At 71.6% G+C, this 54,694-nt stretch carries 57 protein-coding genes and 2 pseudogenes; 37 read left to right on the top strand and 22 right to left on the bottom strand.

Annotated elements, in window-relative coordinates; all coding sequences use genetic code 11:
* Positions 1 to 12 precede the first annotated feature (12 nt).
* Complete coding sequence (locus tag ABT063_RS23955; protein WP_095751190.1) at positions 13 to 363, bottom strand: VOC family protein; 351 nt, start codon at positions 361 to 363, stop codon at positions 13 to 15.
* 92 nt (positions 364 to 455) lie between these two features.
* Positions 456 to 1,004 (bottom strand): hemerythrin domain-containing protein, encoded by a 549-nt coding sequence (locus ABT063_RS23950; protein WP_351059800.1) that lies wholly within the window; start codon positions 1,002 to 1,004, stop codon positions 456 to 458.
* A 119-nt stretch (positions 1,005 to 1,123) separates the two neighbouring features.
* Here ABT063_RS23950 and ABT063_RS23945 point away from each other — a divergent pair, with 119 nt between their 5' ends.
* A complete protein-coding gene (locus ABT063_RS23945; RefSeq protein WP_351059797.1) occupies positions 1,124 to 1,630 on the top strand; it encodes a phage holin family protein in 507 nt (168 codons plus the stop codon).
* Positions 1,631 to 1,636: 6 nt separating this feature from the next.
* A complete protein-coding gene (locus ABT063_RS23940) occupies positions 1,637 to 2,716 on the top strand; it encodes an SDR family oxidoreductase (RefSeq protein ID WP_351059795.1) in 1,080 nt (359 codons plus the stop codon).
* Between the two features lie 50 nt (positions 2,717 to 2,766).
* Here ABT063_RS23940 and ABT063_RS23935 read toward each other — a convergent pair whose 3' ends face one another.
* Both ABT063_RS23935 and ABT063_RS23930 read right to left on the bottom strand, forming a co-directional pair.
* A complete protein-coding gene (locus ABT063_RS23935; protein ID WP_351059792.1) occupies positions 2,767 to 3,852 on the bottom strand; it encodes an enolase C-terminal domain-like protein in 1,086 nt (361 codons plus the stop codon).
* A gap of 16 nt (positions 3,853 to 3,868) precedes the next feature.
* Positions 3,869 to 4,831, bottom strand: coding sequence for an LLM class F420-dependent oxidoreductase (locus ABT063_RS23930; protein WP_351059789.1), 963 nt, complete (start codon positions 4,829 to 4,831; stop codon positions 3,869 to 3,871).
* Between the two features lie 144 nt (positions 4,832 to 4,975).
* Between ABT063_RS23930 and ABT063_RS23925 the strand changes: the two genes are divergently transcribed.
* Genes ABT063_RS23925 through ABT063_RS23865 form a run of 13 tightly spaced genes read left to right on the top strand, consistent with a single transcriptional unit; the run spans position 4,976 to position 14,759 of the window.
* Positions 4,976 to 6,556, top strand: coding sequence for an NAD(P)/FAD-dependent oxidoreductase (locus tag ABT063_RS23925; protein ID WP_351059786.1), 1,581 nt, complete (start codon positions 4,976 to 4,978; stop codon positions 6,554 to 6,556).
* The gene (locus tag ABT063_RS23920; protein ID WP_351059783.1) at positions 6,553 to 8,400 is read left to right on the top strand and encodes a transketolase; all 1,848 of its coding nucleotides are present in this window, start codon (positions 6,553 to 6,555) and stop codon (positions 8,398 to 8,400) included. The genes ABT063_RS23925 and ABT063_RS23920 overlap by 4 nt, the downstream gene beginning before the upstream one ends.
* A complete protein-coding gene (gene ligD, locus ABT063_RS23915; RefSeq protein ID WP_351059780.1) occupies positions 8,397 to 9,353 on the top strand; it encodes a non-homologous end-joining DNA ligase in 957 nt (318 codons plus the stop codon). Before ABT063_RS23920 ends, ligD begins: the two co-directional genes overlap by 4 nt.
* A 60-nt stretch (positions 9,354 to 9,413) precedes the next feature.
* A complete protein-coding gene (locus ABT063_RS23910; RefSeq protein ID WP_351059777.1) occupies positions 9,414 to 9,794 on the top strand; it encodes a gas vesicle protein GvpO in 381 nt (126 codons plus the stop codon).
* Positions 9,795 to 9,852: 58 nt separating this feature from the next.
* Positions 9,853 to 10,284 carry a gas vesicle structural protein GvpA gene (locus ABT063_RS23905; protein ID WP_351059774.1) on the top strand — a complete coding sequence of 144 codons (432 nt, stop codon included), beginning with the start codon at positions 9,853 to 9,855 and terminating at the stop codon, positions 10,282 to 10,284.
* On the top strand, positions 10,281 to 11,051 hold the full coding sequence (locus ABT063_RS23900) for a GvpL/GvpF family gas vesicle protein (RefSeq protein ID WP_351059772.1): 771 nt from the start codon (positions 10,281 to 10,283) through the stop codon (positions 11,049 to 11,051). The genes ABT063_RS23905 and ABT063_RS23900 overlap by 4 nt, the downstream gene beginning before the upstream one ends.
* 6 nt (positions 11,052 to 11,057) lie before the next feature.
* Complete coding sequence (locus tag ABT063_RS23895) at positions 11,058 to 11,321, top strand: gas vesicle protein GvpG (protein WP_351059769.1); 264 nt, start codon at positions 11,058 to 11,060, stop codon at positions 11,319 to 11,321.
* Positions 11,318 to 12,028, top strand: a complete 711-nt coding sequence (locus tag ABT063_RS23890) for a DNA primase (protein ID WP_351059766.1) — start codon at positions 11,318 to 11,320, stop codon at positions 12,026 to 12,028. Before ABT063_RS23895 ends, ABT063_RS23890 begins: the two co-directional genes overlap by 4 nt.
* Complete coding sequence (locus tag ABT063_RS23885) at positions 12,025 to 13,110, top strand: SRPBCC family protein (RefSeq protein WP_351059764.1); 1,086 nt, start codon at positions 12,025 to 12,027, stop codon at positions 13,108 to 13,110. Before ABT063_RS23890 ends, ABT063_RS23885 begins: the two co-directional genes overlap by 4 nt.
* Positions 13,107 to 13,433, top strand: coding sequence for a gas vesicle protein (locus tag ABT063_RS23880; RefSeq protein ID WP_351059761.1), 327 nt, complete (start codon positions 13,107 to 13,109; stop codon positions 13,431 to 13,433). The genes ABT063_RS23885 and ABT063_RS23880 overlap by 4 nt, the downstream gene beginning before the upstream one ends.
* On the top strand, positions 13,430 to 14,290 hold the full coding sequence (locus tag ABT063_RS23875; protein WP_351059758.1) for a GvpL/GvpF family gas vesicle protein: 861 nt from the start codon (positions 13,430 to 13,432) through the stop codon (positions 14,288 to 14,290). The genes ABT063_RS23880 and ABT063_RS23875 overlap by 4 nt, the downstream gene beginning before the upstream one ends.
* The gene (locus tag ABT063_RS23870) at positions 14,287 to 14,475 is read left to right on the top strand and encodes a gas vesicle protein (protein WP_351059756.1); all 189 of its coding nucleotides are present in this window, start codon (positions 14,287 to 14,289) and stop codon (positions 14,473 to 14,475) included. The genes ABT063_RS23875 and ABT063_RS23870 overlap by 4 nt, the downstream gene beginning before the upstream one ends.
* Positions 14,472 to 14,759: a gas vesicle protein K gene (locus ABT063_RS23865; RefSeq protein ID WP_351059754.1), complete on the top strand. Its 288-nt coding sequence runs from the start codon at positions 14,472 to 14,474 to the stop codon at positions 14,757 to 14,759. The genes ABT063_RS23870 and ABT063_RS23865 overlap by 4 nt, the downstream gene beginning before the upstream one ends.
* 53 nt (positions 14,760 to 14,812) lie before the next feature.
* Here ABT063_RS23865 and ABT063_RS23860 read toward each other — a convergent pair whose 3' ends face one another.
* The 3 genes from ABT063_RS23860 to ABT063_RS23850 all read right to left on the bottom strand — a co-directional run bounded on the left by ABT063_RS23860 (position 14,813) and on the right by ABT063_RS23850 (position 17,463).
* Complete coding sequence (locus ABT063_RS23860) at positions 14,813 to 14,983, bottom strand: hydrophobic protein (protein WP_351059751.1); 171 nt, start codon at positions 14,981 to 14,983, stop codon at positions 14,813 to 14,815.
* Positions 14,984 to 15,025: 42 nt separating this feature from the next.
* A complete protein-coding gene (locus ABT063_RS23855; protein WP_351059748.1) occupies positions 15,026 to 15,847 on the bottom strand; it encodes a class I SAM-dependent methyltransferase in 822 nt (273 codons plus the stop codon).
* Positions 15,848 to 15,969: 122 nt separating this feature from the next.
* Positions 15,970 to 17,463 carry a bifunctional phosphatase PAP2/diacylglycerol kinase family protein gene (locus ABT063_RS23850; RefSeq protein ID WP_351059745.1) on the bottom strand — a complete coding sequence of 498 codons (1,494 nt, stop codon included), beginning with the start codon at positions 17,461 to 17,463 and terminating at the stop codon, positions 15,970 to 15,972.
* Positions 17,464 to 17,581: 118 nt separating this feature from the next.
* On the opposite strand from ABT063_RS23850, the gene ABT063_RS23845 reads away from it, so the two are divergent.
* Positions 17,582 to 19,201, top strand: coding sequence for an ABC-F family ATP-binding cassette domain-containing protein (locus ABT063_RS23845; protein WP_351059742.1), 1,620 nt, complete (start codon positions 17,582 to 17,584; stop codon positions 19,199 to 19,201).
* A gap of 160 nt (positions 19,202 to 19,361) precedes the next feature.
* Here the strand turns inward: ABT063_RS23845 and ABT063_RS23840 are convergent, their stop codons facing one another.
* The gene (locus tag ABT063_RS23840; RefSeq protein WP_351059739.1) at positions 19,362 to 20,483 is read right to left on the bottom strand and encodes a baeRF2 domain-containing protein; all 1,122 of its coding nucleotides are present in this window, start codon (positions 20,481 to 20,483) and stop codon (positions 19,362 to 19,364) included.
* Between the two features lie 57 nt (positions 20,484 to 20,540).
* On the opposite strand from ABT063_RS23840, the gene ABT063_RS23835 reads away from it, so the two are divergent.
* Entirely contained in the window at positions 20,541 to 20,819 is a 279-nt protein-coding gene (locus tag ABT063_RS23835; RefSeq protein WP_124437889.1) for a DUF6158 family protein, read from the top strand.
* Between the two features lie 31 nt (positions 20,820 to 20,850).
* Here ABT063_RS23835 and ABT063_RS23830 read toward each other — a convergent pair whose 3' ends face one another.
* The 6 genes from ABT063_RS23830 to ABT063_RS23805 all read right to left on the bottom strand — a co-directional run bounded on the left by ABT063_RS23830 (position 20,851) and on the right by ABT063_RS23805 (position 27,076).
* Positions 20,851 to 22,953, bottom strand: coding sequence for a catalase (locus ABT063_RS23830; RefSeq protein WP_351059735.1), 2,103 nt, complete (start codon positions 22,951 to 22,953; stop codon positions 20,851 to 20,853).
* Positions 22,953 to 23,495, bottom strand: coding sequence for a type 1 glutamine amidotransferase domain-containing protein (locus tag ABT063_RS23825; protein WP_351059732.1), 543 nt, complete (start codon positions 23,493 to 23,495; stop codon positions 22,953 to 22,955). The genes ABT063_RS23830 and ABT063_RS23825 overlap by 1 nt, the downstream gene beginning before the upstream one ends.
* 5 nt (positions 23,496 to 23,500) lie before the next feature.
* Complete coding sequence (locus tag ABT063_RS23820; RefSeq protein WP_351059729.1) at positions 23,501 to 24,184, bottom strand: diguanylate cyclase; 684 nt, start codon at positions 24,182 to 24,184, stop codon at positions 23,501 to 23,503.
* Positions 24,181 to 24,615, bottom strand: a complete 435-nt coding sequence (locus tag ABT063_RS23815) for a CBS domain-containing protein (RefSeq protein ID WP_351059726.1) — start codon at positions 24,613 to 24,615, stop codon at positions 24,181 to 24,183. The genes ABT063_RS23820 and ABT063_RS23815 overlap by 4 nt, the downstream gene beginning before the upstream one ends.
* The gene (locus ABT063_RS23810) at positions 24,615 to 25,001 is read right to left on the bottom strand and encodes a DUF2795 domain-containing protein (RefSeq protein WP_351059723.1); all 387 of its coding nucleotides are present in this window, start codon (positions 24,999 to 25,001) and stop codon (positions 24,615 to 24,617) included. Before ABT063_RS23810 ends, ABT063_RS23815 begins: the two co-directional genes overlap by 1 nt.
* Positions 25,002 to 25,279: 278 nt before the next feature.
* Positions 25,280 to 27,076: a thiamine pyrophosphate-requiring protein gene (locus tag ABT063_RS23805; RefSeq protein WP_351059720.1), complete on the bottom strand. Its 1,797-nt coding sequence runs from the start codon at positions 27,074 to 27,076 to the stop codon at positions 25,280 to 25,282.
* A 244-nt stretch (positions 27,077 to 27,320) separates the two neighbouring features.
* On the opposite strand from ABT063_RS23805, the gene ABT063_RS23800 reads away from it, so the two are divergent.
* Positions 27,321 to 28,118 (top strand): RNA polymerase sigma factor SigF, encoded by a 798-nt coding sequence (locus tag ABT063_RS23800; RefSeq protein WP_351059717.1) that lies wholly within the window; start codon positions 27,321 to 27,323, stop codon positions 28,116 to 28,118.
* Here ABT063_RS23800 and ABT063_RS23795 read toward each other — a convergent pair.
* Positions 28,115 to 29,260 carry a GAF domain-containing protein gene (locus ABT063_RS23795; protein ID WP_351059714.1) on the bottom strand — a complete coding sequence of 382 codons (1,146 nt, stop codon included), beginning with the start codon at positions 29,258 to 29,260 and terminating at the stop codon, positions 28,115 to 28,117. The two genes, ABT063_RS23800 and ABT063_RS23795, sit on opposite strands and share 4 nt — an antisense overlap.
* A 110-nt stretch (positions 29,261 to 29,370) precedes the next feature.
* Here ABT063_RS23795 and ABT063_RS23790 point away from each other — a divergent pair, with 110 nt between their 5' ends.
* The 4 genes from ABT063_RS23790 (at position 29,371) to ABT063_RS23775 (ending at position 33,558) form a co-directional block, all read left to right on the top strand.
* Positions 29,371 to 30,087: an ANTAR domain-containing response regulator gene (locus tag ABT063_RS23790; protein WP_351059711.1), complete on the top strand. Its 717-nt coding sequence runs from the start codon at positions 29,371 to 29,373 to the stop codon at positions 30,085 to 30,087.
* Positions 30,088 to 30,264: 177 nt separating this feature from the next.
* On the top strand, positions 30,265 to 31,065 hold the full coding sequence (locus ABT063_RS23785) for a hypothetical protein (protein WP_351059708.1): 801 nt from the start codon (positions 30,265 to 30,267) through the stop codon (positions 31,063 to 31,065).
* A gap of 193 nt (positions 31,066 to 31,258) precedes the next feature.
* Positions 31,259 to 32,506, top strand: coding sequence for an aminotransferase class I/II-fold pyridoxal phosphate-dependent enzyme (locus tag ABT063_RS23780; protein ID WP_351059703.1), 1,248 nt, complete (start codon positions 31,259 to 31,261; stop codon positions 32,504 to 32,506).
* Positions 32,503 to 33,558, top strand: a complete 1,056-nt coding sequence (locus ABT063_RS23775) for an MBL fold metallo-hydrolase (RefSeq protein ID WP_351059701.1) — start codon at positions 32,503 to 32,505, stop codon at positions 33,556 to 33,558. Before ABT063_RS23780 ends, ABT063_RS23775 begins: the two co-directional genes overlap by 4 nt.
* On the opposite strand, the gene ABT063_RS23770 is transcribed toward ABT063_RS23775, so the two are convergent.
* Together ABT063_RS23770 and ABT063_RS23765 are read right to left on the bottom strand one after the other, a co-directional pair.
* Positions 33,555 to 34,187, bottom strand: a complete 633-nt coding sequence (locus tag ABT063_RS23770; protein ID WP_351059698.1) for a DedA family protein — start codon at positions 34,185 to 34,187, stop codon at positions 33,555 to 33,557. The two genes, ABT063_RS23775 and ABT063_RS23770, sit on opposite strands and share 4 nt — an antisense overlap.
* A complete protein-coding gene (locus ABT063_RS23765; RefSeq protein WP_351059695.1) occupies positions 34,184 to 34,957 on the bottom strand; it encodes an MBL fold metallo-hydrolase in 774 nt (257 codons plus the stop codon). The genes ABT063_RS23770 and ABT063_RS23765 overlap by 4 nt, the downstream gene beginning before the upstream one ends.
* Positions 34,958 to 35,040: 83 nt before the next feature.
* Here ABT063_RS23765 and ABT063_RS23760 point away from each other — a divergent pair, with 83 nt between their 5' ends.
* The 9 genes from ABT063_RS23760 (at position 35,041) to ABT063_RS23720 (ending at position 45,972) form a co-directional block, all read left to right on the top strand.
* A complete protein-coding gene (locus ABT063_RS23760) occupies positions 35,041 to 35,472 on the top strand; it encodes a hypothetical protein (protein WP_351059693.1) in 432 nt (143 codons plus the stop codon).
* Positions 35,473 to 35,581: 109 nt separating this feature from the next.
* Positions 35,582 to 37,660: a phage holin family protein gene (locus ABT063_RS23755; protein WP_351059690.1), complete on the top strand. Its 2,079-nt coding sequence runs from the start codon at positions 35,582 to 35,584 to the stop codon at positions 37,658 to 37,660.
* Between the two features lie 292 nt (positions 37,661 to 37,952).
* On the top strand, positions 37,953 to 39,014 hold the full coding sequence (locus tag ABT063_RS23750; protein ID WP_351059687.1) for an ATP-binding protein: 1,062 nt from the start codon (positions 37,953 to 37,955) through the stop codon (positions 39,012 to 39,014).
* Entirely contained in the window at positions 39,011 to 40,810 is a 1,800-nt protein-coding gene (locus ABT063_RS23745; RefSeq protein ID WP_351059684.1) for a vWA domain-containing protein, read from the top strand. Before ABT063_RS23750 ends, ABT063_RS23745 begins: the two co-directional genes overlap by 4 nt.
* 64 nt (positions 40,811 to 40,874) lie before the next feature.
* Positions 40,875 to 41,303 (top strand): OsmC family protein, encoded by a 429-nt coding sequence (locus tag ABT063_RS23740; protein ID WP_095755475.1) that lies wholly within the window; start codon positions 40,875 to 40,877, stop codon positions 41,301 to 41,303.
* A gap of 109 nt (positions 41,304 to 41,412) precedes the next feature.
* Positions 41,413 to 42,801 (top strand): hypothetical protein, encoded by a 1,389-nt coding sequence (locus ABT063_RS23735; RefSeq protein ID WP_351059680.1) that lies wholly within the window; start codon positions 41,413 to 41,415, stop codon positions 42,799 to 42,801.
* A gap of 7 nt (positions 42,802 to 42,808) precedes the next feature.
* Entirely contained in the window at positions 42,809 to 43,567 is a 759-nt protein-coding gene (locus ABT063_RS23730) for a glycerophosphodiester phosphodiesterase family protein (protein WP_351059677.1), read from the top strand.
* Positions 43,568 to 43,693: 126 nt separating this feature from the next.
* On the top strand, positions 43,694 to 45,580 hold the full coding sequence (gene dnaK, locus ABT063_RS23725; RefSeq protein ID WP_351059674.1) for a molecular chaperone DnaK: 1,887 nt from the start codon (positions 43,694 to 43,696) through the stop codon (positions 45,578 to 45,580).
* Between the two features lie 125 nt (positions 45,581 to 45,705).
* Entirely contained in the window at positions 45,706 to 45,972 is a 267-nt protein-coding gene (locus ABT063_RS23720) for a hypothetical protein (RefSeq protein ID WP_351059671.1), read from the top strand.
* Between the two features lie 85 nt (positions 45,973 to 46,057).
* Here the strand turns inward: ABT063_RS23720 and ABT063_RS23715 are convergent.
* A pseudogene (locus tag ABT063_RS23715) lies at positions 46,058 to 46,874 on the bottom strand (SAM-dependent methyltransferase).
* A 117-nt stretch (positions 46,875 to 46,991) separates the two neighbouring features.
* Positions 46,992 to 47,855 (bottom strand): Sco1979 family transcriptional regulator, encoded by an 864-nt coding sequence (locus ABT063_RS23710; RefSeq protein WP_351059668.1) that lies wholly within the window; start codon positions 47,853 to 47,855, stop codon positions 46,992 to 46,994.
* 326 nt (positions 47,856 to 48,181) lie between these two features.
* On the opposite strand from ABT063_RS23710, the gene ABT063_RS23705 reads away from it, so the two are divergent.
* Positions 48,182 to 48,607 (top strand): hypothetical protein, encoded by a 426-nt coding sequence (locus tag ABT063_RS23705; RefSeq protein ID WP_351059665.1) that lies wholly within the window; start codon positions 48,182 to 48,184, stop codon positions 48,605 to 48,607.
* On the opposite strand, the gene ABT063_RS23700 is transcribed toward ABT063_RS23705, so the two are convergent.
* The gene (locus ABT063_RS23700) at positions 48,589 to 49,419 is read right to left on the bottom strand and encodes a helix-turn-helix domain-containing protein (protein ID WP_351059662.1); all 831 of its coding nucleotides are present in this window, start codon (positions 49,417 to 49,419) and stop codon (positions 48,589 to 48,591) included. The two genes, ABT063_RS23705 and ABT063_RS23700, sit on opposite strands and share 19 nt — an antisense overlap.
* Before the next feature lie 235 nt (positions 49,420 to 49,654).
* Here ABT063_RS23700 and ABT063_RS23695 point away from each other — a divergent pair.
* The 3 genes and pseudogenes from ABT063_RS23695 (at position 49,655) to ABT063_RS23685 (ending at position 51,900) form a co-directional block, all read left to right on the top strand.
* A pseudogene (locus ABT063_RS23695) lies at positions 49,655 to 50,777 on the top strand (ADP-ribosylglycohydrolase family protein).
* Positions 50,778 to 50,845: 68 nt separating this feature from the next.
* Positions 50,846 to 51,151: a 4a-hydroxytetrahydrobiopterin dehydratase gene (locus ABT063_RS23690; RefSeq protein WP_351059659.1), complete on the top strand. Its 306-nt coding sequence runs from the start codon at positions 50,846 to 50,848 to the stop codon at positions 51,149 to 51,151.
* 5 nt (positions 51,152 to 51,156) lie between these two features.
* Positions 51,157 to 51,900 carry a class I SAM-dependent methyltransferase gene (locus ABT063_RS23685; RefSeq protein WP_351059657.1) on the top strand — a complete coding sequence of 248 codons (744 nt, stop codon included), beginning with the start codon at positions 51,157 to 51,159 and terminating at the stop codon, positions 51,898 to 51,900.
* On the opposite strand, the gene ABT063_RS23680 is transcribed toward ABT063_RS23685, so the two are convergent.
* Both ABT063_RS23680 and ABT063_RS23675 read right to left on the bottom strand, forming a co-directional pair.
* A complete protein-coding gene (locus ABT063_RS23680; RefSeq protein WP_351059654.1) occupies positions 51,869 to 52,345 on the bottom strand; it encodes a hypothetical protein in 477 nt (158 codons plus the stop codon). The two genes, ABT063_RS23685 and ABT063_RS23680, sit on opposite strands and share 32 nt — an antisense overlap.
* Positions 52,342 to 52,842, bottom strand: a complete 501-nt coding sequence (locus ABT063_RS23675; RefSeq protein WP_351059652.1) for a hypothetical protein — start codon at positions 52,840 to 52,842, stop codon at positions 52,342 to 52,344. The genes ABT063_RS23680 and ABT063_RS23675 overlap by 4 nt, the downstream gene beginning before the upstream one ends.
* Before the next feature lie 40 nt (positions 52,843 to 52,882).
* Here ABT063_RS23675 and ABT063_RS23670 point away from each other — a divergent pair, with 40 nt between their 5' ends.
* Positions 52,883 to 53,839, top strand: a complete 957-nt coding sequence (locus ABT063_RS23670; RefSeq protein ID WP_351059649.1) for a helix-turn-helix transcriptional regulator — start codon at positions 52,883 to 52,885, stop codon at positions 53,837 to 53,839.
* A gap of 43 nt (positions 53,840 to 53,882) precedes the next feature.
* Positions 53,883 to 54,694 (top strand): rhamnogalacturonan lyase family protein (locus ABT063_RS23665; RefSeq protein ID WP_502990873.1); only part of this gene is annotated, 812 nt, incomplete at its 3' end.

Below are 54,694 nucleotides of genomic sequence, written 5' to 3'. Positions count from 1 at the left end.
GGCCCTGAACGGCTACGCTCCGCCGCGGTCCGCGTACTCGTACACCGTGCCGTCCGGATGCATCGCGATCAGGTTGCGGCCCACCGGAGTCGGCACCGGGCCGGCGATGATGTGCGCGCCCATCTCGGTGAGCACTTGGCGGGCCTCGTCGACGTCCTTCACGGCGATCGTCGCGGCGACCTTGCGCAGCACCTCCAGTTCGGCCTCGGGCCCGCTCATCAGCAGGAAACAGCCGACCGCGGCGACCTGCACGCCGCCGCGTTCGAACCGGAGGGCTCTGCCGCCCGCCAGCCGTTCGTAGAAGGGGACCGCGGTCTCCAGGTCGTCGACGCAGACGCGCAGCGTGGCTCCCAGAATGTCCATGTGACGAGCCTAGTTGGGGCGGCCGGGTGAGGAGATCGTTTCACGCGATCCCCACGGCCCGACCGTCAGACAGACCCCAGGGGCTGCTCAGGTCAGCCCATGGCCTTGCGTACGGCATCCCGTGTGCGGTCGATCACGGCCGCGACCGGGGCCACCGCCACGTTCTTCATCGCCGTGTCGGCGCCCGGGTGCGGGCGGGTCGGTGCCAGGGCTTCCGCCGCCTGCACGGCGCGGGCCAGCGTCTCCAGCCGGCCGCGGTCGGCGACCCGGTCGAAGTGCGCGAACTCGTAGCGTTCCTCGTTGTCCGCGTGCGCCAGGACGTCCTGGCGCAGGGCCGCGAAGTGGTCGAAGAACTCGGGGGAGCCGGGATCCATGTCGTCCAGACGCGCCAGCGCCTGTTTGGCCCGCTCCTCCTCCTCGATACGGTCCCTGACGACGAGTTCTCCGCCGTCGATGTTCGTGCGGGCAAAGGGATGGACGACCTCTTCCTCAGCGGTCTCGTGCACCGCGAGGAGGCGGACGAGGTCATGGAAGCACTGCTTCCGCTCGTCGCCCCTGGTGGCCGCCACCTCGTCGAGCAGTTCCCGGATTCGCGTGTGCTGCCCTTTGAGCAACTCCACGACGTCGGCGCGTTCGGTCATCCTCTTTCTCCCTGAAATCTGGATAGGGGGCTTGGAATCCTGCGATAAAGGCTTGCGAGCAGGGCGGGTACCCCTCGGCAGGAGCGTTACGCGCCCGTGGCCGGGGGTACCCGACGGCCATGGACCGCTTGGATCACCTGGAGCATCTGGACAAGCATCTGGTCGACGAGCTGGCGCAGGTGGCGCGGGAGACCGTACGGGACGAACTGCGCGAGCAGACGCGCAGGCAACGACGTACGGCCATGCTGTACGCCGCGTCCGGCGCCGTCGCCCTGTACGCGGGTGCGGCCCTCGCGCTCACCGTGGGTCTGGCTCTCGCCGCCGGTCTGCCGGACTGGGCCGCCGCCCTGATCACCGCCGCGATCCTCGGCGCCGTGGCGTATGCGCTGCGCGGTGCCGCCCGGCCCTCGGCGTCCCGTCCGGCGCCCGAACGCGAGGCCGAACCCGCCGCGGCCGGTCCCGAGCGCGTCGGCGCGCCGTATCCGCCGATGCCGCCCGTCGCGCCCGGAGGCGCGGGCGCGGCGACCGGCGCCCCTGGAGCGGGCACGCCGGCACCCGGCGGGACCGCCCCCATGGCGCCGCGCCCGGACGACATCGACCCCGAGCAGCCGCACCACCGGGCGTGATGCGCCGTGCGTGACTTCCGCAAGGGCCCGTTGTCGAGGCACGGCAAGGCCGTCGTGGTGACCGGGGCCAGCGGCGGCGTGGGCCGGGCCACGGCCGTGGCCTTCGCCGCCCGGGGCGCACGCGTCGCCCTGCTGGCCCGGGGGCGCGAGGGTCTCGCCGCGGCCGCGGACGAGGTGCAGCGCGCCGGCGGTGAGGCGCTCGTCGTCACCGTCGACATGGCCGATGCCAAGGCGGTCGACGACGCGGCCCAGAAAGTCGTCGACGCCTTCGGGCAGATCGACGTCTGGGTCAACAACGCCTTCGCCGGGGTCTTCGCCCCGTTCACCGAGATCACCCCGGACGAGTTCCGGCGGGTGACCGAAGTGACGTACCTGGGCTATGTGTTCGGCACCCGGGCCGCGCTGCACCACATGCTGCCGCGCGACCGGGGCACGATCGTGCAGGTCGGTTCCGCGCTCGCCTACCGCGGCATTCCGCTGCAGTCGGCGTACTGCGGCGCCAAGCACGCCATCCAGGGGTTCAACGAGTCGCTGCGCTGCGAGCTGCTGCACACGGGCAGCGGCGTCCGTACGACGATGGTGCAGCTGCCCGGCGTCAACACCCCCCAGTTCGACTGGGTGTTGAACCGGATGCCGGGGCGGGCCAGGCCGGTCGCGCCCGTGTACCAGCCGGAGGTGGCGGCGCGGGCGATCGTGCACGCGGCCGGGCACGGGCGGCGGCGGGAGTACTGGGTCGGAGGTTCCACGGCGGCCACGCTGATCGTCAACGCGGTGGTGCCGGGGTTCCTCGACCGCTACCTCGCGCGGACCGCGTTCGACTCGCAGCAGGACCCACAGGCCGAGGGGGAGCCCGTCGGCGGCCCCGGAAACCTGTGGACGCCGGCCGACGGGCCGCACGGGCGGGACTACGGGGCGCACGGCCGCTTCGACAGCGAGGCCGTATCGGACAGCCCGCAGGACTGGGTGTCGCGGAACCGGGGACGGATGGGTGCGGGGGCGCTGGCCGCCGGCGGCCTGGGTGCGGTGGTGACTGCCGGGCTGCGCCGTGGGGGCTGGTCGAAGTTGCGTCGGACGTCAAGGACATGAACGCCATCGTCGCCATCCTCGACGTCGCCATCCTCGACGCCTAGGCCGGCCTAGGCCACCCGGTACTCCTCCACCTCCTCGGTCCGCAGCGTCAGGCCGTGGCCGCTGAGCGGGCGTACGACTCCGCCCGTGGGGTCCAGGGCGCCGTCGAAGAACATGTCCTCGATGCGTACGTGGTCGTGGAACCACTCGATGTGGCGGAGGTTGGGGATCGTGGCGGCCGCGGCGGCGTGGACGTGCGGTGCGCAGTGGGTGGAGACCTCCAGGCCGTGGGCGTGGGCGAGCGCCGCCGCGCGCAGGAACTCGGTGAGGCCGCCGCAGCGCGTCGCGTCGATCTGGAGGCAGTCGACGGCACCGGCGGCGATCATGCGGGCGAAGTAGGGGAGGTCGTAGCCGTACTCGCCGGCCGTCACGTCGCACACCAGGGCGTCGCGGACGAGGCGCAGGCCGGTGAGATCGTCCGAGGACACCGGCTCCTCGAACCAGCCCACCCCGTGCTCGGCGAGCGCGTGCCCGACCCGGACCGCCTGCTTGCGGGTGTAGGCGCCGTTGGCGTCGACGTACAACTCCGCGTCAGTTCCTATGACTTGGCGGGCGGCATGGACCCGGGCCAGGTCCCGGGTGACCGCGCGGCCCCAGCCCTCACCGATCTTGATCTTGACGCGCGGGATGTGCTGCCCGTGCACCCAGCCGTTGAGCTGCGCGGCCAGATGTGTGTCGTGGTACGTCGTGAAGCCGCCGCTGCCGTACACCGGGACCGTCTCCCGGGCGGTGCCCAGCAGCCGGGCCAGGGGGAGTTCCAGCAGGCGGGCCTTGAGGTCCCACAGGGCGATGTCGAGCGCCGAGATCGCGCAGGACGCGATACCCGGACGGCCCGCGTTGCGCACCGAGCGGCACATCGCGTCGTGCACGGCGGGGATGTCCAGGGCGCTGCGACCCTCGACGAGCGGGCCGAGGAAGGAGTGCAGGAAGTCGCCGACCGCCGCCGGGCCGTAGGTCCAGCCCGTCCCGGTCGTGCCGTCGGTGGACACCTCGCAGATCACCAGGGTCGTGGCGGCCCAGGCCAGCGTGCCGTCCGCCTCGGGGGCGTCGGTCGGCACCGTGTACACGGAGACGGCGGGGCGGTGGAGTTTCATCGTGGGCCCGCCCCGGTCAGGAGGCCTGCTGCAGCTGCGGCAGCACCTTCGTACGGTAGAAGTCGAAGAAGCCGCGCAGGTCGGGGCCGATCTGGTTGACGTACACCATGTCGAAGCCCGCGTCGGCGAACTGTTTCAGCTCCGCGACGTGCTCGTCCACGTCGTCCCCGCACACCCGGGTCTCGCGCACCATGTCCTCGGTGACCAGTGTCTGCGCCTGCTCGAAGTGCTTCGGCGAGGGCAGCACCTGGCCCAGTTCGCCGGGCAGTTGTTCGTTCGCCCAGAGCCGGTGGACCGTACGGACCGCCGCCTCCTTGTCGAGGTCGTAGCAGACCTTGGTGCCGCCGCTGACCGGATTCGCGCCGCCCCCGCCCTTGCGGTACTGCTCCACCATCGACTCGTCGGGCTGGATGGTGATGTAGCCGTCGCCCACCCGGGACGCCAGCTGGGTCGCCGCGGGCCCGAAGCCGGAGATGTCGACCGGGACGGGCTCGTCCGGGACCGTGTACAGGCGGGCGTTCTCCACCGTGTAGTGCGGGCCGTGGTGGTTGACCTCCTCGCCGGTGAACAGCCGGCGCATCACCTGGATGGCCTCCTCCAGCATCTCCAGCCGTACGTGCGCGGGCGGCCAGGCGTCGCCGAGGATGTGCTCGTTCAGCGCCTCGCCCGAGCCGACGCCGAGCCGGAAGCGGCCGTCCGTCATCACCGCGCTGGTCGCTGCGGCCTGCGCGACCACCGCCGGATGCATGCGTACGGTCGGGCAGGTCACCGCCGTCTCGACGGGCAGCGACACCGCCTCGGACAGTGCGCCGATCACCGACCACACGAACGGGCTCTGGCCCTGCTCGTCGTTCCACGGGTGGTAGTGGTCGGAGATCCACAGCGACTGGAATCCGGCCTGCTCGGCCATCCGCGCCTGTTCGATGAGCTCCGCGGGACCGTACTGCTCGCACGAGAGGAAATAGCCGTACTGGGGCATGGGGGGTGTGCCTCCACGACGTGGGCGGGTCGGGACGCCGTCCGAGTACCCGGCGGCCGGACGGGAAACCGGCGGACGTTTGGCCGCCCTGGCCAGGGGGACGCGGAAGGCTCCCGAGGTACGCGACAGCGTCGGAGGCCAACCGTGAGTCGACCCCGCATAGTGATCGTCGGTGCCGGCTTCGCCGGTTACCGGACGGCCCGAGAACTGTCCCGGATGTCCCGGGGCAAGGCCGACATCACCCTGCTGAACCCGACCGACTACTTTCTGTACCTGCCCCTGCTGCCCCAGGTCGCCGCCGGGATCCTGGAGCCACGCCGGGTGACCGTCTCCCTCTCGGGCACCCTGCCGCACGTACGCCTGGTGCTCGGCGAGGCCGACGGCATCGACCTGGACGGGCGGACCGTGCATTACAGCGGCCCGGAGGGCGGCGAGGGCGTCCTGCCGTACGACCGGCTCGTGCTCGCCGTCGGCAGCGTGAACAAGCTGCTCCCGATCCCCGGGGTCGCCGAGCACGCGCACGGCTTCCGCGGGCTGCCCGAGGCCCTGTACCTGCGTGACCACGTCACCCGGCAGGTGGAGCTCGCGGCGGCCGCGGACGACCCCGAGAGCTGCGCCGCCCGCTGCACCTTCGTGGTGGTCGGCGCCGGCTACACCGGCACCGAGGTCGCCGCGCACGGGCAGCTGTACACCGACGCGCAGGTGCGCAAGCACCCCCTGCGGGAGGGCATGCGGCCGCGCTGGATGCTTCTCGACATCGCGCCGCGTGTACTGCCCGAGCTGGACGAGCACCTGTCCCGCACCGCCGACCGCACGTTGCGGGAGCGGGGCGTGGAGGTGCGCATGGGGACCTCCGTGAAGGAGGCCACGCCGAACGGGGTGCTGCTGACCGACGGTGAGTTCGTTCAGACCCGGACGCTCGTGTGGTGTGTGGGCGTGCGGCCGGATCCGCTCGTCGAGAGCACCGGGCAGCCGCTGGAGCGCGGACGGATCGTCGTCGATCCGTACCTCCAACTTCCCGGTCGGCCCGAGGTGTTCGCGTGCGGGGACGCGGCCGCCGTACCGGACCTGAACGACCCGGGGAACTTCACGCCGATGACCGCGCAGCACGCCTGGCGGCACGGCAAGACCGTGGCCCGCAACGTCGCCGCCTCCTTCGGCATCGGCGAGCGGCGGCCCTACCGCCACAAGGACCTGGGCTTCGTCGTGGACCTGGGCGGCGCGAAGGCCGCCGCCAACCCGCTCGGCGTGTCCCTGTCCGGCCCGGCGGCCGGGGTGGTCACCCGCGGCTACCACCTCGCGGCGATGCCCGGCAACCGCGTCCGGGTCGCCGCGGACTGGCTGCTGGAGTCCGTACTGCCGCGCCAAGCCGTGCAGTTGGGACTCGTACGGTCCTGGTCGGTGCCGCTCGACACGGCGTCGCCGGAGCTGGCGCGGGTGCCGGGCGGGCCGGAGCGGCGGCAGGAGACCGACGCCCGCTCGGGGCCGGGGGCGGCGACGGACGAGGACGCCGGGTCCGGGAACCCCGCATCGGAGCCCGCGAAGAACCAGCCCGGTGGTGAACCCGCGAAGAACCAGCCGGGCGGTGAACCCGCGAAGAACCAGCCGGGTGGTGAGCCCGCGAAGAACCAGCCCGGCGGCGAACCCCACAAGGCGCCCGGCCCCGTCAAGCGCACCGACGTCCCCGAGGACACCCCGGACACCCCTGCGGAAGGAGACTCATGAACACCGGTGAACTCGTCGAACTCGCCCAGCAGTTGCGCGTGGACAGCGTGCGCGCCTCGGCCGCCGCGGGTTCCGGGCACCCGACGTCCTCGATGTCGGCCGCGGACCTGATGGCCGTACTCCTGGCGCACCACTTCCGCTACGACTTCGACCGCCCCGCACACCCGGGCAACGACCGCTTCGTGCTGTCCAAGGGCCACGCCTCGCCCCTGCTGTACTCCGCCTACAAGGCGGCGGGCGCCATCGACGACGAGGAACTGCTCAGCTTCCGCAAGCTCGGCAGCCGCCTCGAAGGGCACCCGACGCCCCGGCGGCTGCCGTGGGTGGAGACGGCGACCGGCTCGCTCGGGCAGGGACTGCCGGTCGGCGTCGGCATCGCGCTGGCCGGCCAGCGGCTGGACCGCACCGGCTACCGCGTGTGGGTGCTGTGCGGCGACAGCGAGCTCGCCGAGGGCGCCATCTGGGAGGCCGCCGAGCACGCGGCGTACGAGCACCTCGACAACCTCACCGCGATCGTCGACATCAACCGGCTCGGCCAGCGTGGCCCGACCCGGCACGGCCACGACCTCGACGCATACGCCCGCCGCTTCCAGGCCTTCGGCTGGCACACCGTCGAGGTGGACGGCCACGACGTCGACGCCATCGACCGCGCCTACGGCGAGGCCGCCTCCACCAAGGGCCAGCCCACCGCGATCCTCGCCCGCACCCTCAAGGGCAAGGGTGTCACCGACGTCGAGGACCGGGAGGGGCTGCACGGCAAGCCGCTGAAGAACGCCGACGAGGCGATCGCCGAACTCGGCGGCCCCCGCGACATCCGCGTCGAGGTGAACGAGCCGACCGCCGCCCGCATGCTGCACGCGGTACGCACCGGTCACCTTGAACTTCCCCGCTTCGACAAGGGGGACGAGATCGCCACACGCAACGCCTTCGGGCAGGCGCTGACCGCCCTCGGCACGGCCCGCGGCGACGTCGTCGCCCTCGACGGCGAGGTCGGCGACTCCACGCGCGCCGAGTTCTTCGCCAAGGAACACCCCGACCGCTACTTCGAGTGCTACATCGCCGAGCAGCAGATGGTCGCCGCCGCCGTCGGGCTCGCGGCGCGCGGCTGGGTGCCGTACGCCTCCACGTTCGCGGCCTTCCTGACGCGGGCGTACGACTTCGTCCGCATGGCGTCCATCAGCGGCGCCGGCATCAACCTGGTCGGCTCCCACGCGGGCGTCGCCATCGGACAGGACGGGCCCAGCCAGATGGGCCTGGAGGACCTGGCGATGATGCGGGCGGTGCACGGCTCGACCGTGCTGTACCCGTGCGACGCCAACCAGACCGCGCACCTGGTCGCCGAGATGGCGGGCCTGGACGGCATCCGCTATCTGCGCACCTCGCGCGGCGAGAGCTCGGTGATCTACGAGCCCGACGAGGAGTTCCCCGTCGGCGGCAGCAAGGTGCTGCGCTCCTCCGACCAGGACCGGATGACGTTCGTCGCGGCCGGTGTCACCGTGCCCGAGGCGCTGGCCGCCGCGGACGCGCTGGACGGGGAGGGCATCCAGGCCCGGGTGATCGACCTGTACTCGGTCAAGCCCGTCGACCGGTTCACCCTGCGCCAGGCCGCCGAGGACACCGGCTGCCTGGTGACCGTGGAGGACCACCACGAGGAGGGCGGCCTCGGCGACGCCGTCCTCGACGCGTTCCTCGACGGCCGCCCGATGCCGCGCCTGGTGCGCCTCGCCGTCCGTACGATGCCGGGCTCGGCGTCCCCGGCCGAGCAACTGCACGCCGCGGGCATCGACGCCGAGTCGATCGCGGCGGCCGGGCGGCTGCTGGTGGAGCAGGCGGTCGTGCCGTGAGCGGCGACGACGTACGGACCGTCCGGGCGGGCAAACGCACGGTGGAGGTGCACCGCCCGGACAAGGTGCTCTTCCCCGGCGGCGACGGGGACGGCGGCGCGAAGGAGTACACCAAGGGCGACCTCGTCGACTACTACCGGTCCGTCGCCCCTTTCATGCTGCCGCACCTGCGCGGTCGTCCGCTGATGCTGGAGCGGCACCCGGACGGCCTCGACGGCCAGAAGTTCATGCAGAAGAACACCCCGGAGCACTACCCGGAGTGGATCTCCCGCGTCGAGGTGGCCAAGGAGGACGGCACCGTCCGCCACACCGTGTGCGACGACACCGCCACCCTGGTCTACCTCGCCGACCAGGCCGCCCTCACCCTGCACCGCTGGCTGTCCCGCGTCGGACGGGTCGACCACCCCGACCGGATGGTGTTCGACCTCGACCCGTCCGGGGACCCCGACGACTCCGAGGACGCCTTCGTGGCGGTGCGGGAGGCGGCCTGGCTGCTGGGCGAGCTGCTCGACGAACTGCGCCTGCCCTCGGCCCTGATGACCACCGGCTCGCGCGGCCTGCACGTGATCGTGCCGCTCAACGGCCACCACGACTTCGACGAGGTACGTCAGTTCGCCCGGGACGTCGCCGACACCCTGGTCGCCGGCCACCCCGACCGGCTGACCACCGCCGCCCGCAAGAAGGACCGCGGCGACCGCCTCTACCTCGACGTGCAGCGCAACGCCTACGCGCAGACCGCGGTCGTGCCGTTCACCGTCCGCGCCAAGCCCGGCGCGCCCGTGGCCACCCCGCTCGCCTGGACCCAGCTGGACGACCCGGGCCTCGACGCCCGCCGCTGGAGCATCGCCGACGCCGTCGAGCAGGCCCGCACCAACCCTTGGGCGGGTGTGCCGGCCAAGGGCCGTGCCCTGGGCCCGGCGCGGCGCCGGCTCAAGGCGTTGATGCCCTCCTGACGGTTTGCCGACCGAAGGTTTGGCCAAGGGGCAAGCGGCCACCCGGAGTTAGAGGTGGCCATGTCGAACACAAAGAACACATCAGGGTCCCAGAGTTCACACAACTCCCCCAAAGGGAAAGAAAACGACACCAGAGGCGGCGCGGACAACAGCACGGCGGACGCCCGGCGGCCCACACCCATGGAGGTGCTGCGCCAGGCGCGCGCCCAACTGGCGGAGCTGACCGGTATGGCCGCCGAGAACGTGTCGTCCTTCGAACAGACCGAGGACGGCTGGTCGCTGGAGATCGAGGTCCTCGAACTCGCCCGTGTCCCCGACACGATGAGCCTGATGGCGAGCTACCAGGTCGACCTCGACCCGGAGGGGCAGCTCACCGGCTACCGGCGCGTTCGCCGTTACGAACGCGGGCGGGCCGACGCACACAGGCCCGGCGGCCGCTAGGCCGCCTTCCCGCGCACACACCCGTTCACCAGCCCACAGACAAGGAGGCGCGGTCGCCATGACCGTTGTCCCGGCACAGCAGACCGGCGGAGGGGGCGGCACCAGCGGCCTCTACGACGTTCTGGAACTCGTCCTCGACAGGGGGCTCGTCATCGACGCGTTCGTACGGGTCTCCCTCGTCGGCATCGAGATCCTGAAGATCGACGTACGGGTCGTCGTCGCCAGCGTCGACACCTACCTGCGCTTCGCCGAGGCGTGCAACCGGCTCGACCTTGAGTCCGGGCCGAACAAGAGCCCCGGCCTGCCCGACGTCGTCGGCGAGATCACCGAGTCCGGCTCGCGCGGCAAGTCCAAGGGGGCGCTGTCCGGCGCCGCCGAAACCATCTCCGGCGCCTTCAAGCAGGCACGCGAGGAGGGCCAGAGCGAGCCCGAGTCCAGGCCGCGCGCCCGCAAGTCCACCGCCTCGCGCAGGAAGGAGGAACAGGAGTGAGCACGTACGTCTACGGCATCACCGCCGCGTCCCATCCTTCGCTGCCCGAGGGCATGGGGGGTGTCGGCGATCCGCCGCATCCCGTGCGCATCCTGAAGGAGGGGGACCTGGCGGCGGTCGTCAGCGACGCCCCCGAGGGGCTGCGCCCCAAGCGCAGGGACCTGCTCGCCCACCAGAACGTGCTCAGCGAGGCGGGCGCGGCCGGCTGCGTGCTCCCCATGCGGTTCGGCAGCGTCGCCTCGGACGACGGCGAGGTCACCGGGGTGCTCGCCGAACGCGCCGAGCACTACCAGGAGCGGCTGCGGACTCTGGACGGCAAGGTCGAGTACAACGTCAAGGCCAGCCACAACGAAGAGGCCGTGCTGCACCGGGTGATGTCCGAGAACCCGGAGATCCGCGCCCTGACCGAGGCCAACCGGCAGGCGGGCGGCGGCAGTTACGAGCAGCGGCTGCAGCTCGGCGAGATGGTGGTGGCCGCGGTCAAGGCCCGCGAGGCCGAGGACGCGACCGATGTGCAGCACACCCTGGAACCGGCCGCCGAGGCGGTCAGCGTGGGCCCCGAGTCCACCGGCTGGCTCGCCAACGTCTCGTTCCTGGTGGACCGCGACGCGGCCGCGGCCTTCCTCGCCGCCGTGGAGCAGGTACGCAAGGGCCATCCGCACCTCGAACTGCGGGTCAACGGCCCGCTGCCGCCGTACAGCTTCGTCGAGCCCGGCCCGGCCGAGCCCGCGGGCAGGACGCTGGGCGCGGACCGCGGGGAGGAGTGAGCAGCCGTGGGACTGATCGGAGAGGTGCTGCTGCTGCCGTTCGCCCCGGTGCGCGGCAGCGCATGGGTGATCAGACAGGTGCTGAACGAAGCGGAACGCCTTTACTACGACCCGGCCACGGTCCGGGCCGAACTCGCCCGCCTCGAGGAGCGGCTCGAGGCGGGCGAGATCGACGACGAGGAGTTCGACCGCCTCGAGGACGACCTCCTCGACCGGCTGGAGATCGGCCTGCGCGGCGGCGCGGGGACTGGCGACGGGACGGCACGATGAACCGAGCGGGACTGGGCCTCGCGGTAGGGGCCGGATACGTCCTCGGACGTACGAAGAAACTGAAACTGGCGTTCGCCGTCGGCACGCTCGTGGCCGGCCGGCGGATGCACCTGAGCCCGCGGGTGCTCGCGGACCTGGTGTCCGGGCAGCTGCGGAACAACCCGCAGTTCAAGGAGATCGGGGACCAGCTGCGCGAGGACCTGCGCGGTGTCGGCAAGGCGGCCTCGGGTGCCATGGTCGAGCGGCAGATCGACGCGCTCGCCGACCGGCTGCACGGCCGTACCGCCCAGGTCCGCGACCAGCTCGCGGGCGTGGTGCCGGACGCGTCGGGCCTGGGCTCGGGGAACGAGGAAGCCGGGGAGCGCGAGGAGGACCGGGAGGATCAGGAGGGGGCGCAAGAGTACGACGAGCCGGACGCCGAACCGGACGAGGCGCCGGACGGGGCGCCGGACGAGGAGGCTCCCGCGCCACGCCGGAAGGCGGCGGCGAAGAAGGCACCGCCTCCGGCGAAGAAGGCCGCCAAGAAGGCGACCGCGAAGACGGCACCCGCGAAGAAGGCCGCCAAGGCGGCGGGGAAAACCCCCGGCGGAAAGGCTCCGGCCAAGAAGGCCGCCGCGAAGAAGCCCGCCGCGAAGAAGGCGACCGCGGCCAAGAGCACCGCCCGCGGCACCCGGGCCCGGCTGCCGAGGGGAGGCGGTGAACGATGACCGAGACCCTCGGATCGGCCCGTCACGCCACCGACCAGGCGAAGGGCAACCCGCTCACCGACGTGGCCCACAGCGAGGCCGCCGACCGGCTCAAGGCGGAGGTGCGCGAGTACCTCGCCGCCCAGGCCCAGCGCCTGCTGGCCGACCTCGGCCGCAGGCTCGGCGAGACCACGGTCAAGCTCAACGACGTCGCCGAGGGCAACAGCCCGGGCTTCACCCGGCTCGCCCTCGACGGCGGCCGCAAGCTCGCCGAGGGCAAGGGGCCCCTGCGCGGCGTGCTGGAGATCGGCGCCTCCCGAGCCAAGGACAACGTGCTCGGCGCGCTGAAGAACCTCGGCGGCGGCAAGGGGAAGCGCGCGGGCGGGGCGGGCAGGAAGCCCACCGTCATCATCGAGCACATCGACGTCGGCGTGCCGCTGCGCACGGCCTACGACCAGTGGACCCGGTACCAGGACTTCAGCACCTTCACCAAGGGCGTCAAGAGTGCGAACCGCGCCGACGACACGCACTCCGACTGGCAGCTGAAGGTCTTCTGGTCCAACCGCAGCTGGAAGGCCCACACCGTCGAGCAGGTCCCCGACGACCGGATCTCCTGGACCTCGGAGGGCGCCAAGGGCACCACGAAGGGCGTCGTGTCCTTCCACCGGCTCGCCGACAGCCTCACCCGGGTCCTGCTGGTGATCGAGTACTACCCCAAGGGCCTGTTCGAGAAGACCGGCAACGTCTGGCGCGCCCAGGGCCGCCGGGCCCGCCTCGACCTGAAGAACTTCGCCCGCTTCATCACGCTGAAGGGAGCGGCGGCCGACGGCTGGCGCGGCGAGATCCGCGACGGCGAGGTCGTCCTCCGCCACGAGGACGCCGTGGCCGAGGAGGCTCCCGAGGAGGCTCCCGAGGAGGACGAGGAGGCTTACGAGAGCGAGGATGAAGAGGAGGAGGAAGGCCCGTACGCCGAGGAGGACCAGGCGTACGAGGAGGACCAGGGCGAGTACGACGAAGAGGAGCCGGAGGACGAAGAGGCGCCGCGGGACGAGGGCGAGTACGAGGCCGAGTACCAGTACGCCGACGGCGGGAGCCGACGATGACCACCCCCAGCCGGCTGCCCGATCCCTACGGTTCGGGCAGTAGTGCCAACCTCGCCGACATCCTGGAGCGCGTGCTCGACAAGGGTGTCGTGATAGCGGGCGACATCCGCATCAACCTGCTCGACATCGAACTCCTGACCATCAAGCTGCGGCTCATCGTCGCCTCCGTCGACAAGGCGAAGGAGATGGGCATCGACTGGTGGGAGGACGACCCGGCCCTGTCCTCGCGCGCCCGCCGCGACGAACTGGCCCGAGAGAACGCCGAGTTGCGCGAGCGGATCGCCCAACTGGAGCCCGCCCGCACGCAGGAGGAGGCATCATGACCGGACTGCGGTACGTCTACGCCGTCTGCCGTCCCTTCGGCGCGGCCCTGCAATCCCAGCTGACGGGCGTCGCGGGTGATCCGCCCAGGCTGCTGAACCACCACGGCCTGATCGCCGTGGTCAGTCATGTGCCGGAGCGGGACTTCGCCGAGAAACCGCTCCGCGCCCATCTGGAGGACCTGGACTGGCTCACCCGGACCGCCCGCGCCCACCAGGGAGTGATTGACGCGCTCACCGTCGTCACCACCCCGCTGCCACTGCGGCTCGGCACCGTCTTCCGGGACGACAGCGGCGTACGCGTGATGATCGAAGAGCGCGAGGACGCCCTCAGGCGCGCCCTCGACCGGCTGGAGGGCCGGGTGGAGTGGGGCGTCAAGGTCTACGCCGAAACGGAGCCGGAGTCGGCGCCGGAGCGTCCGGAAACGGGCGGGCCGGCGGAGAAGGCGGTGTCGGGCCGGGATTATCTGCGGCAGCGGCGGCAGCGGGCCCGGGCGCACGAGGAGACCTGGCAGCGGGCGGAGCAGTTCGCGAGCCGGCTGCACGAAACGCTGTCGTCGTACGCCGAGGATTCCCGACTGCACGCCCCACAGAATGCCGCCCTTTCCGGCGCCCCCGGACGGAATGTGCTCAATGCCGCCTATCTGGTGCCGCGCGCTGATTCCGAGGAATTCGTGGAACTGGTGGACCGTACGAAGGACGAGGCACCCGGAATGCGAGTGGAACTGACCGGCCCCTGGGCCGCCTATTCCTTCGCGGGAGACATCGCGGGGGATGTGGCCGGTGATGTCGCAGGGGATGTGTCAGGGGACGCGACGGGGGACGCGACGGGGGACGCTTCAGGGGAGGAGGACCGGTGACGGTGATCGAGCGCCGTGAGGTCGCCCTCGTGGATCTACTCGACCGGCTGCTCGCCGGCGGGGTCGTCATCACGGGGGACATCACGCTGCGCATCGCGGACGTCGACCTCGTGCGTATCGACCTCAACGCGCTGATCAGCTCGGTGAACGCCCAAGTTCCATCGCCCTGGGGGGACCCGACGTGACGACCGAACGCCGCAACCGGCTGGACCTGGACCCCGACACCGTCGAGCGCGACCTGCTCAAACTCGTCCTGACGGTCGTCGAACTGCTGCGTCAGCTCATGGAACGCCAGGCGCTGCGCCGATTCGACGAAGGCGACCTGACCGAGGAGCAGGAGGAGCGGATCGGGCTCACGCTGATGCTGCTCGACGACCGGATGACCGAGCTGCGGGAGCGCTACGGACTGCGGCCCGAGGACCTCAATCTGGACCTCGGGCCGCTCGGACCTCTGCTTCCCAGGGACTGAAACCCCGGTTCCCGGGGACTGGATCCCCGGATCAATTCCTCACTTGTACCAGTTCACCACCTGTACCAGCGGCCCCTGCCTCCCGCCGCGGTCGTACCCCGCACCAGGAAGCCCAGAAGCCAGAGGACCAGGACGGCCAGCGCAATCCACCAAAGCACCTTTACCGCGAATCCGGCACCGAAGAGAATCAGCGCCAGAAGCAGGACGATCAGAATGGGAACCATAATGTGAACCTCCTGCTGTCCGGGTTTCCCGGAAACCGAGATTCAGGCTTCCTTGCGGCAGAGGATTTCTCCGTGCAGCACGCTGAACCAGCCGTCTTCCTGGTTTCCCCATTCCCGCCAGGCCCGCGACACGGCCCGCAGCTGCTCGCGGGTCGCGTGGCCGCCCTCCGTGGCCCGCTCCGCGTATGCCGAGGTCAGGGTGCGGTCCGCCCACAGGCCGCTCCACCACGCCCGTTCCTCGGCCGTGGCGAAGGTCCAGGTGCTGGAGGTGGCCGTGACGTCCGTGAGGCCCGCCCGCAGCGCCCAGGACTTCAGCCGGCGCCCCGCGTCCGGCTCGCCGCCGTTGGCCCGGGCCACCCGGCGGTACAGGTCCAGCCAGTCGTCCATCCCCGGTGACTGGGGGAACCAGGTCATGGCCCGGTAGTCGGAGTCGCGGACGGCGACGAACCCGCCCGGAGCGGTGACCCGCCTCATCTCGCGCAGTGCCCGCACCGGGTCACCGACGTGCTGGAGCACCTGGTGGGCGTGGACCACGCAGAACGTGTCGTCCGGGTAGTCCAGCGCGTGCACGTCGGCGACCGCGAAGTCGATGTTGGACAGGCCCCGTTCGGCGGCCGTGGCCCGAGCCTGGTCCAGGATCTCGGGCGCGTGGTCGACGCCGGTGACGTGCCCGTCGGGAACCAGTGCCGCCAGGTCGGCGGTGATCGTGCCCGGCCCGCAGCCGATGTCCAGGATCCTCATGTGGGGTTTCAGCGAGCCGAGCAGATAGGCCGCCGAGTTGGCGGCGGTCCGCCAGGTGTGGGAGCGCAGCACGGACTCGTGGTGGCCGTGCGTGTAGACGGCGGTCTCCTGCGGATTCGGCATGGCGGTCCCCTCTCGTCTGCCGGCGCACGAGGGCCTCGCGGCCCCTCCGGCGATACGGATCACCGTACTCCCGCATGTCGAATGTTGAGACCATGCGTCTTGACATGTGGTCTGACGGTTGATCAGTTCTCCGACGTCGGGCGGTAGACGGTGAGTGCCTCGGGGAGCTTCTCCAGGGTCACCTCGCCCTCCACCTCGGTGACTTCGCCGTCATAGGCCAGCAGTGTGCCCGGGGCGACACTGGCCAGATGCAGACGGCCGACCTGGACCGCCGCGTGCGCGGGGGAGCGGGTCAGCGGCCCCGCGAGGGCGGCCGACAGCAGCCGGAGGGCGGGCCGGCGGCCGCCGTGCACGACCCGTACGTCGAGCTGTCCGTCCGCCAGGTCGAGACGGCGGCCCGGTGTGAGGCCCATCCGGTGGTACGTGCCGTTGCCGGCGAACAGCAGCCACAGCGGCCGCGCCTTGCCGCGGAACTCGGCCTCCAGCGGATGCCGGTCGGTCCGCACCACGCGCAGCGCCGCCAGCACGCCTGCCGACCAGCCGCCGATCAGATGCGACCAGCGCTCCCGCTCGCGCACCAGCTCGGGATACACGCCCAGGCTGCAGGTGTTGAGGAAGATGCCCTCCTTCGTGCCGCAGGCGAACCGGGCGGCGTCCACCCGCACCCCCTCGCCCTGCTGGACGGCCCGGCTCAGATCGCGGACGCCTTCGATGCCGAGGTCGTAGGCGAAGTGGTTCAGCGTGCCGCCGGGCAGCACCGCGAGGGGCAGACCGTGCCGCAGGGCGACCTCGGCGGCGGCGTTGACCGTGCCGTCGCCGCCGCACACCCCGAGCGCCCGGGCGCGGGCCGCCGCCTTCTCCAATTCGGCGGGCACATCGGCCGGTTCGGACTCGACGACCTCGGCCGCGGGCAGGGCGGCCCGCAGCGCGCGGGCACGGTCGCCATTGCCCGAGGCGGTGTTCGCCACCACGACCAGGCCCACGCCGTCCGGCAGCGCGGGGACGTCCGCGCGATGCCGGGCCGACGGCAGGCTCTGGGCGCGGGTCGGCACCATGCCCCGTACGGCGAACGCGGCGCCCGCGCCCAGGGCCGCCCCCGCCAGTACGTCGCTCGGGAAGTGGACACCTGTATAGACGCGGGACATCGCCACCGAGAAGGCGACCGGAGCCACGACCGCGCCCCAGTTCGGCGACTCCAGGGCGACCCCCGTCGCGAACGCGGCCGCCGACGCGGAGTGACCCGACGGGAACGACGTGGTGATCGGCTGCCGCTTCAGCTGCCGGACCAGCGGAACCGGATCGAGCACGGGCCGGGTGCGGCGCACCGAGCGCTTGCCGAGGGTGTTGATGGTCAGGGAGGCCAGGCTGAGCGAGGCCAGACCCCGCGCGGCCGCCCGGCGACCTCGCGGGGTGCGGCTCGCGGCCATGGCGGCGGCCGTCGCGAACCACAGCACCCCGTGGTTCGCGCTCCGGCTCAGCCGCGGCAGGACCGGTTCGGCGGCGGGCCAGTGCCGTTCGGCGGCGAACTCGAACAGCTGGTTGTCGAGGGCCAGCAGCCAGTCGCGCAGCGCGTGACGGCCGGGCTTGGGGACGGTGAGGTCGACGTCTGGGCTCATGCCATGCGTGTACCCCGGCCCGCGCGGATCCTGTACGGCGCCAGACGGGTCCTTCACCGGGTCGGGCCGTCGGAAAACCGCTTGTCGGCGCGGTCGCGTGGACGCAGACTGGCTCCTCATGGGACATCTGGAAGCCGCACACCTCGAGTACTGCCTCCCCGACGGGAGGGCGCTGCTCGGCGATGTGTCCTTCCGGGTCGGCGAAGGGGCCGCCGTGGCCCTGGTCGGACCCAACGGCGCCGGCAAGACCACCCTGCTGCGGCTGATCTCGGGCGAGCTGAAACCGCACGGCGGGACCGTCACCGTCAGCGGCGGCCTCGGCGTGATGCGGCAGTTCGTGGGCTCCGTACGGGACGAGACGACCGTACGGGACCTGCTCGTGTCGGTCGCGCCACCCCGCATCCGCGAGGCCGCCGAGGCCGTCGACAAGGCCGAGCACGCCATCATGACCGTCGACGACGAGGCCGCTCAGCTGGCGTACGCGCAGGCCCTCGCCGACTGGGCCGAGGCGCGCGGGTACGAGGCCGAGACGCTGTGGGACATGTGCACCACGGCCGCGCTCGGCGTGCCGTACGAGAATGCGCAGTGGCGGCAGGTGCGCACCCTGTCCGGCGGAGAGCAGAAGCGGCTGGTCCTGGAGGCGCTGCTGCGCGGCACCGACGAGGTGCTCCTGCTCGACGAGCCCGACAACTACCTCGACGTGCCCGGCAAGCGCTGGCTGGAGGAGCGCCTGCGGGAGACCCGCAAGACGGTCCTGTTCGTCTCCCACGACCGCGAACTCCTCGCCCGCGCCGCCGAGAAGATCGTTTCGGTGGAGCCTTCTCCCGCAGGTGCCGACGCCTGGGTGCACGGCGGCGGCTTCGCCACCTACCACGAGGCCCGGCGCGAACGCTTCGCGCGCTTCGAGGAGTTGCGCCGCCGCTGGGACGAGAAGCACGCCCAGCTGAAGAAGCTCGTGCTGAACCTGCGCCAGGCCGCCTCGATCAGCCATGAGCTGGCCTCCCGCTATCAGGCCGCCCAGACCCGGCTGCGCAAGTTCGAGGAGGCCGGACCGCCGCCGGAGCCGCCGCGCGAGCAGGACATCAGGATGCGGCTCAAGGGTGGCCGCACCGGCGTCCGGGCCGTGACCTGCGCAGGGCTTGAGCTGACGGGCCTGATGAAGCCCTTCGACCTGGAGGTCTTCTACGGTGAGCGGGTCGCCGTCCTCGGCTCCAACGGCTCCGGCAAGTCGCACTTCCTGCGCCTGCTGGCCGGCGACGACGTGGCGCACACGGGGGCGTGGAAGCTCGGTGCGCGCGTGGTGCCCGGGCACTTCGCCCAGACGCACGCGCATCCCGAGCTGGAGGGGCGCACGCTGCTGGACATCCTGTGGAAGGAGCACGCCCAGGACCGGGGCGCCGCGATGTCCCGGCTGCGCCGCTACGAGCTGACGGGCCAGGCCGAGCAGACCTTCGACCGCCTCTCCGGCGGCCAGCAGGCCCGCTTCCAGATCCTTCTGCTCGAGCTCCAGGGCGTCACGGCCCTGCTCCTCGACGAGCCGACCGACAACCTGGACCTGGAGTCCGCCGAGGCCCTCCAGGAGGGCCTGGAGGCCTTCGACGGCACGGTCCTCGCGGTCACCCACGACCGCTGGTTCGCCCGCTCCTTCGACCGCTATCTGGTCTTCGGCAGTGACGGCCGCGTGCGGGAGACGGCGGAGCCGGTGTGGGACGAACGGCGGGTGGAACGGGTCCGCTGATCGTCGCCCGTCGCCCGTCGCCCGTCGCCCGTCGCCTGTGGCCTGTGGCCGGTCGGCGGTCGGCGGTCGGCGGTCGGTTGTCGACTGGCGGTCAGCGGTCGACTGTCTGCTGCCGAGTGTCGACTGTCGACCGGCGTTCGTCCGCGGCCAGCGTCCCCGCTCACGTCCAGCGCAGCAGCGCGCCCAGACCGCCCACCGGCGCTTCCTGCTCGGCCCTGGTCTCCGGCGCGGCCGCGGTCACCGAGATCGCCGGCGCGCCCGTCGCGACCGCCGAGCGGATCAGCGCGTCGTCCGCGCGGGCGGGCCAGGAGTGCTGCTCGCCGAGGATCTTCAGGTCCGTACGGCGGACCGCCAGCTGGTCGGGATCTTCGCCGATCCACACCTCACGGTGCGCGTCGGGACCGTCCGGCCGGATCAGCAGCTCGTCGATACGGTGCTCACGCGCCGCCTCGATCAGGGCGGGGACGCCCTCCACGGCACCGGCGCGCCCATCATCCCCGGGTGCGCGAGCCGCCAGGAACCGCTCCAGCTCCCGTTCCGCCCGCTGCCGCACATGGTCGGCGCGCGCCCGTTCCACGTCCTCGTGCAGCAACCTGCTGCCGGTGCCGTGCGGGGCCTCGACGACGAGGTCGTGCAGCCGCTTGGGCAGCCGCTCGTGCACGGCCCGCCGCTCCCGCTGCTCACCGACCAGGATCAGCAGGTCGGCCCGGGTCTCCTCCTGGCAGACGGCGAGCGCGTCGGCGATCTCGGCCGCGTTGTGCTCCCAGGTGTTCTCCACCCGCAGCTGGAAGTGCCGCTCGGACCAGTCGACCGAGCTCGTACGGTGTACAGGATACTGTCGACCGGCGACCGCACCGGCATCCCGTCGACCGAGCGCACTGCGCAGCTCGAAGTCGGCGCCCTTGCGGTCGATGTACGCCACGATGCACACCGGATCCTCACCGGCCAGCTCCAGCAGCGGCGCGGTGTGCGGCAAGGGCGCCCAGTGCGCGCTGTCGCCGTTCGGCGCCCTGGCCAGCGGCGGGTCCAGTACCACCTCGCCGGCCCGCGCGAACAGGGCCCGTCCGTGCGGTTCGGAGGAGTGCCGCAGCTCCTCCAGTGCCTCCCGTACGGCCCGGCAGGTCTCCTCGTCGGCGCCCTGCCGGGACAGTTCTTCGGACAGGGCCACGGCCGTCAGATGCCGTTCATGGGGTGTGTCCTCCGTATGCCGGGAGGTGCCGACGTACACGGAGGCCCAGGGCCCCGGATGTTCGTAGAGTGGATGCAGAAAAGCGAGATCCATGGCTCCCTCCCGGATGCCGCTTGGGGGTAGTGCTTGCCGGGCGGGTACCCGAACCGCATGAACGAACACGACGAGCGGGGCACCACCATGACCGGTATCGACCCCAACCGGCTGGACGACCAGCAGCTCATGAAGGAGCTGGAAACCATCCACCGCACGCGCCACGACACCCTGCTGTACGGCTCGAACGACGCGCTGCGGGCCCACAACGAGCGCATGGCGCAGTTGGAGGGCGAATACCTGCGCCGCAACCCGCGCCGCCCGGTCGCCGCGGGCCGCACCCGCGAAGGTGCCCGGGAACGGGAGAGCGGGGAGTCGACGACTCCCCGCAGTTGATTCACCCCCAACCTGGGGCCGGCCGCTGAGCTCAGCAGCGCAGCGGAGGCCGGTCCCAGTGTCGGTGCGCCGCGACGGCGTCCACGAACGCCCGGAGGAACTCCTCGCTCGCGGTGCCCGGCGAGGTGTCCGTCACCACGCCCTGGTCGGTCACCACGCGGTGGAACTCGGTGGACAGCCTGAGCCCCTCCGGTTCCAGTGACGACAGGATCCCCACGCCCGAGCCGAGCGCGCCCACGGGCTTCCCGTGCCGGTAAGCGTCCCGTACGAAGCGCATCGCGTCCTGATCGGCGGTGGTCGGCGGGGTGCCCACGGGTCCGCCGGGCAGCAGGACGGCGTCGTACAGCACGGAGGCGACGGTCGGCAGTGCGCGGTCGACCGTATACCGTTCACCGTCGGCGCCCTCCACGGTGCCGTCCGTAGCCGCCAGCGCCTCCACGATCGCGCCCTCGGCGGCCAGCGCCTCCCGCGCCGACGTCACCTGTTCGGCGTCGACGCCGTCGGTGACGAGGACCGCGATCTGCCGGGTGCGGATCGTGCCGTCGCCGCGCAGCGACTCCAGGCTGAGCGCGGGGGAGGCCAGCTTGTGCGCGGTCTCCTGCTCGGACGGCTCCGGCACCCCGATGCCGCGCGCCACCGCCGTCGCCAACTCGCCGTCCACCTTGCCCAGGTGCTCGACCGTACGGGCCCGGACCGTTATCGCGCCGACCTTGCCGAGCTCGAACCGGAAGGCCTCCACGATGTGCTGCTTCTCCCAGTCCGCCATGCTGTTCCAGAACAGCGCGGCCTGGCTGTAGTGGTCCTGGAAGCTCGGACTGCGCCGCCGGATCTTGTGGCCGTCCACCCGTTCCGCGTGGTGCGTGAACGCGTGCCCGTCCACGCCCGCGTGGGCCGGGCAGCCGCCACCGAGCGAGTTCGGGAAGTAGTTCGTGCCCCGGTGCAGGGCGCTCTGGTGGTAGCCGTCGCGCTGGTTCGTCCGTACCGGCGCCACCGGCCGGTTCACCGGCAGCTGCGAGAAGTTGGGTCCGCCCAGGCGGATCAACTGGGTGTCCAGGTAGGAGAAGTTGCGGGCCTGGAGCAGCGGGTCGTTGGTGAAGTCGATGCCCGGGACGACGTTGGCCGTGTGGAAGGCGACCTGCTCGGTCTCGGCGAAGAAGTTCTCCGGGTTGCGGTCCAGCACCATCCGGCCGATCGGCCGTACCGGCACCTGTTCCTCCGGGATGATCTTCGTGGCGTCGAGCAGATCGAAGTCGAAGGCGAACTCGTCCTCCTCCGGCACGAGTTGGACGCCCAGCTCGTACTCCGGATACTCGCCGGCCTCGATCGCGTCCCACAGGTCCCGCCGGTTGAAGTCCGGGTCGCGGCCCTGGCACTCCTGCGCCTCGTCCCACACCAGCGAGTGCACGCCCAGCTTCGGCTTCCAGTGGAACTTCACGAACGTGCCGCGCCCCTCGGCGTTCACGAACCGGAAGGTGTGCACGCCGAAGCCCTGCATCATGCGGTAGCTGCGCGGGATCGCCCGGTCCGACATCAGCCACATCATCATGTGCATCGTCTCGGGCTGGAGCGACACGAAGTCCCACAGCGTGTCGTGCGCGGACGCACCCGTCGGGATGTCGTTGTGCGGCTCCGGCTTGAGCGCGTGCACGAAGTCGGGGAACTTGATGCCGTCCTGGATGAAGAAGACGGGCATGTTGTTGCCGACCAGGTCGTAATTGCCCTCCGAGGTATAGAACTTGGTGGCGAAGCCGCGCACGTCCCGCACGGTGTCCGCCGAGCCCTTCGGGCCCTGCACCGTCGAGAACCGCACGAACACCGGCGTCTTCACGGCGGGGTCCTGGAGGAACGCCGCACGGGTGAACTCCGCGCAGGACTCGTACGGCTCGAAGTAGCCGTACGCGCCCGCGCCCCGCGCGTGCACCACCCGCTCCGGGATCCGCTCGTGGTCGAAGTGGGTGAGCTTCTCCCGGAAGTGGAAGTCCTCCATCAGCGTGGGCCCACGTTCGCCCACGGTCAGCGAGTCGTCGGTGTGGTCGACCTCCACACCCTGGTCGGTGGTGAGCGAGCCGGCGGCCGGGTCGTCCGCCCGGAAGGCCTCCCGCTGGTCCTGCTTGCGGTCGCTGGGGAAAGTCATCAGGCGGCCTCCTCGGCGAACACGTCGAGGAACGCCTCGCAGAACGCCTTCAGATCGTCCGGCTTACGGCTGGTGACCAGCTTGTTGTTCCCGTGGTCGCAGATCTTGACCTGCTCGTCCACCCAGGTGCCGCCCGCGTTGCGGATGTCCGTCCTCAGGCTCGGCCAGGAGGTCAGTTCCCGGTCGCGTACGACGTCCGCCTCGACCAGCGTCCAGGGGGCGTGGCAAATGGCGGCCACCGGACGGCCCTGCTCGAAGAAGTCCTTCACGAACGACACGGCCTTGTCGTCCATCCGCAGGAAGTCCGGATTGGCCACCCCGCCCGGCAGGACCAGCCCGTCGAAGGAGTCGGCCGACGTCTCGCCCACGACCTCCTGCACGGGGAACGTGTCCGCCTTGTCGAGGTGGTTGAAGGCCTGGATCTTCCCCGACTTCGTCGACACGAGCACGGCCTCGTGGCCGGCGTCCACCGCCGCCTGCCACGGATCGGTCAGCTCGATCTGCTCGACACCTTCGGGTGCCGTCAGAAACGCGATGCGCATGATGTTCAACGACCTTTCCTGAAAAGCTTCTTGGAGCGCGGCGCACGCCAGTGAGCCTCGTCGCTCGACGCGCGCTTCTTCCGTGTCCTGGCCGCCCGCCGGCAGCGCACCAGCTCCTCGCCGTACGGCAGGAGCACACAGGTGCCGATCGCGGCGGCGATGCCCACGAGGTAGCCGGGCGACAGCGGGCGCCGGCGCGGTACGAGGCGCCAGGCGTCCGGGTCGTCGCGGCCGCCGCGCAGCAGTGACTTGACCTGGTCGGCGTGCAGGCACATCAGCGAGGCCAGCGCGCCGAACGGCAGCGACTCCAGGAAGCTGTGGATGTGCTGCTCGACCGGTTTGACCTCGCGCTCGCTCTTCACCGCCGTGCGTACGTCCCACAGCGCGGTCGCCTCGTGCACCGCGGCCCCGCCCAACTGCACGGACAGCAGCAGCGGGTTGACCTCGTAGCGCAGGGTCAGCGCGATCGGCAGGCCGACCTCGGTCATCATCAGTGAATGGATCAGGGACTCCCTCGTCCCCGCCGTGTCCTCGATCCGGGTGCGCCGGTGCATCACCCAGTCGGCGAGACCGGGCACGAACCAGCTGGGCAGCAGCCCGTACAGCAGGTAGCGCGTGGTCGCGTCGCCGACGTCCACGGTGGCGCCCGTGGCGGCGATCTCGGCGGCCTGGTCGCGGCCCCGGCTCATACGCGGCCCCGCCCGTCGTCCGGCAGGGCCCGGCTGATGTCGGCGAGCGCCGAGTCGGGATCCTGCTCCTGAGCCAGATCGCCGAGGCTCACCATTCCGACCGGCAGCCCGCCCTCGACGACCGGCAGCCGGCGCACGGCGTGCTCGCGCATCAGCGCCACCGCCGCCGTCACCGGGTCGTCCGGGGCGACCACCACCGGATCCGGCGTGCACACCGCCTGGGCGCTCACCGTCAGCGGATCGGTGCCTTCGGCGACGGCACGCACCGTGATGTCCCGGTCGGTGAGCAGACCGACGACGTGCTGCCCGTCGGCCACCAGGACGTCGCCGATGTCCTGCGCGCGCATCAGCTGCGCCGCCTCGACCAGCGAGGCGTCCGGGCGGACGGCGACCACACCCGGCGTCATGACCTCCCTCACGAAATCGGCCATTACTGCGGGCCCTCCCTTCGGGTCAGTGCCCGCGCCAGCTCCTGCACGTTGGTGTAGCGCTCCTTGCGCGGCAGCCGCTCCAACGCCTCCACGAGGGCGTCGGGCGCGTTCTTGCGGCGCAGGGCACGCACCAGGTCCGCGGCAGGCGCGGGGAACGCGCTGCGGCCCAGCATCCGGGCCAACTCCAGCCGGACAACCTCCAGCGACGCTCCGGAGCTCCCCGGTGCCACCGGCCCGCCCGCGATCTCGGGATCGTCGTCGGCGGTCGGTTCGGGGTCGTGCCACTCCTCGGTCCGCGTGGGGTGCCCGGAACGGAGCAGCCCCTGCAGTTCGTGCTTCATCTCGTCGTCCCGGTGGCGGCTCAACCGGTCGCTGCCTCGCTGCATGTCTCCCTCCAGACCTTCCGGGGTGGGCACCGCGTACCCGAAGACCGGAGGCCGACACGGGGTTTGCACCCCGGATGCCGGGAGACCCGGCCCACACCCCCCCGCGCACATCCCTGGGGAAGGACGCGCCATGGCGGTGCTCGCTCTGATCATCCCGCTCCTCATGCTCGGCGTGGTGCTGGCCCTGGGCCGATACGAGGAACTGCTGCTGCCACCGGACCCCGGGGAGCGAGCCGACCGGTACGACCCGGCCGTCACCCCACCCCCCTCGGCTCCCGTCACTTCTTCTCGCGGCCCGGCAGGAACTCCTGCACCTTCGCCTTGAGGCCTTGCTTGATCATGGACGCGCGGTCCGCGTCGCCCTTGAGGATCGAGGCGGCCGTGGCCTCCATCTGCTCCCAGGTGGCGTGCGGGGGGATCGGCGGTACGGCCGGATCGGTGAGGAACTCGATCACCGCGGGCCCGTCCGCCTCAAGCCCCGCACGCCAGCCCGCCTCGACGTCCTCCGGCTTCTCCACCCGCACCCCGGTCAGCCCGAGCGAACGGGCGAAGGCGGCGTACTGCACGTCCGGGATCTGCTGCGAGGGCAGGAAGGACGGAGCGCCCTCCATGGCCCGCATCTCCCACGTGACCTGGTTCAGGTCGTGGTTGTTCCACACCCCGATCACCAGCCGCGGGTCCTCCCACAGGTCGCGGTACTTCGCCGCGGTGATCAGCTCCGCCATCCCGTTCATCTGCATCGCGCCGTCCCCCACCAGCGCGATCGCAGGCCGGTCCGGATGGGCGAACTTCGCGCCGATCGCATATGGCACACCGCATCCCATCGTCGCCAGCGTCCCGGACAGCGACCCGCGCATACCGGTCCGCATCGTCAGATGCCGCGCGTACCAGTTCGCCGCCGACCCCGAGTCGGAGCTGACGATGGCGTCGGCCGGCAGCAGCGGATCCAGGGCGTGGGCGACGTACTCCGGGTTGATCGGGTCGGCCGACAGCTGCGCTCGCCGCTCCATCACCTCGCGCCAGCGCCGCACGTTGTCGCACACCGTGTCGTACCACTCGCGCCCGCCGCGGTCCGTCTGCAGCATCGGGATCAGCCGCTGAAGCGTCGCCTTGGCGTCGCCGACGAGATTCACCTCGTACGGATAACGCATCCCGATCATGTGCGGATCGATGTCGATCTGCACCCCCCTCGCCTGGCCGAACTCCGGCATGAACTGCGTGTACGGGAAGGACGACCCGATGGTCAGCAGGGTGTCGCAGTCCCGCATCAGCTCGTACGACGGACGGGAGCCCAGCAGACCGATCGAACCGGTGACGTACGGCAGTTCGTCGCTCAGGGCGTCCTTGCCGAGCAGCGCCTTGGCCACACCGGCGCCCAGGAGTTCGGCGAGCCGCTCCACCTCGACCCGCGCGCCGGCCGCGCCCTGGCCGATCAGGATCGCCACCTTGTCACCGGAGTCGAGGATCTCCGCCGCCCGCCGCAGGGACTCCTCGGACGGAACCGCCGTCCAGGAACTGCGGTCCAGGCTGGAGGGAACCATCTTGAACTCGTGCGTGGGCGGCGAATAGTCGAGCTCCTGCACGTCGCCCGGGATGATGACCGCCGTCGGACAGCGGCGCGCGTAGGCGGTGCGGATGGCCCGGTCCAGCACGTTCGGCAGCTGCTCGGGGACCGTCACCGTCTCCACGAAGTCGGAGGCGACGTCCTTGAAGAGGGTGTGCAGATCCACTTCCTGCTGATACGAGCCGCCCATCGCGGTGCGGTGCGTCTGGCCGACGATCGCCAGCACCGGCACATGGTCGAGCTTGGCGTCGTACAGCCCGTTGAGCAGGTGGATCGCGCCCGGACCGGAGGTCGCCGCGCACACTCCGAGACGACCGCTGAACTTGGCGTAGCCGACCGCCTCGAACGCGGACATCTCCTCGTGCCGTGACTGGACGAAACGGGGCTGGTTCTCGGCCCGCCCCCAGGCGGCGAGCAGACCGTTGATGCCGTCGCCGGGATAGCCGAAGACGTGCTCCACACCCCACTCGCGCAGCCGCTCGAGGACGTGGTCGGAGACCTTGGTACTCATGGACGGACCTCCCGGACATAGGTGACACAGGCAGCAGCCCTACGAGTCACCCCGCGCGCCTTCGGAAAACCTGCCCGGTGTTTGCGGCCGGGGCCCGGGGGCAGGCGCACACACAGTGCTTCGGACCGGAGGCACGTCCGTGGGAGCGGCGGGACGCCGCCCCGGACGCGTCTGTCCGAACCCCAGACGCGCTCCCACGGTGACCGTCCAACCCAGAGCACAACCAAGGGAGTTGCGACGCATCATGCCCACTCATCAAGTGAGCGCGAAGCACCACCCGCACGACGACGCGCCCGACACGGCACAGGCGTTCCGCAAGCTCGCCGAGCTCCCCCCGGGCCACCAGCGCGACATGCTCCGTGAGCAGATCGTCGAGGCCTGGCTGCCCATGGCCGACCGGCTCGCGGGACGGTTCCGCAGCCGCGGCGAGAACTTCGAGGACCTGCGCCAGGTCGCGGCCCTCGGCCTGGTCAAGGCCGTCGACCGGTACGACCCCTCGCGCGGCAACGCGTTCGAGAGCTACGCCGTGCCCACCATCACCGGCGAGATCAAGCGGCACTTCCGCGACCACATGTGGACCCTGCACGTACCCCGCCGAGTCCAGGACCTGCGCAATCGCGTCCGCTTCGCCAGCCAGGACCTGTCACAGACCATTTCGGGGCGCAGGCCCACGGTCGCGGAGATCGCCCAGCACGCGAACATGAGCGAAGAGGACGTCCTGGTGGGCCTGGAGGCCCTGGAGAGCTTCACGGCCCTGTCGCTGGACGCGGAGCTGCCCGGCAGCGAGGACGGCTACTCGCTGAGTGACGCGCTGGGGTCGGCGGACCCCGCGCTGGACACGGTCGTGGACCGGGAGGCGGTGAAGCATCGGCTGGCCGCACTGCCGGAGCGGGAGCGGGCGATTCTGTACATGCGGTTTTTCGGAGACATGACCCAGAGCCGGATCGCCGAGCAGCTGGGGATCTCGCAGATGCATGTGTCCCGGCTGATCAGCCGGTGTTGTGGGCGGGTTCGTGAGCAGGTGATGAGGGACGCCGCCTAGCGCGTTCCGGTCATCGCCAGCGCGATGTGGCGGGACATGGTGTCCATGGCCTGGGCCTCGGCCATCGAAAAAGCGAGGCGGGGGCCGCAGCGGAACAGGGTGAGGACGCCCTGGACCGCGCCCTCCACCCGCAGCGGCACGCACAGCAGTGACGTGACGTTCGCCTGGGCCAGGACCGGTGTGCCGTTCTCGTCGTGGCCGAAGGCGTACGGGTCCTCCGGGCGGATCTGCAGGGCCGTGGATCCGCCCCGGGCCGCCTCCACGACCAAGGGGCAGGTGGCCGGGTCCTGCGCCGACAGGATGGCCGCCTCCTTTTCCGAGGGCGCCAGGACCGTCGTACGGGAAAGGCGGGCGGCGCCGGTGTCGGCGATCACCCAGTCGGCGAAGCGGCCGTGCAGCACGTGTGCCGCCCGCTCCAGGACCGTCGTACGGGATAAGCGGGCGTCGGCCCGGGTGGTCAGCAGGGTCGTGGTCATGGTGTCCAGGAGGTCCATCAGGGCCGCGTGCCGGGTGGCCTCGGTGAGGTCGGGGACCTGGCCGGTCGCGCCCTCGGCCGGGGCCGGGGCGGCGGGCACCGTGGAGCCGCCCGGCTGCAGCACCACCAGGACCGTGGTGCGCGGCTCACCCCGCGGGTGTACGGCCGTGAGGGTCGCGTGGACCGGAACCGACGGGCGCTGCTGGAGGTGGACGGTCAGGCCGCGGTCGCCCTCACCGCGCGCCACCGCCGCCGCCTGGGACCGGAACGCGGCCCGGTCGGCGTGCGCGAGGAGCCCCGTCAGGGGGCGACCCGTCGCGTATCCGGCACGGACGCCGGTGAACGTGGTCGCCGCGAAGTTGAGCCGTCGTACGACCGTCTCGCGGTCCACCAGCGCGACCGGCTGCGGGAAGCGCTGGAACACCGTGCGCAACAGCTGCTGCTCCTGACGGTCGGCACGTTCGCCGGAGGGAGCGCGGGACGGGCCGGTCGCGGACAGCCGCTCGTACCAGGGCCACAGCCGGTCGGCGACGTGGTCGAGTTCGAAGATCGCCGCGTCCAGCACCGTCGGCAGGTCCCCGCCCGACGCGGACCGCGCCGCTTTGAGCTCCGCGACGCGGCGTACGAAATCCGCGAGCTCTTCACCGAATTCGTCCGTCTGCGTCATGCGATGAACCTAGCGTGCGGGGCTCGGCCCCGACCGGCGGTGGTCACAACAGGGGTTGCTGTTTTCCATCCGGGGCAGCCGGAAGGTGCGCACAAGAGGAGGCGAGCAGCATGCCGGACACCGAACGCTCAGGCTCCTGGGGTACGGAGTCTGCCGAGTCCGCCCTTCCCGGGCGGCGACTGTCGGAACTGGTCGAGCACGCCGCTCGCTGTACCGCCGACTGCTGCGGTGCCAGCGGCATGGTGAGCGAGGGCGCCGGCGAACCGCCCGCCGCGGTCACCCACCCCGACCTCGCCGCGCTCGTCGCGGTGCAACTCCGCTCCGGTGACGGACCCATCCCGGCTTCCCTCGACCACGGGAGGACCGTGGACTGCGCGGACCTCCTGCGCGAGGAGCGCTGGCCGGAGTACCGCGCCCTGGCGCTCGACTCGGGGGTGCGCTCCAGTGTGACGATCCCCTTCCGGCGCTCCGGGCTGACGGTGACCCTCAGCCTCTACAGCTTCCGGCCCGGTGCCCTGTCCGACGCCCCGCACGGGCCCGCCGGGGCGCTCGGCGACCTCGCCGCGACCTGCCTGGTCCGCGACCGCTCCTACCGTGCCGCGCTCACCGAGCTCGACCAGCTCGGCACCGCCCTGCGCTCCCGTCCCGTCGTCGACCAGGCCTGCGGCATCGTCATGCACGTCCTGGGCTGCGACGCCGAGACCGCCTTCGGTGTACTGCGGCGCATCTCGCAGGGTGCGAACCGCAAGCTGGCGGACGTCGCCTCGGCCGTCGTGGAGCGGCGGGGCAGAGGACTGGAGAAGGAGCTGGCGTCGCTGCTGAACTGACGTCGGCAGCCGGGGCCGCAGGGAATCCGGGCCTCGCCGCCGTGTCACCCGCTCGGCCGTCCTCGTCCCGCGAATGGTGTCCGGCCGCGCGCGTCCCGGCGGTGGGCGGGCTGTGATGGGTGCGGGGGCACGTGTGCCGTGTCCCCGGCCCTGTCCTCGGCCGAAGGAGCCCCCTCCATGCGCCGCACCGCCCGCGCCCTGTCCGTCGCCGTCCTGGCAGGTGCCGCCCTGTCCGTCGCCGCGCCGGCCGCTTTCGCGGAGCCGGCCGCCGAGGTCAGCCCGAGCAGCGTCTCCGCGGGCGGCAACGTCACCGTCTCGGTCTCCTGCGACCCGGTCGGCGGGCACGGGCCCGACACGATCGACGCCACCTCTCAGGCCTTCGAGGAGGGCACCGTCCGGCTGAAGCCGGCCTCCGGCCACGACGACGAGAAATCCGGCCCCGCCTACAGCGGCACCGCCCGCATCGCCCCCACCGCGAACTTCGAGGGCGGCGTCGACGCGGCAGGCAAGAACTCCGCGTGGAGCGTCGACGGCACCTGCCCGGCAGCGCACGGCGGGCAGGGCAAGCAGTGGAGCGCCACGTTCACGGTGTCCCGGGGTAGCGGGAGCGGTAGTGGAAGCGGCAAGCCGTGCGGCACCGGGTCGCACGACACCAGCTCTCGTGACACCGGGTCGCACGACACCAGCTCACGCGACACCGGGTCGCACGACACCGGATCACACGGCGACTCCTGCGCCACCAGCCGGCCGTGTACCGAGTCGCACGGCAAGTCCTGCGCCACCACCCACCCCTGCACCGAGTCGCACGGCGACTCCTGCGACGGCGCGCTCGTCCCGCGTGGAGTGCGCGCGGGCGAGGGCGGTTCCTTCACCGACTCCGTGCCCGCCCTGGTCACCGGCGGCCTGCTGATCGCGGGGGCGTCCGGAGCCGCTGTGTACCGGCTGCGTCGCAAGAAGAAGCCCGCTGATGAGAGCTGACTCGAACCGCTGAGGAGGGCAGCCCCGGACCGCCGCCGCCCCCGCCCGTGTGACCGGAGCAACCCGCTCGGAGGCCCATGGTCCGGCGCCACCCTGGGTACTCAGAGCCCTAGGGCACGACCCGCCCCGTACGACCCACGGAGCCGATGGAACAAAACGGCACAAAAAAGAAGCCCCCACGACGGAGGTGCGCATGCGGCGGACGGATCCGGAAGGCCACGGCCCCGTCCGGTTCGGGCCGCCGCTTCCCGAGGACGGGCTGCCCGTGCTGCCCGAGCTGTCGGCCGTGCTCGCCGCGGCTGCGGGCCGCGCCGGCAGCGAGCCGGTCGGCGGCGGGACCGCCCTGCTGGAGGCCGCCTGCGGCTACTGGGACCGACGTGGCCTGCCCGCCGAGCCCGGCCGTGTGGTCGCCGCTCCCGGCGCGCCGTCCCTGCTGCTCGCGCTGACCGCCGCGCTCGGCGGCGACGTCCTGGTGCCGCGGCCCTGCGCGGCCTGGTGGGCGCCGTACGCACGCCTGTTGGGCAGACCCGTCTTCCATGTCGCGACTTCGGCCGAGTGCGGCGGCGTCCCCGATCCGTACGCCCTCCTGGAGACCGTCCGCCGGGTCCGCGCCGAGGGCGGCGACCCGCGGCTGCTCGTGCTGTCCGTCGCCGACGACCCCACCGCCACCGTGGCGCCGCCCGAGCTGATGCACGAGACCCTCGAGGCCGCTGTCGGCGAAGGCCTGCACCTGGTCAGCGACGAGACCTGGCGCGACACCGTGCACGCGCCGCACGACACCGTGCTGCTCAGCCCCGCCGAGATGCTGCCCGACCAGGTCACCGTCGTCACCGACCTGGCCGGCGCTCTGCTGCCGTCCGGCTGGCCGGCCGCGGTCGCCCGCTTCCCCGCGGGCGAGGCCGGCGACGACCTCCACGCGCGCGTGCTCGACGTGCTCACCGCGCTCGGCGCCCGCGTGGCCGCCCCGGTCGCCGCCGCGGCCGGGTACGCGCTGACGGAACCCGAGCCGCTCACCGCGCGCCGCGACGCCGCCGTACGCCTGCACGCGCGCGTGGCCGCCGCCGCGCACTCCACGGTCGTCACGGCGGGCGCCCTGGCCCGGCCTCCGCAGGCCGGCCGCCACCTCTACGTCGATCTCGCCCCCTTGCGTTCCGCGTTCACCGCGCGGGGCGTCGGCGACGCCCAGGACCTGGAGGACTTCCTCGCCGCCCGGCTGGGCATGCCCGCGCCGGGCGGCCACCGTTTCGGCGACGACCTGGAAGCGCTGCGCGTGCGGCTGTCCACGGGCCCGCTCCTCGGCGGTACGGACGAGGAGCGCGCGGAATGCCTCAGGTCGCCCTCGCCTTTGGAACTGCCACACGCGCAACGCGCGTTGACCCTTCTGGGATCTGTCTTCGACGATCTCCGCGACGACGCTCAGCGATGGGAGCCTCCTCGATGACGCAGCAGTCCGAGTCGACCACGAGCACGCCCACCCAGGAGCCCGGCGATCAGGCGGCCCTGTCACCGTTCGAGCCCACCGTCCCGCCCCTCGCACCCCCGAGGCCGCTCGGCGAGAGCCGGGCATGGCCGCGCAGCTTCCACGACCGCCTCACCGCCCCGCTGCCCGGCCTGAAGGCCATGGCCCGGTTCGCCCGCGAAGGCTCCGTCCGGCCGGGCCGCGAGGGCCTCGCCGACGTTCCCCGGCTGCCCTACGCCCCTGGCCGGCTGCCCCGCGTGGACGCGCGCACCGTCGCCGTCTCCTGGGCTGGGCATGCCAGTTGGGTGGTCAGAATCGGCGGGCTGACCGTCCTCACCGACCCGGTCTGGTCCCGCCGTATCCTCGGCACCCCGGCCCGCATCACCCCGGTCGGCATCCCCTGGAGCGCCCTGCCGCCCGTCGACGCCGTCGTCATCAGCCACAACCACTACGACCATCTGGACGCCCCCACGCTGCGCCGGCTGCCGCGCGACACCCAGGTGTTCGTGCCGGCCGGCCTCGGCCGCTGGTTCCGCCGCCGCCGGTTCACGAACGTCACGGAGCTGGACTGGTGGGAGGCGGCCCAACTGGACGGCGTCCGCTTCGACTTCGTCCCCGCCCACCACTGGTCCAAGCGCACCCTCATCGACACCTGCCGCACCCTGTGGGGAGGCTGGGTGCTCACCGCCCCCGACGGACAGCGGGTCTACTTCGCGGGCGACACGGGATACGGCCACTGGTTCGACCACATCGGCAGGCGCTACCCCGGCATCGACCTCGCCCTGCTGCCCATCGGCGCATACGACCCGCGCTGGTGGCTCAGCGACGTGCACTGCGACCCGGAGGAGGCGGTGCGCGCCGCGCAGGACCTCGGTGCGCGCCGCATGGCACCCATGCACTGGGCGACCTTCGTGCTGTCGGCCGAACCCGTCCTCGAACCCCTCACCCGGGCCCTGGCCGCCTGGGAGAAGGCCGGCCTGCCCAGAGAGGACCTGTGGGACCTGCCGGTGGGCGGCTCGCGCGTGCTGACCTAGGCAGCCGTCGTGTTCGCCCTCCGCATCCGCCGCCACAGGCCGGGGGTCGCGCTGATCAGCAGGGTCAGCGCGACCGCCGCGACCACACCCTCCCAGGGCTCATCGAACAGCGAACCGCCGAGGATCCCGATCAACTGGTACGTCACCGCCCAGGCCAGGCAGGCCGGCAGATTGCCACGGGCGAAGCGGCGCATCGGCCACTTCGCCATCAGGCAGGCCAGCATCACCGGGATCCGGCCGGCCGGCACCAGCCGGGACAGCACGAGCACCGCCACCCCGTGGTCGGCGAGCTTCTCCTGGGCGCGCGTGAGGCGGTCCTCGGGGGCGCGCGCGCGGATCGCCTCCAGCCAGCGCGAGCCGTTCTTCGAACCCATCCCGCGCCGCCCCAGCCAGTACAGCGCGATGTCCCCGAGGAACGCCGCCGCCGAGGCCGTCACGAACACCAGCCCCAGCGCGAACGGCGCCGTCTGGTGGAAGGCCACCACGGCCGCCGAACTCACCAGCGCCCCCGTCGGCACCACGGGTACCAGCGCGCCGATCAGCACCAGCAGGAACAGCGTCGGATAGCCGATCGCCTGCTGGGTGGTCTCGGGCGGCACGGTCGCCGGGGCGGCGGCAAGCCAGCTCACCGGGCGACCTCCAGCCGCACGCTCTCCCCGTGCCCGAGCCGGTGCACGGCCACCCGCGGCGCGTGCTCGGCCGCCAGGCGCACGAACTCGTCGCCCGGTGCGTGGAACTCGTGCGGGCGCACGGCGTCCATCCCGATCGGCCAGTACGTGCCGTAGTGCACCGGCACCGCACTGCGCGGCGCCAGGCGGGCCAGCGCCTGGGCCGCCCGCCCCGCGTCCAGGTGCCCCTCGCCGAGGTACGGCCCCCAGCCGCCCACCGGCAGCAGCGTCACGTCGACCGGCCCGACCTCCGTCGCCATGTCGTCGAACAGGCCGGTGTCCCCGGCGAAGTAGGTGCGGGCCTCGCCCTGGACGACGTAGCCGAGGGCGGGGGAGCGGTGCGGGCCCAGCGGCAGCCGCCGGCCGTCGTGCCGGGCGGGCACGGCCCGTATCAGCAGGTCGCCCACCCTGATCTCGTCCCCGGGAGCCACCTCGCTCACCCGCAGATGAGTGAGCCGGCGCAGCCCCGGTACGGCCCGTGGTGCGCCCCGGGGCACGAGCAGGCGCGTGCCCGGTTCCAGTCGCGCCAGCGACGGCACGTGCAGATGGTCGGCGTGCAGGTGGGAGACCAGTGCCACGTCCGCGCGCCGGGCGCCGGGCGGCGGCAGCGCGCCGCGGCGGCGCCGCAGATGAGCGAGCCGACGCGCGAACAAGGGGTCGGTGAGCACACGTATGTTCGAGTCCTCGACCGTGCAGGTGGCGTGACCCCACCAGGTGATCTCCACCGGCACCTCTTCGCCTCCTTCGCGCGACTCCCCGAAGCCTACGGGCAGGAGTAGGGTCGGCGGCGAAACCCGGAGGTGAGGGGGACTCCATGGGAGAGGCGCGCGGTGCCCACGGCACGTCCTCGCCGCTGCGTGTCACGGCGATCGCCAGTCTGACGCCGCTGGAGGAACTGGACGACGACCCCTTCCTGGTGGACTCGCGCAGCCAGCACGCCATGTGCGCCCGCTGGGCCGCCGAGCGGGGCTACGTCGTCACCCGCGAACTCCTCGTGCGCGGACTGCGTTACGACCACTGCGTCCTGTGGGAGGGCGTCAGACCCGGCCGCGATCTGTTCGTCGCGCCCAGCCTGCGCGTCCTGAGCAGCGCGCTGTCGTCGGTCGAGGAGTTCACCGCCGAGTGCGCGCGGCGCGGGGTGCGCGTGGAGACGGTCGGCCGGGCGGAACCGTCGTACGACGCCCAGATGAAGGCCTGTGTGCACCGCAGGCTGTCGATGCCGACGGCCGGCTACGACGGGCGGTAGCGGGCCGGAGTGGGGCGGGGCGTCGAGGCGTCGGCGCTGTCGGTGCCGTATGACAGTCTTGGCTGAAGGCCCGCACCGACGACGGGCCCGGACGTGAGGTGTACGGGGCGTGCGTGGAGGGCGTTGGCGGCGGGTCGCCAGTCAGATCGGGCGGAGCGTCGCGGTGTGGGCCGTCTCCACCCTCACGATGCTCGTGCTGGCCGGCATCCTGCCGGACTTCCGGCTCCAGTCCGCCGACGGCGACAGCGCCACCCGGATCGCCGCCACCGCGGCCCTCGGCGCCGGCGCCTTCGGTCTGCTGTCGGCCCTCGTGTGGCCCTTCCTCGTACGGCTCCTGCTGCTGGTGCCCGCCCTCGTCCTCGGCCTGCTGGTCTTCTTCCTCAACGGCTCGCTGCTGATCCTCGCCCTGCGCATCGTCCCCTCCGGCGACAGCGAGGCCGCCCCCGAGACGGCCGTCATCGTCGCCGCCGTCATGTCCGCGGTCGCCTCCGCCACCGGAGCAGCCCTGGCCGTCCGCGACGACGACGCCTACCGGCGCCGCCTGTACCGCCTCGCCGACCGCCGTCGCAGAACCGGACCGGCCTGCCCGCCCAGCCCCGGCACCGTCTTCATGCAACTCGACGGCGTCGGCCACGACGTACTGCTCGACGCGGTCGGCCAGGGCCTGATGCCCACCGTCGCCCGCTGGCTCGACGGCGGCGACGGACGCCGGCCCACCCACCGGCTCACCCCGTGGCGCACCGACTGGTCCAGCCAGACCGGCGCCAGCCAGCTCGGCATCCTGCACGGCAGCAACCACGACATCCCCGCCTTCCGCTGGTACGAGAAGGACCGCCGCGAGGTCATGGTCTGCAACCGCCCCACCAGCGCCGCCGAACTCCAGCGCCGCGCCGTGGCCGTCACCGGCGACGGCGGGCTGCTCACCGCCGACGGCGCCAGCCGCGGCAACCTCTTCTCCGGCGGCGCCGACGAACAGGCCCTCGTGCTGTCCATCGCCGCCCGCCGCCGCAGCCGCGAGAACCGCTCCAGGTCCGGCTACTTCGCCTACTTCTCCGACCCGGCCAACGCCGTGCGCACCGCCCTGTCCTTCGTCGCCGACGCCGGCCGCGAGATAGGCCAGTCCACCCGGACCCGCGTCCACAAGGTCCGCCCCCGGGTCTCCCGCGGCGGCCTCTACCCCTTCATCCGGGCCTTCGCCACCGTCGTCGAACGGGACGTCGTCGTCGCCGCGGTCATGGGCGACATGCTCGCCGGCCGCACCGCGGTCTACGCCGACCTCGTGGCGTACGACGAAGTGGCGCACCACTCCGGGCCTTTCAGCCGCGACGCCGAGAAGGTCCTCGAACGCCTCGACCGTTCGCTCGCGCTGATCGAGAACGTCGCCGAGCACGCCCCACGCCCGTACCGCATCGTCGTGCTGTCCGACCACGGCCAGAGCCCCGGCGAGACCTTCCGCACCCGCTACGGCCTCACCCTCGGCGACCTGGTCCGGGCCGGCTGCGGGCTGCCCGTGCCACGCAAGGCCGAGCGCACCCACAGCGGCGCCGAGGCCCGCGCGGCCGTCCGCGCCGCGTTGCGCCGGCCCGTCGAGGAGGGCGGCGAGCAGCACCGGCCCTCGAGCCGCCGCTCGGAGCCGATCGTGCTGGCCTCCGGCAACCTCGGCCTGGTCTCCTTCCCGGACGTCCCGCACCGCATGAGCAAGGAGGAGATCGACGCCCGCCACCCCGCCCTGCTGACGACCCTCGCCAACCACCCCGGCATCGGCTTCCTGCTCGTGCGCAGCGAGGAGCACGGCGGGGTCGTCCTCGGACCGTTCGGCACGGAGATCCCGCTGGACGAACTCGACGACAACCCCGGCCCGCTCGCCGACTTCGGGCCCGGCGCCGCCGACGTCGTCCGCCGCACGCACTCCTTCCCGCACACCGCCGACATCATGGTCAACTCCTGGTACGACCCCGCCGAGGGCGAGGTCCTCGCATTCGAGGAGCAGATCGGCTCGCACGGCGGCCTCGGCGGCGCCCAGACCAAGCCGTTCCTGCTGTCGCCGCTCGCCTTCTCCGCACCCGTCGAGGACGGCGAGGAACTCGCCGGCGCCGAGCACATACACCGGGTGCTGCGCCGCTGGCTGCGCGAGTCGGACGGCCCTCAGGTTCCGCTGGCGGCGCGCCAGGAGCGACGCGCCGCCTGAACCCACGCCCTCCGCCGCTCCTTCCGTACCCCCATGAACGAACGGAGCGGTAGCACGGAGGACCGTGGCTCACCGTGTCACCGCAGGGTGGGTTTGCCCAGGGCACATTCCGGTCAGGCGGTCACGCCACGGACGTAGCGTCCTGTCTCATCCGTGAGCGGCTTCCGTGGGTCCGACGCCGGCGGCGGGCCCGCGGAAAATCGGCTGCGCCCGTCGACCGCCGCGCCCAGACTGTTCGTATCGGACCGCGCGCACCGGCGCGCCCTTGTCGAACACCCCCAGGAGCCACTGCGTGCAGGCAGCCGTCACCGTCACGCCCTCCCGCATCCCCGAACTGCTGCTCGGCCTCGCCACCGTGCGGCCGGTCTTCGTCTGGGGCGCCCCCGGCATCGGCAAGTCCTCCCTGGTACGGGAGTTCGCCGCCTCGCTCGGGCTGGAGTGCGTGAGCCTGCTGGGCACCCAGCTCGCCCCCGAGGACCTCATCGGCGTGCCCCAGATCCGCGACGGACGCTCCGTGTTCTGCCCGCCGGAGACGATCGCCCGGGACGAGCCGTACTGCCTGTTCCTGGACGAGCTGAACGCGGCCACGCCGGACGTGCAGAAGGCGTTCTACTCACTGATCCTGGACCGCCGTATCGGAAACTACGAGCTGCCGAAGGGCTCGATCGTCATCGGCGCCGGAAACCGGGCGACGGACAACGCGCTCGCCCGGCCCATCGCCTCCGCGCTGGTCAACCGCCTCACCCACGTGCACCTGGAGGCCTCCGCGAAGGACTGGCTGACCTGGGCGGCGAACAACGGCATCCACCCCTGGATCCTGGACCACCTCACCGACCGGCCCGACCACCTGTGGTCCAAGCCGCCGAAGACCGAGGAGCCGTTCTCCACGCCCCGCTCCTGGCACATGCTCTCCGACGCCCTGCGCTCCTTCGGCCAGGGCCTCGACGAGGAGACCCTGAAGGTCCTCGCGCACGGCACGCTGACGCCCCCGCACGCGACCGCGTTCTGCGGCTACGTCAAGATCGTCCGCAGCCAGTACGGCATCGAGGCGATCCTCAAGGGCGACGCCCGCTGGCCGGGCCGCATCCAGGACCGCGACCTGCTCTACTACCTCGCCGAGTCCTTCCGCGGCCGCCTGATCAAGGAACTGCCCGCGAGCAAGGACCACATGTCGGCGAACGGCCGTCAGACCGCGTACCGCGCCAAGTCGCTGCTCGTGCAGCTCGCCGAGATCTCCGTGGAGGTCGCCCAGAGCGTCATCGCCTCCGACGCCGACGGCAATCCGGTGCTGCCCGCCTGGTTCCTGGTGGAGGCGGCGCGGGACATGCCGCGGCTGGTGGAGGCGCGCCGATGAGCCGTACCCGCACGAAGGGGCAGAAGAAGCGGGACCTGGCAGGCGCGGCCTTCGAAGCGGGGCTGGCGCTGGTGCACGCCAACCCGGCCCTGCGTTCCATGGGGTTGACCAACTGCCGCGACGAGAAGTGCGACCTGGCGCCCCGCGACGGCCTCGTCCGCGTCGACTCCGGGGGCGAGGTGCACGCACACCCCGACCGGCTCGCCGACCCCGGAGCCTGGGCCTGGGCCATCGCCCACGCCGCCCTCCACGTCGGCTTCGGACACGTCCCGGCGGCCACGGGAGTGCGCGAGCAGCCCGACCGCTTCGACCTCGCCGCCCGCTGCGTCGTCGTCAACCGCTTCCTGCTCACCTTCCCCATCGGCCTGACCCCCGAGCATCTGCCCACCACCTACCCGGACGGCGACGAGGAGCAGCTCGCCGCCCGCTGGCGCCGCGACGGGCTGCCCGCGGCGTACGAGCGCTGCGGTACGGCCGGAGGGGAGCCCGACCAGCTGCTCCTGACCTGGCCGAAATGGGCCGGACAACCCCCGGACTGGCAGCTGGCGTTCGCGCGTGCCCTCACCGGCACGGTGTCCGCCGCGATGGACATGGCGGGCGGTCGCCGGGACTCCCTGGACGACGACCCGATCCGCAAACGGCCGTGGGAACGGGCGCTGAGCTGGTTCATCTCCTCCTACCCCCTGCTCGGCGGCATCGCGGCGGGCATGAAAGTCGTCGCCGACCCCGAACTCAACCGCGCCCACGGCATCGACATCGCCGCGGTGAACACGGCGGCCGGCGAGATCTACCTCAACCCCCTCCGCGACTTCGAGGACGAGGAGTGGCGGTTCATCCTGGCCCACGAGATGTTGCACGCCGCCCTGCGCCACGGCGACCGCTGCGGCACCCGCGACCCGTACCTGTTCAACATCGCCGCCGACTACGTCATCAACGGCTGGCTGTGCGAGATGCAGGTCGGCACCATGCCCGACGGACTGCTGTACGACCCGGAGCTGAAGGGCCTGTCCGCCGAGGAGGTCTACGACCGCATCGCCGGCGACCTGCGCCGCAAGCGCCGCCTGTCCACCCCGCGCGGCAAGGGTGTCGGTGACATCCTCGGCGGTCCGCTCGGCGCGCCCCGCGACTACGTCGACCTCGACGAGTTCTACCGCCGGGGCCTCGCCCGGGGTCTCGACCTGCACCAGCAGCAGGATCGTGGTTTCCTGCCCGGCGGTCTGATCGAGGAGATCCGCGCCCTCAGCCACCCGCCCCTGCCCTGGGACGCCCGACTCGCCCGCTGGTTCGACGAGTTCGTGCCCCGCCCCGAGCCCGTACGGACCTATGCCCGCCCCTCGCGCCGCCAGTCCTCCACGCCCGACATCCCCCGCGCCGGACGCTATTACCCACCCGAGGAGATCGCCCGCTGCACTTTTGGCGTCGTCCTCGACACCTCCGGCTCCATGAACCGGGTCCTGCTCGGCAAGGCACTCGGCGCCATCGCGTCCTACGCCGAGGCCCGTGACGTACCGGCCGCTCGGGTCGTCTTCTGCGACGCGGCCCCGCACGACGCCGGATATCTGCCGGTCACGGAGATCGCCGGCCGGGTCCGGGTGCACGGCCGCGGCGGCACCGTCCTCCAGCCCGGCATCGACCTGCTGCACCGGGCGGACGACTTCCCGCCCGGTGCGCCGATCCTGGTGATCACCGACGGCTGGTGCGACGTACTGCGGGTGCGGCGCGAACACGCCTACCTGATTCCCCAAGGTGCTCACCTGCCGTTCACCGCACGGGGGCCGGTCTTCCGGGTGAGTTGAGCCGGAGTGTGATCGGATGGGGTCCGTAACCCGGAAAAACGGGGATCACACGAAAGGAATGACCGTGGCTACCACGCGCTCCGCACACACCGTTTGGGAAGGCAACCTCCTCGAGGGCAACGGTGTCGTCACCTTCGACTCCTCCGGCGCCATCGACGAGCAGCCGGTGACGTGGGCTGCCCGCAGCCAGGAGCCGAGCGGCAAGACCAGCCCCGAGGAACTGATCGCGGCCGCCCACTCCAGCTGCTTCTCCATGGCGTTCTCGCATGCCCTGGCCGGCGCCGGCACCCCGCCCACCAAGCTCGTCGCCTCCGCCGACGTCACCTTCCAGCCCGGGGAGGGCATCACCGGCATCCACCTCACCGTGGAGGGCACGGTCCCCGGCCTCGACGAGGACGGCTTCGTTGCCGCCGCCGAGGAGGCCAAGGTCAACTGCCCGGTCAGCCAGGCCCTGAAGGCCGTACCGATCACGCTGTCGGCGAAGCTCGCCTGACCCTCTCAGGACAAGACGCCGCGCAGGCCGCCCCGATCGGGTGGCCTGCGCGACGTCGGTTCAGGGCCGTGGGGCAGGGTAGGAACAGGACGGTGTCGGAAGGACTTCGATGGTGACGGGAACGGCCGGTGGCGCGACGGTGCTTGACTCCGCCACTCGTGAACTCACCCGCGTACTGCTGCTGTTCAGTCTCGACGGGCGGCTGCGCCCGGAGGGCTCCCCGCTCGGCGGTCTCGTCGACCGGCTCGACTTCGGCCGCTTCGAGCCGCACCTGAGGTCCAGCGAAGCGGTGCTCCCCGTGCCGGTCCTGGCCGAGCGCCTGACACCTCGGGAGATCGGGCTCCCGCGCGGCGACCACGGTCTCGCCCTCACCTCGGCCGAGGTGAGGGTCCTCGCCACCCCGCGCGGCGACGTCACACTCCTCGTGGACTGCTCCTTCGCCGCGGAGACCGCACCCGGCGCCCTCGCCTCCTGGCTGGCGGACACCTGCTTCGACCGCAGGCGGATCACGTTGCGCGGCCGCCCGCTGCTGGACGTGCTCAACGAACGGCTCGCCCGGCCGACGCCTCTCGCCTTCGGCCAGAACGTGCACCAACTCGTCTTCCCCGGCGGACAGTTGCTGCGCGACCTGCTGAGCACCGGCGTCGATGACGCGGCCCGCAGGCCCGCCCTGCTGAACGAGATCGTCTACCGCGGCCGGATGCCGGTCAGCGACAGCCCGGACCTCGACGACGTCATGCCGCCCAACCTCAGGAACCACGGCGTCACCCTCTCCGCCCACGGCCGCGGTGTCTCCGTCCAGGCCGGCTGGGCCCCGCACGTGGAGAACGGCCTCGCCCTGGTCGCCGTCGGCATGATCTCCGCCCTCGCCGTCCTGCAGCGCACCCGACTGGCCGCCTTCGAGACGATGCGGGCCAACGAACGGGCCATGACGGACTCCCCGTACGAGGTCCGCTCCCTCATCTCCCGGCTCTCCTCGGGCGTGAACGAACTCCAGCTCGACCTGGCCTTCGGCGTCGAGGCCTACGTGGACAGCCTGCTGATCCCGGAGATGCTCATGGAGCGTTTCCAGTCCTCGCTCCGCGACGCCCTCGGTATCCGCGACAGCCTGGAGAACTCCGCCCGCATGGTCGAGCGGCTGACCTCCGTCATCAACGCCCGCTCCGCCGCCCTGGACGCCGAGCTCGCCGAACGCGACGACCGCCGCGACCGCACCGTCTCCGCCCTCGTCGCCGCCGCCACCCTGATCGCCCTGCCGCCCACCCTGCTGCTGACGTTCTTCGGGATCAACGGCACGAACGTCCACGCCGACCGGTCCATCCTCGACCTGCGGGAGTACGGCACGGCGTACGCGCTGGCCTGGCTTCCCTTCGTGGTCCTCGTCGTGATCGGATACGTCCTGCTCAGGCGGGTCAGCACACGCTCCGGCACCCTCCTGTCGCAGCCCGACGGCCGCCCCCTTCCGGTGCCCGCGCCCCGATCCCCCTCCGGGAGGTGACCCGACGATGCCGCGACGACCCGCCGTCTCCGCCCACCGGGGAGGATCCGAACGAGCCGGCTCCGCCACCTGGGAGGCGTACGAGGACGCCATCCTGTCCGGCGCGGAGTACGTCGAGTTCGACATCCGGCGCACCGCCGACGGCGTCCTCGTCGTCTACCACGACCCCCGGGTGGCGCACACCGGCCCGCCGTTGTCCCGGATCACCCACGCCGAACTGAACGAGCGCGCCGGATACGCCGTGCCCGTCGTCGACGAGGTCATGGCCCTGATCGCCGGGAAGCTCGTGGGGCACTTGGACCTGAAGGAAGTGGGCTACGAGCGCGACGTGATCGACCGGGCGATCGTCCTGCTCGGCGCGGACGGTTTCGTGGCCACGACCCTGGAGGACCGTTCCGTCGCCGCGATCACCCAGGCGTACCCCGCCGTACGCACCGCCCTGTCCCTGGGCCGCGACCGCAAGGAGATCGGCTCGGCACGCCTGGCGGGCACCCGGCTGAGCGAGCTGCTGCCCATGCGGCGGGTGCGTGCCTGCGGTGCCAGCGGGGTCGCCGTGCACCAGCGGCTGGCCCGCGCGGGAGTGCTGCGCGAGGCCGCCCGGCACGGACTGTTCACCATGGTGTGGACGGTCAACGACGACATCCCGATGCAGGTGTTCCTCGCCGACCCCCGGGTGGACGTGCTGATCACCGACCGCCCCCGGCGGGCCGTCGCCCTGCGGGGCGGGCGGCACGACGAGCGCCCACTGGGGTACCCGTCCCCTTGACGAGAGTCGGTCAGTGAGAAAGAGCCACCCGCTGGCAACCCTCTTGACAACGGGCCACTCAAGTTTTGGGCTGGAGTGCGTGAGGCTTCCTGGCGGAGGAATCCCTGGCGGAAGAAGGGGTCAGCGATGGGACGTGCGGTCGGAATCGATCTGGGGACGACGAACTCGGTGGTGGCCGTCCTGGAGGGCGGCGAGCCCACCGTCGTCGCGAACGCGGAGGGGGCCAGGACCACACCGTCGGTCGTGGCCTTCGCCAAGAACGGCGAGGTGCTCGTCGGTGAGGTCGCCAAACGGCAGGCCGTGACGAACATCGAGCGCACCGCCCGCTCCGTGAAGCGGCACATGGGTGACGGGAACTGGCGTTTCCCCGATCAGGGCACGATCGACGGCACCCGCTACCGGGCGCAGGAGCTGTCCGCGCGCGTGCTGCAGAAGCTGAAGCGGGACGCGGAGTCCTACCTCGGCGAGGACGTCACGGACGCCGTGGTCACCGTCCCCGCCTACTTCGACGACGCCCAGCGGCAGGCGACGAAGGAGGCCGGGGAGATCGCCGGCCTGAAGGTCCTCAGGATCATCAACGAGCCGACCGCCGCCGCCCTCGCCTACGGCCTCGACCGGGGAGAGGAGCAGACCGTCCTCGTCTTCGACCTCGGCGGCGGCACCTTCGACGTGTCGCTGCTGGAGATCGGTGACGGCGTCATCGAGGTCAAGGCCACCAACGGCGACACCCACCTCGGCGGCGACGACTGGGACCAGCGGATCGTCGAGCATCTGATCAAGAAGTTCAAGGGCCAGTACGGCATCGATCTCGGCAACGACAAGATGGCCGTGCAGCGGCTGCGCGAGGGCGCCGAGAAGGCCAAGATCGAGCTGTCCAGCTCGTCGGAGACGACGATCAACCTTCCCTACATCACCGCCTCCGCCGAGGGTCCCCTCCACCTCGACGAGAAGCTGACCCGCGCCCAGTTCCAGGAGCTCACCGCCGACCTCCTCGACCGCTGCAAGACCCCCTTCCACCAGGCGGTCAAGGACGCCGGCATCAAGCTCTCCGTGATCGACCACGTCATCCTCGTCGGCGGTTCCACCCGGATGCCCGCCGTCACCGACCTGGTCAAGGAACTCACCGGCAAGGACCCGCACAAGGGCGTCAACCCCGACGAGGTCGTGGCCGTCGGCGCGGCCCTCCAGGCGGGCGTCATCCGCGGCGACGTCAAGGACGTCCTCCTGCTCGACGTCACCCCGCTGTCCCTGGGCATCGAGACCAAGGGCGGCATCATGACCAAGCTCATCGAACGCAACACCACGATCCCCACCCGCCGTTCGGAGATCTTCAGCACCGCCGCCGACAACCAGCCCTCGGTCGGCATCCAGGTCTACCAGGGTGAACGCGAGATCGCCGCCTACAACAAGAAGCTCGGCGTCTTCGACCTCACCGGCCTGCCGCCCGCGCCCCGGGGAGTGCCGCAGATCGAGGTGGCCTTCGACATCGACGCGAACGGCATCATGCACGTCTCCGCGAAGGATCTGGCGACGGGGCGCGAGCAGAAGATGACCGTGACCGGCGGCTCCGCCCTCCCCAAGGAGGACATCGACCGCATGATGCGGGAGGCCGAGCAGTACGCCGAGGAGGACCGCAAACGCCGGGAAGCGGCCGAGACCCGCAACCAGGCCGAGCAACTCGTCTACCAGACCGAGAAGTTCCTCCGCGACAACGACGACAAGATCCCGGCCGACACCAGGACGGAAGTGGAGTCGGCGGCCACGGAACTGAAGCAGCTGCTGGACCAGAAGGCCGAGACGGCCGCCCTGCGCACGGGCGTCGAGAAACTCGCCACCGTCAGCCAGAAGATGGGCCAGGCGATGTACGCCTCCGCGTCCGCCTCCGGCGGTGCGACCGACGCACAGGGCACGTCCGGCCATGCCTCCGACCAGCAGAGCGCGCCGGACGAGGAGGGCGTGGTGGACGCGGAGATCGTCGACGACGAGAAGGATTCGAAGGGCGGGGCCGCCTGAAATCTACCTCTTCGTCCCCATTCATGCCGTTTGGGTGAAGGTGGGAGGATTCGGTATGTACGGGCCTCTGGTGAGGCTAAACCTGCTGGAGTCAGCGGAATTGACCTCACCAGAGGGAGTACGACATGGGTAGCAACAGGACGACGTGGCTTGCACGCGCGGCGGCTCTCGCGGCGGGAGCGCTCCTGGCGGGCGCGGCGGCGCAGGGGACCGCGTACGCGTCGGACGGCAATGTGGACCCGAACACTGCCGCTGCGGCCCCAGCCGGACAGCAGGAGGGTGACAGCGCAGACGGATTCCAGGACGGCAGCACGGACGGCCAGGACGGGAGCAGCGCGGAAGGCTTCAACGGCACCGGCGCCGCCACGCAAAGCTTCCAGCAGGGCGGCTGAGGTTCCAGCAGGGCGGCGTTGACGGCGCTTGGCGCCGGCACCTGTACGGGTCGTATGTACGGGTCGTACGTACGACCCGTACAGGTCAGGGCTTGCGGGCGATCCCCGCGTACACGGGCACGATGCCCTCCGCCTGCGCCGCCACGTCCTCGGGCTCGGGCCGCCACCCGGAGACCGGGATCACGCCCGGCCCGAGGAGCTCCAGGCCGTCGAAGAAGCGCGAGAACTCGGCGAGCGAACGGGGAAAGAACGGGGTGCCGCTCCGCCGGAACCGGTCGGCGGCCTTCTCAATGGCCTCGGGGCTCAGATCGGGGGTGACCTGCGACAGGATCACGTAACTGCCGGCGGCGAGCTCGGAGACGTAGCGCTTGAGCAGGCCGTACGCGTCGTCGCCGTCCGGCTCGTCGCTCAGGTAGTGGGTGAGCGCGACCAGGGACAGGGCCACGGGCCGCGTGAAGTCCAGGGTCTCGGAGGCCAGACGCAGGATCGTGTCGGGGTCGCGGACGTCGGCGTGCACATAGGTCGTGGACCCTTCGGCGCTGCTGTGCAGCAGCGCCTCGGCATGCCGGAGGACGATCGGGTCGTTGTCCGCGTACACGATCTTCGACTCCGGGGCGATACCCTGCGCGACCTGGTGGAGGTTGGGTTCGGTGGGAATGCCCGTACCGATGTCCAGGAACTGGCGTAATCCGGCCTCGGCGGCGGCGCGCACGGCCCGGTGCATGAAGCGCCGGTTGGCGCGCGCCCCGCGTACCACCGTGTCGTCCAGGGCGAGGATCCTACGGGCCGGCGCCTCGTCCACCGGATAGTTGTCCTTGCCGCCCAGCCACCGGTCGTACACCCGGGCCGGATGCGGTCGGCGGGTGTCGATGGCGGGGGGGTGCGGCTTCGGATCCGGTCATACGGGGTCTTCTCCTCGGTCTGGAAGGGCTCGACACATGTGCCGGAAGTGCATGCGTGAGAGATGCATGTGTCAGAAGTACCTGCGTGGAAGGTGCGTGTGTTGAGGAGGACGTGCGTCAGAAGCCCGCGCGGCGCTCCCGGAGCAGTTCCTTGGTGCGCTCGGCCGACGCGGCGCGCGCCGACATGTGGTCCAGGACCTCCAGATGCGCGGCGACCTCCTTGCGGGAGTCGAGGTAGAGGGCACCGGTCAGGTACTCCGTGAAGACCAGGTCGGGCAGCTCCGGCTCCGCGAACCGGAACAGCGAGAACGGCGCGTACGTCCCCGGGTGCGGGCCCTCCGAGAACTCGGCGACCTGGAGCGTGATGCGGTCCCGCTCGGCGAACTCCAGGAGCTTGTCCAACTGGTCGCGCATGACCGCGCCTTCGATGCTCACCGGACGCCGCAGCACCGTCTCGTCCATGATCACCCACAGGTGGGGCGGGTCCGCACGCTCCAACAGCTGCTGCCGGGCCATGCGCAAGGACACATGCCGCTCGATCGCCTCCGGGCCTGTCTGCCCGACCGTCCCCGCCTCCATGACGGCACGCGCGTACGCCTCGGTCTGCAGCAGCCCGGGCACGAAGTGCGGCTCGTACGACCGGATGATCCGGGCGGCACCCTCCAGACTCACGTACAGGCTGAACCAGTCCGGCAGCACGTCGTGGAACCGCTGCCACCAGCCCGGCTGGTTCGCCTCCTCGGCCAGCGCGACGAACGCGGCCGTCTCGTCCGCGCCGACACCGTACGTCTCCAGCAGCACCTGCACATACGGAATCTTCAGCGCGACCTCGGCCATCTCCATCCGCCGTACGGTCGCCGGGGCCACCCGCAGCACCTGCGCGGCCTCCTCGCGTTTGAGGCCGGCCGCCTCCCGCAGTTCCTGCAGGCGCTTACCGAGCACTACCTGACCCACGGTGGGCGCAGGACGCCGCTCACTCACGCCACGCCTCCCCTACGCGTCGAAGCTTGCGTGCAGTGTGTCATGTTCCGCTCCGAGTCTCACTGGTCTCACACCGGTCTTGGGGGAGCGGTGGTGGTCATTACCTCGGAGGTAATCGACGGTGGCGGCGGAGGGGCGAAATGGTGGTGGCACCGGGTTCCGGGCCGGCGCACTCCGGCCCGGGATCCGGCATCCGGCATCCGGGATCCGGCATCCGGGATCCGGCATCCGAGATCCGGCATCCGGCATCCTGGATCCGCCTGGCATACGAGATGCAGGATTCGGGATCGGCGCCGTTAATCCGACTCGACGGAGGATGATTTGTCATGTCCGCGACCCAGCTCGCCACGCTCGCCCGGACCTCCGACCCGCACACCATGCTGCGGCGCTTCCTCGCCCTGGACGCGGTGGTGACCGGGGCGAACGGCCTCGCCTACCTCGCCGCCTCCGGTCCGCTCGGCCGCTTCCTCGGGGCCGAATCCGGGCTGCTGCTCGCCCTCGGCGCGTTCCTCGCGGTGTACTCGGCGGCCGTCGGCCTGCTCGCCGCCCGCCCCCGGCCGGCCGCGCTGCCGGTACGGGCCGTGGTCGAGGCCAACCTCGCCTGGTCGGCGCTCAGTTTCGTCGCCCTCGCGCTGTGGCTGTCACCGACCACCGCGGGCGCCGTGTGGACGGTGCTGCAGGCGCTCACCGTCACCGGGTTCGCCCTGCTGCAGTACGTGGCCCTGAAGGCCCGTCAGGGAAGCAGTGAATGAAGGTACTTGACCGTCGCGGGGTCAGCCGGGAGCAGCGTCTCGATGGCCAGCTCGGCGACGGTCACGTCCATGGGCGTGTTGAAGGTGGAGATGGACGAGATGAAGGACAGCGTCCGGCCCTCGTGCTCGATCCGCATCGGCAGCGCGAAGTAGGGGACGGACTGCGCCGGTTGGCCGTCGTCTTCCGCCCCGGGGACCGGGTACGCCGTCACTTCCTCGTACAGTGCCCGCAGCGGCTCGGAGCGGCGCAGGGCGATCTGCCGTTCCATCTGGGCGAGCAGATGCCCGCGCCACTCACGGAGGTTGCGGATGCGCGGCGCGAGGCCCTCCGGGTGGAGAGTCAGCCGCATCGCGTTCAGCGGGGGCGCGAGCAGTGACTCCGGGATGCCGTCGAGCAGCATCTGGATGCCCTGGTTGACCGCGATGACGTTGTACATCGCGTCGACCACGAGCGCCGGGTAGGGCTCGTAGCCCTGGATCAGACGCTCCATGCCCTCGCGCAGGGCGTCCAGCGCCGGGTCGTCCAGCGGGGTCTCCGGGTAGCGGGGTGCGTAACCGGCGGCCAGCAGCAGCGCGTTGCGCTCACGGACCGGGACGTCGAGGTGCTCGGCCAGCCGCAGCACCATCTCCTCGCTAGGCCGGGAACGGCCCGTCTCGATGAAGCTGACGTGCCGGGCCGAGGAGTCCGCACGCAGCGCCAACTCCAGCTGACTGACCCGACGTTGCTCCCGCCAGGCTCGCAGCAGCGGGCCGACACCCTTGTCGGCGGGGGTGGTGGCGGGTACGGCGGAACCGGACGCGACAATGGTCATACGGATGACCGTAGTCGAGGAACGGGCGACTGTGTCTGGTGGACGGACGACGGACGCGAGGGCGGGCGACTGTATCCCAGCGGCGGGTGACCGTATACACGGAAGGGGCGGCCATATCCGAGCGGCGGGTGACCGTATGCAAGGAACGGGTGACCGTATCCGAGTGGCGGGTGACCGTATCCACGGAGCGGACGACCGTATCCGAAGAACGAGCGACTGAAGTCGAGGAGCCTGCATGATCCTGCCGTCGAAGCCGACCTTGGAGACCGCGGCGGTGTACCGCGCCAGAGTGCGCGGCTGCCTCCTGGGCGGGGCGATCGGTGACGCTCTCGGCTACCCCATCGAGTTCTCCTCCCTGGACCGCATCCGCGCGACCCACGGCGAGCGCGGTGACCGGGTTCGTGCCCGGCGGCGGGGGCGTGGTGGGCCGGATCAGCGACGACACGCAGATGACCCTGTTCACCGTCGAGGCCCTCATTCAGGCCCACGCACGGGAACGGGAGGAGGGCGTCGGCGGCGGCTGGGCCCTGCTGCTGCGCTGGGCGTACGAGCGGTGGCTGGAGACCCAGACGAAGCCGGGCCCGGAGCAGGCCGCACCGCCGGAGAGCGGCGCCCCGTCCGGCGGCTTGATCACCGAGGCCTGGCTGTACTCCCGCCGTGCCCCGGGCAACGCCTGCCTCTCCGGGGTGGCCTAGATGTATGCCCCCGACCCGTGGCTGGAACTCGATGGCAAGCCGGGGCAGGTCAACCCCGACTCCAAGGGCTGCGGCACGGTGATGCGCTCGGCTCCCTTCGGCCTGTGCAACCCCGCCGACGTGGCTTTCGCCATGGCCGCCCGTGGCGCCCAGATCACCCACGGCCACCCCACCGGTTACTACGCGGCGGGCGCGCTGGCCGCGATCGTGGCGAACGTGGTGGCCGGGGACTCCCTGGAGGGCTCGGTGCTGCGCGCGCTGCGGGTGCTGGAGCGCCACCCCGGCCACGAGGAGACCTCGAACGCGCTGCGCCGTGCCGTCGATCTGGCCGCGGCGGGATCGCCGACGGCGGAGAGGGTCGAGTCCCTCGGCGCCGGCTGGGTCGCCGAGGAGGCCCTCGCCATCGGCGTCTACTGCGCGCTCGCCGAGCCCGGCGCCAAGGAGGCCCTGCTGCTGTCCGTCAACCACTCCGGCGACAGCGACTCCACCGGCTCCATCTGCGGCAACCTGCTCGGCGCTCTGCACGGCGACGTCGGTCTGCCGCACGAGTGGGTCGAGCGGGTCGAGGGCCGTGACCGGATCGCCGCGCTCGCCGACGACCTGGCGGCCTGGGGTTCCCGCCTCTGGGGGGTGTCCGCGGCTGACTCCCGGGAACCCGCCTGACCAGGCCCGAAGCAGCACGTCTGTGGCAGGCTGAAGAGGTACCCCGGCATCCAGGAAGGAGCGAGGTCATGCCCGTCGAACCGCTGTCGCAGAAGGAGATCGAGGACCGGCTCGCGGAGTCGCCCGGCTGGTCGCTCGACGGTGACCGCCTGACCCGCTCCTACCGGCTCGGCAGCCACTTCGCCGCCACGGCGATGGTCGTCCACATCGCCCAGGTCCAGGAGGAGCTCGACCACCACTCCGACCTCACCCTCGGCTACAACACCGTGTCCCTGACCGTGAACACGCACAGCGCGGGCGGGGCCGTGACCGAGCTGGACTTCGAGCTCGCCCGCAGGGTCGAGGACCTGGCACCGGGCCACGGAGCGAACTGACGCACGTGCTCGACTACGACAAGGAAGCCGACGCCTACGACGCCACCCGCGGTGGCGAGCCCAGAGCCGCCGCGGCCGCGGACGCCGTGCTCGGACTGATCCCGGCCGGCGCCCGCCGACTCCTCGACGTCGCCTGCGGCACCGGCATCGTGACCCGGCGGCTCGCGGCGGCCCGGCCCGCCCTGCGGGTGACGGGCGCGGACCTGACGTCCGGGATGGCCCGGATGGCGGCCGTACGGCTGCCCGGTGCGATCGTCCTCGCGGACAGCCGTCGGCTGCCGTTCCCCGACCAGGCGTTCGACGCCGTGACCAGCGTGTGGCTGCTGCACCTGCTCGACACCGGCGACGACACCCGGGTCGTCATAGCCGAGTGCGCCCGGGTGCTGCGGCCCGGCGGCGTGTACGTCACCACCGTCGACAAGGCCGCCGCGCACGACGTCGGCAGCGACGTCGACGCCGTACTCGCCCCGCGCCCGCGCCGGCCCGCCCAGGACGCCGCCGAGGCTGTCACGTCGTACGCCGCCGCGCAGGGACTGGCCCCGGCCGGGCAGGCCCGTTTTCCCGGTCGCGGTCAGGGCCGCAGCCCTCGCAGCACGATCGCGGACCTGCGGCGCGGCTGGTTCACCCGGCTGCCGCCAGGCGATCCGCTCGCCGAACGGTTCGCCGCGCGGCTGGAGACCCTACCCGACCAGGACCGGCCGCGCGCCGACCCCGTATTTACGGTGCTGGCGTTCCGGAAGGCCGGCTGAAGTCCATGACCCAGTTGGTCACCCAGGTGTCCCCGCCGTCCACCGAGAAGGCCTGTTCCCAACGAGCAGTGGTGTCGGAGATCCCCGACCACACGAACCGCACCCGCACGTCCTTCCCGTCGTGCGTGTCATCGCCGTAGAACTCGCCGCGGTCGCCGTCGAAGCGGCCGACGACCGGCGGGAACAGCTTTCCGGTGCGGCTGGAGGACCAGTTCAGCGACCACCGTTCGGTCTCCCGGTCGAAGAGGCGCAGGGTCAGCCCCTTCCACCCCTGGCTCGGCACGTCCAGCTCGTCGACGTTCGCGGCCCCGTCGAACAGGCTCCAGCAGCGGTCTGTCGCCTCGAACTCCTCCCACCCGCTGTCCGGGTCGAGGAAGTCGGTGCGGCGGCGGTGGTGGACCTCCCACTCGCCGTGGAAGAAGTCGAAGTCGTGCGGGCTGCTCATGAGCGGTCTCCAGTCGTTCCCTCGGACAGACAGTCGGTCAAGTAGGCCCGCAGATCGGGGACTTCGGGTGCCAGGAGGTGCCGTATCCAGGCGTCCCGCTCGTGCAGGATCGGCGGCAGTTCCCAGACACAGCCGATCCATGGCAGGTCGGGCGTGATGAAGTGCGTGGGGTCGTTGTCCGGGCAGCCGAGGACCGGCTGGCCCGCCGCGGCGCCCTTGAAGTGCAGGACGTTGTCCCACACCCAGCTGTACGCATTGAGGTACGCGCCGTCGTCACCGCCCCGGTGCAGTACGACGAAGGTGGCGGGCGGTGTGCCGTCCGGCTCCGGCAGCAGCTCCGGGAGGATCTCGTACGCCGCCTTTTCCACCTCGGGCGCGATGCCCGCCGGGTCCGCGGTGACGTGGTAGCGCTTGATGTGCCGCCCCGCCACCTCGATCGGCGGCGGCACGGTCAGCAGTTTCTCGCTGAATCTCTTGCTGAAGGCCATGGATGTCATGGGCGGGACGCTAGAACCGCTTCACTGCCATCATGTGTCAGTGAAGTCCAGCCGACTGGTGTCCATCCTCCTGCTGCTCCAGACCCGCGGCCGGATGACCGCCGCCCAGCTCGCCGAGGAACTGGAGGTCTCCGTCCGCACGGTCTACCGCGACATGGAGGCGCTCGGCGCCGCAGGCGTCCCGCTGTACGGCGACGCGGGCCACGCCGGCGGATACCGTCTCCTGGACGGCTACCGCACGCGCCTGACCGGCCTGACCGTGGGTGAGGCGGAGGCCCTCTTCCTCGCCGGGGTTCCCGGCCCCGCCTCCGATCTCGGCCTCGGCTCCGTCCTGGCCGCTGCCCAGCTCAAGGTCCGAGCCGCCCTGCCCCCACAGCTGCGCGCCCACGCCGACCGGATCAGCGGCCGCTTTCACCTCGACGCCCCTGGCTGGTACGCGGACGCGGACGAGACGCCGTACCTGTCGGCGGTCGCTGACGCGGTATGGAACAACAGAATCCTGCATATCGTATACCGTCGTTGGCGTACACCTACCGACGTGGAGCGCCGCCTGGAGCCCTACGGACTGGTCCTCAAGGCGGGCCGCTGGTACGTCGTCGCGGCGCCGGGCCCGCGGACCTTCCGCGTCGACCAGATCCTCGAACTCACCACCTCCGACGAGGAGTTCACCCGCCCCGACGACTTCGACCTGGCCGCGTACTGGACGGCGTACCAGCGCGACTTCCACGACCGGCTGTACCAGGGCGAGGCGGTGGTGCGTCTGGCGCCGGGCGTGACGCTCACCAGGCCGACGAAGGTCGACGGACAGACGGACGACGACGGCTGGACCCTGGCCACCGTCCCCATCGAGTCCGTCGACCACGCCCACGCCGAGTTCCTGTGTCTGGGCACCGACATCGAGGTGCTCGCCCCACCCGAGCTGCGCGCCAAACTCGCCCGGACGGTCGCCGAATTGGCCGAGAGATACGGCAACCCCCAGGCGCACGGCGGCGACTGAGGAGGAACGGAATCAGCCCGTCCTCCCAGGAGGTCCCCCCCCCGTGCAGAACCCGCACCCGCACAAGCGCAAGCACCGCAGACGCCGAGTCGTCCTCGCGGCGGCCACCGCCGCCGCGGCCCTTGTCGGCGCCGGACTCACCACCCTCGTCACCGACAGCGCCGAGGCCGCCACCGCCCGCCAGGTCGAGAAGCTCGACCGAGGTGTGGCCAGCGTGCATACCGACAGCGGCAATCTGATCAGCTGGCGCTGGCTGGGCACCGACGCGAACGACGTCTCCTTCAACGTCTACCGGGCCGGCACGAAGGTCAACTCCACGCCCATCACCGGCTCCACGAACTACTTCCACTCCGGCGCCCCCGCCCACGCCGACTACACCGTCCGCGCCATCGTCGGCGGCGTGGAGCAGGCCGACTCCGTCCACGCGGTCCAACTCCGCACCGGCTACAAGGACGTGCCCATCAGCGCGCCCGCCGGCGGCACCACCCCCGACGGCGTCGCCTACACCTACGAGGCCAACGACGCCTCCGTCGCCGACCTCGACGGCGACGGACAACTGGACTTCGTGCTGAAGTGGTATCCCACCAACGCCAAGGACAACTCGCAGTCCGGCTACACCGGCAACACGATCATCGACGGAGTCAAGCTCGACGGCACCCGCCTGTGGCGCATCGACCTGGGCCGCAACATCCGTTCCGGCGCCCACTACACGCAGTTCCAGGCGTACGACTACGACGGCGACGGCAAGGCCGAGATCGCCATGAAGACCGCCGACGGCACCAGGGACGGCACGGGCGCGGTGATCGGCAGCTCGTCGGCCGACCACCGCAACTCCAGCGGCTACGTCCTGTCCGG

Origin of the sequence: Streptomyces sp. NPDC002838 (assembly GCF_040295365.1) — a bacterium.
Lineage (GTDB): Bacteria > Actinomycetota > Actinomycetes > Streptomycetales > Streptomycetaceae > Streptomyces.
The sequence above is the reverse complement of the archived record's forward strand: the minus strand, read 5'-3'. Positions and strand labels throughout refer to the sequence as shown.

What these genes read in the sequence shown, in the direction of transcription:
- ABT063_RS23935 (WP_351059792.1), bottom strand. Translation starts at nt 3,852, where the DNA reads ATGAAACTCCACCGCCCCGCCGTCTCCGTGTACACGGTGCCGACCGAC.
- ABT063_RS23950 (WP_351059800.1), bottom strand. Translation starts at nt 1,004, where the DNA reads ATGACCGAACGCGCCGACGTCGTGGAGTTGCTCAAAGGGCAGCACACG.
- ABT063_RS23885 (WP_351059764.1), top strand. Translation starts at nt 12,025, where the DNA reads ATGACCGAGACCCTCGGATCGGCCCGTCACGCCACCGACCAGGCGAAG.
- ABT063_RS23880 (WP_351059761.1), top strand. Translation starts at nt 13,107, where the DNA reads ATGACCACCCCCAGCCGGCTGCCCGATCCCTACGGTTCGGGCAGTAGT.
- ABT063_RS23705 (WP_351059665.1), top strand. Translation starts at nt 48,182, where the DNA reads ATGTCCGCGACCCAGCTCGCCACGCTCGCCCGGACCTCCGACCCGCAC.
- ABT063_RS23680 (WP_351059654.1), bottom strand. Translation starts at nt 52,345, where the DNA reads ATGAGCAGCCCGCACGACTTCGACTTCTTCCACGGCGAGTGGGAGGTC.
- ABT063_RS23875 (WP_351059758.1), top strand. Translation starts at nt 13,430, where the DNA reads ATGACCGGACTGCGGTACGTCTACGCCGTCTGCCGTCCCTTCGGCGCG.
- ABT063_RS23955 (WP_095751190.1), bottom strand. Translation starts at nt 363, where the DNA reads ATGGACATTCTGGGAGCCACGCTGCGCGTCTGCGTCGACGACCTGGAG.
- ABT063_RS23920 (WP_351059783.1), top strand. Translation starts at nt 6,553, where the DNA reads ATGAACACCGGTGAACTCGTCGAACTCGCCCAGCAGTTGCGCGTGGAC.
- dnaK (WP_351059674.1), top strand. Translation starts at nt 43,694, where the DNA reads ATGGGACGTGCGGTCGGAATCGATCTGGGGACGACGAACTCGGTGGTG.
- ABT063_RS23730 (WP_351059677.1), top strand. Translation starts at nt 42,809, where the DNA reads ATGCCGCGACGACCCGCCGTCTCCGCCCACCGGGGAGGATCCGAACGA.
- ABT063_RS23845 (WP_351059742.1), top strand. Translation starts at nt 17,582, where the DNA reads ATGGGACATCTGGAAGCCGCACACCTCGAGTACTGCCTCCCCGACGGG.
- ABT063_RS23810 (WP_351059723.1), bottom strand. Translation starts at nt 25,001, where the DNA reads ATGCAGCGAGGCAGCGACCGGTTGAGCCGCCACCGGGACGACGAGATG.
- ABT063_RS23840 (WP_351059739.1), bottom strand. Translation starts at nt 20,483, where the DNA reads ATGGATCTCGCTTTTCTGCATCCACTCTACGAACATCCGGGGCCCTGG.
- ABT063_RS23735 (WP_351059680.1), top strand. Translation starts at nt 41,413, where the DNA reads ATGGTGACGGGAACGGCCGGTGGCGCGACGGTGCTTGACTCCGCCACT.
- ABT063_RS23800 (WP_351059717.1), top strand. Translation starts at nt 27,321, where the DNA reads ATGCCCACTCATCAAGTGAGCGCGAAGCACCACCCGCACGACGACGCG.
- ABT063_RS23690 (WP_351059659.1), top strand. Translation starts at nt 50,846, where the DNA reads ATGCCCGTCGAACCGCTGTCGCAGAAGGAGATCGAGGACCGGCTCGCG.
- ABT063_RS23780 (WP_351059703.1), top strand. Translation starts at nt 31,259, where the DNA reads ATGCGGCGGACGGATCCGGAAGGCCACGGCCCCGTCCGGTTCGGGCCG.
- ABT063_RS23675 (WP_351059652.1), bottom strand. Translation starts at nt 52,842, where the DNA reads ATGACATCCATGGCCTTCAGCAAGAGATTCAGCGAGAAACTGCTGACC.
- ABT063_RS23835 (WP_124437889.1), top strand. Translation starts at nt 20,541, where the DNA reads ATGAACGAACACGACGAGCGGGGCACCACCATGACCGGTATCGACCCC.
- ABT063_RS23760 (WP_351059693.1), top strand. Translation starts at nt 35,041, where the DNA reads ATGGGAGAGGCGCGCGGTGCCCACGGCACGTCCTCGCCGCTGCGTGTC.
- ABT063_RS23860 (WP_351059751.1), bottom strand. Translation starts at nt 14,983, where the DNA reads ATGGTTCCCATTCTGATCGTCCTGCTTCTGGCGCTGATTCTCTTCGGT.
- ABT063_RS23910 (WP_351059777.1), top strand. Translation starts at nt 9,414, where the DNA reads ATGTCGAACACAAAGAACACATCAGGGTCCCAGAGTTCACACAACTCC.
- ABT063_RS23930 (WP_351059789.1), bottom strand. Translation starts at nt 4,831, where the DNA reads ATGCCCCAGTACGGCTATTTCCTCTCGTGCGAGCAGTACGGTCCCGCG.
- ABT063_RS23890 (WP_351059766.1), top strand. Translation starts at nt 11,318, where the DNA reads ATGAACCGAGCGGGACTGGGCCTCGCGGTAGGGGCCGGATACGTCCTC.
- ABT063_RS23720 (WP_351059671.1), top strand. Translation starts at nt 45,706, where the DNA reads ATGGGTAGCAACAGGACGACGTGGCTTGCACGCGCGGCGGCTCTCGCG.
- ABT063_RS23830 (WP_351059735.1), bottom strand. Translation starts at nt 22,953, where the DNA reads ATGACTTTCCCCAGCGACCGCAAGCAGGACCAGCGGGAGGCCTTCCGG.
- ABT063_RS23700 (WP_351059662.1), bottom strand. Translation starts at nt 49,419, where the DNA reads ATGACCATTGTCGCGTCCGGTTCCGCCGTACCCGCCACCACCCCCGCC.
- ABT063_RS23820 (WP_351059729.1), bottom strand. Translation starts at nt 24,184, where the DNA reads ATGAGCCGGGGCCGCGACCAGGCCGCCGAGATCGCCGCCACGGGCGCC.
- ABT063_RS23795 (WP_351059714.1), bottom strand. Translation starts at nt 29,260, where the DNA reads ATGACGCAGACGGACGAATTCGGTGAAGAGCTCGCGGATTTCGTACGC.
- ABT063_RS23805 (WP_351059720.1), bottom strand. Translation starts at nt 27,076, where the DNA reads ATGAGTACCAAGGTCTCCGACCACGTCCTCGAGCGGCTGCGCGAGTGG.
- ABT063_RS23745 (WP_351059684.1), top strand. Translation starts at nt 39,011, where the DNA reads ATGAGCCGTACCCGCACGAAGGGGCAGAAGAAGCGGGACCTGGCAGGC.
- ABT063_RS23815 (WP_351059726.1), bottom strand. Translation starts at nt 24,615, where the DNA reads ATGGCCGATTTCGTGAGGGAGGTCATGACGCCGGGTGTGGTCGCCGTC.
- ABT063_RS23945 (WP_351059797.1), top strand. Translation starts at nt 1,124, where the DNA reads ATGGACCGCTTGGATCACCTGGAGCATCTGGACAAGCATCTGGTCGAC.
- ABT063_RS23850 (WP_351059745.1), bottom strand. Translation starts at nt 17,463, where the DNA reads ATGAGCCCAGACGTCGACCTCACCGTCCCCAAGCCCGGCCGTCACGCG.
- ABT063_RS23825 (WP_351059732.1), bottom strand. Translation starts at nt 23,495, where the DNA reads ATGCGCATCGCGTTTCTGACGGCACCCGAAGGTGTCGAGCAGATCGAG.
- ABT063_RS23790 (WP_351059711.1), top strand. Translation starts at nt 29,371, where the DNA reads ATGCCGGACACCGAACGCTCAGGCTCCTGGGGTACGGAGTCTGCCGAG.
- ABT063_RS23905 (WP_351059774.1), top strand. Translation starts at nt 9,853, where the DNA reads ATGACCGTTGTCCCGGCACAGCAGACCGGCGGAGGGGGCGGCACCAGC.
- ABT063_RS23775 (WP_351059701.1), top strand. Translation starts at nt 32,503, where the DNA reads ATGACGCAGCAGTCCGAGTCGACCACGAGCACGCCCACCCAGGAGCCC.
- ABT063_RS23855 (WP_351059748.1), bottom strand. Translation starts at nt 15,847, where the DNA reads ATGCCGAATCCGCAGGAGACCGCCGTCTACACGCACGGCCACCACGAG.
- ABT063_RS23785 (WP_351059708.1), top strand. Translation starts at nt 30,265, where the DNA reads ATGCGCCGCACCGCCCGCGCCCTGTCCGTCGCCGTCCTGGCAGGTGCC.